Raw genomic sequence first — 57,671 nt, forward strand, 5'->3', positions numbered from 1 at the left:
CGCATCTTGCCTGAAATGTGGGCAGTCACCACGTGACCGTTTTCTAGTTCTACGCGGAACATAGTATTAGGCAACGTATCGAGTACGGTGCCTTGCATTTCAATTACGTCTTCTTTTGCCATTGAATCCTCTTAGGCCTCTTCTGGTAGCCAATTTTTTGACCGACAGATAATGCCTCTATTCTGAAAGTCTGTAAAGTTCGGGTGCGAATTTTACCCTGTTGGGGCGCTCCTTGCTAGAAAAAATAGCCACTATTGTGGAATAAGCGGCCAGGAAAACGCCCGCCACTGCTGGTTGATAAAGCGTTGATGTGGATAATAGTCCGCCTTGTAGCGCATCGCTGGACAGGTGTCGATTTGATAGCCCAAGTAGAGCCAGGGTAAATGGAGTGAATGTGCCAGTTGTAGCTGTGCCTGAATACTGACGCGTCCAAGAGAGAAGCGGTGCTCTGGTTCGAAAAAGGTATAAAGCGCACTTAACCCATCGGCGACGACATCAGTCACGGCGATGGCAACCAGGGTGAGTTGGTTATGATCGCGTTGATACAAATGGATAAAGCGCGGGGATAACCAGTCACTACCGATAAAGTCGAGAAAATCTTGGCGCTTGGCAGGGTACATATTGCCATCAGCATGGCGAGTGGCGATGTACCGTTGAAAGAGTGCAAACCAGTTCTCATCAAGCTCATCACTCACTCTAATCTCTAGGCGATTAAGCTGGCTGCGATGACGCTTTTGGCTTTTTGAGGGTTGATATTTGGCCACATCAATCCGAAGCGCTTGGCAGGCCTGGCATTGAGGACAGTGCGGCCGGTAAATAAGGTTACCACTGCGACGAAAGCCAGCGGCTAACAGTGCAGCATATCGCTCGGGCGTGTGGTAATCCGCCGACATCACCACGGCCAGTTGCTCTTGCTGGTGAGACAAGTATTGGCAAGGTGCTGTAGGCGTGACGCCTACCTGGATCCCCACACTCATTGTGGTCTCCAATCTGCTATCTGCTGCGGTTGGCAGCCCTGGATAATGGGGTCATCGCGATGAGCGTGCAGCGCGGCGATAAACGCGTCGCGTGTCCAGGGTTTGGCGCCCAAAGAGGCTAAATGTGGAGTCATCATCTGACAGTCAATATAGTGCCCCCCTCGTTGCGCGAAGAATTGGCTAAATTGCCAAAGGGCAAACTTTGACGCATTGGTCGTGTGGGAAAACATGGATTCACCACAGAACACACGGCCTACAGAGACACCGTAAAGCCCGCCGACAAGGTGTGCTCCGTCCCACACTTCCACACTGTGGGCATCGCCTTGCTGATGAAGCTGGCAGTAAGCGGCTTGCATCTCATCGGTAATCCAGGTCTGTTCAGGTCCACGAACAGTCGCGCAGGTAGCGATCACCGTCTCGAATGCGCGATTGAACGTGATGGTATACGCAGACTTTTTGGCGGCTTTACGCAAACTGCGACTGGCGTGAAAATCAGAGGGCTGAAGGATGGCGCGTTCACTCGGTGACCACCACAATAAAGGGTCATCTTCGCCAAACCAGGGGAAAATACCACTGCGATAAGCCGACATTAGCCGCGCAGGTGATAGATCTCCCCCAATGGCGAGCAAGCCATCGGGGTGAGAGAGCGCCTCATTCACGGGCGGAAAGCCGACATCATTTTGCGCTAAAGGGGGTAAAAAGAGGGTCATCGTACACTCTCTGATTACAAGCGGTTCATGAGTTGTGCATAGCGACCGTTACGTGCCAGCAAGTCTTGGTGCGTGCCTTGCTCAATAATGCGGCCTGCATCCATTAAACACACTGTGTCCATATGCGCCAAGCCAACCAATCGATGGGTAATGATCACCACGGTTTTATCCTGACAATGGTCTTGCAGTAAGGATAGGATCTCTGCTTCGGTTTGCACATCCAGTCCTTCCGTTGGCTCATCAAGCAACATAATCGGCGCGGGGTGCAAGAGGCCACGAGCAATCCCCAAGCGGCGGCGCTCGCCCCCAGAGAGTTGTCGTCCGCCGTCGCCCAACCATGCGTCTAGCCCTTGGCCTTCGAGCAGCCCGGTTAAGCCGACGCGGTGCAGGGCAGAGGCGAGATCATCGTCTGATGCATCTGGGCAAGCGAGGGTAAGGTTGTCGCGCAGTGTGCCATTGAACAAATCAACGCTTTGTGTCACCACAGACATGGCGTCACGCAGCGCGGTTTCTTGCCATTGCATTAGAGGCACCCCATCAAGGGTGATTTGACCTTGGGTGGGATCCCACGCGCGGGTGAGCAAGCTCAATAAGGTTGACTTACCACATCCCGTCCTTCCTAGCAGTGCCAGTGTGTGTCCCGGTGTCACGTGGAGCGAGATATTTGAAACCGCGTCTTGTGCCGCGCCTGGGTATTGGTAACTGACGTTATCAAAGCAAATATCGCCGACGGCAGGGCCAGTATGTCCGTGGGAAGGGAAGGGGACACTGGGTGCTCGCTCGGTGATCGCATTCAGTCGTTTGGCAGCGGTAAGCGTTTTACCCAGATATTGGAACGCGGCGGTAATAGGCATCATCAGCTCAAAGCTGGCCATGGCTGTAAAGGCGACCATCGCGATCAGTGGGCCTGGCATACGCTCACCGACACCATCTGCTGCGAGCCAAATCATCATCACCAATGTTAGCCCTGTGGCCGCGACGAGCACGGCATTGGCCAATCCGGTAATACGCGCCATATTGGCTTGTGCGTGAAGCATCGCTTGCTCGCTGTCATTGATGCGGGCGCGATAACGGTCACGTGCGCCAAATAAAGCCAGCTCGGCGTGGCCTTGTAACCAATCTAGCAGTGCTATGCGTGTGGCTGCGTTTTGCTCCAATTGAGCACGGCCTTGATCGTTACCCAAGCGATAAAAAAGGATGGGCAGCCCAATCAGTAACGCGAGCAAGGTCAGTCCAAGCGCCATGCCAAGCCTTGGGTCAAACCACCCCAGGAAGAAACTCACCGCCAGGATACCGACGATACCGACCATCATCGGGCTGACTAGGCGCAGATAAACGTGATCCATGGCATCGACATCGGCGACCATGCGATTAAGCAAATCGCCATCACGCATATTCAGCCCTTGATCAGGGACTAACGGGGCGAGTTTGCGAAAAAATGACACGCGCAAATCTGCCAATAGTTTGAAGGTGGCATTGTGGCTAACCACACGTTCGGCCCAACGACCAAAGGTACGACCAATAGAGAAGCCACGCACACCCGCGGCAGGGAGCATGTAATTAAAGGTAGCGATACTCGCTAGGCCTGCAACAGCCGCAGCGGCAATAAACCAGCCGGAGAGGGTGAGTAGGCCAATAGCAGCAAATAGTGTGGCAAACGCCAGCACCATGCCTAAACTCAAACCAAACCAGTGGCGCTTATAAAGGCGAAGATAGGGCAGTAGTTCACGCATCGAGGTTTCTCCTATCGGCGGAAGCCAGCATCTCTGCCAGCGGGCCCGAGTCAGCCAGACTGTGATATGGGCCTTGTTGCACGAGTTTCCCATCCATCATTACCCAGACTTGGTCACTGTTGGCGAGTGAGTCCAAACGGTGCGATACCTGTATACAGGTTTTATCGTGTGTTGCTGCACTCAAGGTTTCTAGCACGCGATTTTCGCTATGTGCGTCTAGGCTTGCAGTCGGTTCATCCAGTACCCAGAGGGCGCCATCTTGTAATAGCGCTCGCGCGACGGCAATGCGCTGTGCTTGACCCACCGATAACCCCCCATTTCGGTCACCGACAGCGTGGGCTAAGCCGTCGGTCAATCGCATCACAAATTCATCCACGTACGCTTGCGTCATCACCTGATTAATCATATCTGGCGTTGCCTCAGGGTTGGCCAGAGCAATATTGTCGCGGATACTGCCGTGGAAAAGTTGCGGATTCTGCCCGACCCAACTGATCGATTGGCGCCAGTGGCTGATGGAGAGATCACGGCGTTCGCAGCCATTAATGGTGAGGCTACCACGGTAGGGCAGAAAACCAAGCAGGGCGTTAAGGAGGCTGGATTTACCCGCGCCACTGACGCCAATGAGCGCAATCTGCTCGCCTGGCTGAACGGAAAAACGCATGGGCCCAGCCAATACGTGGCCGTCGGGGCTGAGTACCTCCAGGTCGTGCGCGATAATAGCGACGGTGGATAAATCAGGCGTGGCCTCACCTTGAGTGCCGGTATCTGGCTGAGCGTCCAGGAATTCGACGATCGACTCAGCCGCACCAATCGCTTGCGCCTTGGCGTGATAAAAGGTGCCGAGATCGCGCAACGGCTGATAAAACTCGGGGGCGAGCACTAAAACAAATAAACCGGTAAACAGCGAAATGGAGGCGCCATAGTGACCAAAGTCGAGCTCACCAATAAAGCTAAAGCCGAAATAGACGGCGACAACGGCGATGGAAATAGCGGTGAAAAACTCCAGCACGGCCGATGATAAAAAGGCGAGGCGCAGCACTTCCATGGTGCGTTGACGAAACGTGTGTGACGCGAGATGAAGCTGCTCGGCCTCCGCTTCGACGCGGTTAAACAGCTTGAGTGTGGGCAGTCCACGCAATCGGTCGTAGAAGTAACCGGATAAACGTTGCAGTGCCTTAAAGTTTTTTCGGTTGGCATCAGCGGCTTTAATGCCAACCAAGGCCATAAAAAGGGGGACCAACGGTGCGGTCACTAAAAAGATCAATCCTGAGGCCCAGTTGATTGGGAAAACGGCGACTAAGATCACCAACGGGATCAGAACGGCGATGGCCATTTGCGGTAAATAACGGGCAAAAAAGTCTTGTAACTCTTCCACTTGCTCTAAAATCAGACTCGCCCAACTGCCTGCTGGGCGCCCTTGGATACTCACCGGCCCCAACGCTTCGAGACGATTCAGGATTAAATGACGAATATGTTGGCGAATCGCTTCACCACAGCGGTAGCCCGTTTGCTCTTTCGCCCAACTGCATAGCGCACGCACTATCACGACAACAGCCAGGGCAAAAAAGCTTGGGAGTAGGGCAAATTTATCCGTTTGTTCAATAATCAACTGGTGCAGCAGGTGGGCAAGAAGTGCTGCCTGGGCAATCAAAAGCACACCGGAGAGGAGTGCAATACTAATCGTCGCAACTAACCAGGGTTTGGCTAACGTGCTCTGCGACTTGAGCCATTGGGTTAGCGCCCGCTGTTTAGATTTATCCATATCGTCTTATTGTTTTATGAGAGCCTACAAATAGGCTGGGCAGGCCACCGAACGGCAGCCTGCATGAGAGCGTGGGCTTACTGATTATTTGCCAGAGCGTCGAGATAGCGCTCGGCATCTAATGCGGCCATACAACCGGTGCCTGCGGAGGTGATCGCTTGACGGTAAACATGATCCATCACATCACCAGCAGCAAAGACACCTTCAACGCTGGTTTGAGTGGCGTTGCCATTAAGGCCCGACTCAACCTTGATGTAGCCATTTTCCATCTCTAATTGACCCGCAAAAATATCGGTATTGGGTTTATGGCCGATAGCAACAAACACACCCATCACATCCAGTGTTTCGGTTTCATCACTTTGGGTGTCTTTCAAGCGTGCTTGGGTCACGCCCATTTCATCGCCTAAAACTTCATCCAACACGCGATTGGTATGAAGGACAATATTGCCGTTGTTGACTTTATCCATCATGCGGTCAACGAGGATTTTCTCGGCTCGGAAGGTCTCGCGACGGTGAACAACATGCACTTCTGAGGCAATATTCGACAAGTACAAGGCCTCTTCGACCGCCGTGTTACCACCACCGATCACCGCGACTTTCTGGTTGCGATAGAAAAAGCCATCACAGGTCGCACAGGCTGAGACGCCCCGCCCTTTAAATGCCTCTTCAGATGGAAGGCCAAGATATTGCGCAGAGGCACCGGTAGAAATAACCAACGCATCACAGGTGAACTCACCGTTATCACCTTTTAAGCGGAACGGGCGTGAGGATAAGTCCACGTCATTGATGTGATCAAAGATAATCTCAGTCTCGAATTTTTCCGCATGGGCTTTCATGCGATCCATCAATGCCGGTCCTGTCAGTCCCTCAGGATCGCCAGGCCAGTTTTCAACGTCGGTGGTGGTGGTCAGCTGGCCACCTTGTTGCATTCCGGTCACCATCACAGGGTTTAAGTTAGCGCGCGCGGCGTAAACAGCGGCCGTATAGCCAGCCGGGCCTGAACCCAGGATCAATAGGTTCGCATGCTTAATGTTACTCATTCACGTCTCCGAGCAGGAAAGAGGTTCGTTTTTGAATGGACTGATTGTAGGTAAATTAGAAAGGTAAAGAAAGGGCACCGTGATGGTGCCCTCGATTTCTATGATTGGCGTGGCCGATTAATGTGCCGACTTCAGTGCGTCCATTGCGTCAACATAAGGTAAATCAAAACCTTCTGCGACTTCTTTGATGGTTACTTGACCGCCAATGACATTCAGACCGTTACGTAGATGCGCATCTTCGACCAAGGCATCACGATAGCCTTTATTCGCCAGCTTAACGATATAAGGCAGTGTGGCGTTGTTCAGAGCGACAGTAGAAGTACGTGCTACCGCGCCAGGCATATTGGCAACACAGTAGTGAACGACATCATCCACGATATAGGTGGGATCTGCATGGGTTGTCGCATGTGATGTCGCGAAACAGCCACCTTGGTCGATAGCGACGTCCACCACGGCGGCGCCTGGCTTCATACGCTTAATGTGATCTTCGTTAACCAGCTTGGGTGCAGCAGCACCTGGGATCAGCACGGCACCGACAACCAGATCGGCGTTCAATACGTGTTGTTCAAGGGTTTCTTCTGTGGAGTAGACCACTTTGGCACGCCCTTGGAACTCTTCATCTAGGCGACGTAAGGTATCGACATTTTTGTCGAGAATCGTGACGTCAGCACGCAGACCAACGGCCATACGAGCAGCGTTCGAGCCGACAACACCACCGCCTAGTACCACGATTTTCGCCGGCTCAACGCCGGGTACACCGCTGAGCAGCATGCCCGAACCGCCGTGTGATTTTTCTAGCGCTTGTGCACCTGCTTGAATAGACATGCGGCCGGCGACCTCAGACATGGGCGCAAGGAGTGGCAATCGACCTTTAGAATCTGTTACCGTTTCGTAGGCAATACAGATGGCTTTACTTTTAATTAAGTCTTCTGTTTGCGGAAAATCTGGTGCAAGATGCAAATAGGTGAACAAAATCTGTCCTTCGCGGAGCATCGCACGCTCAACGGCTTGTGGCTCTTTCACTTTGACGATCATCTCTGCTTTGGCAAAGACGTCAGCAGCAGTAGGAAGGATAGACGCGCCGGCGGCTTTATAGTCGTCGTCAGAGAAACCAATACCGTTACCTGCGTTGGTCTCAATGTAGACAGAGTGGCCGTGAGAAATAAGCTCGCGAACACTCGCTGGCACCATACCAACACGGTACTCATGGTTTTTGATTTCTTTTGGAACGCCAATGATCATGCTGTCACCTCTTGTTTATTCAGTGTTATCGGCTGGCTTGTTATTGATATTGTCAATTTTCAGGCTAGTATAAAGGCAACAAACCAGCATTTGATGCTAAAGATCATTTAGATGTTATTTAATTTGGTATATCTTTTTGCAAGGAAGTAACAAGGTGGAATAAAAAATGGTAGATACCAAAAAAAAGCCCTCCAAGGAATTGGACCGCATTGACCGCAACATCCTGAACGAGCTCCAAAAGGATGGGCGAGTCTCTAACGTTGAGTTATCAAAACGTGTTGGTCTTTCTCCTACCCCCTGTCTAGAACGTGTACGACGTCTTGAGCGTCAAGGTTATATCCTTGGCTATACGGCACTGCTTAACCCCCAGTATTTGGATGCATCACTGTTGGTGTTTGTCGAAATCACACTCAACCGCGGCGCGCCTGATGTGTTCGAGCAATTTAACAAAGCGGTGCAAACGCTTGAGGACATTCAAGAGTGCTCGTTGGTGTCAGGGGATTTTGACTACCTGCTTAAAACACGAGTAGCGGATATGTCGGCTTATCGCAAGTTATTGGGTGAAACTTTGCTGCGTTTGCCCGGCGTGAATGACACCCGTACATATGTGGTGATGGAAGAGGTTAAACAGAGCAATCATCTAGTTATCCATACCCGTTAGCCAGGTGATGAAAAGAGGTGCGATGCACCACCTATCGAGACTGAAGCCGAGCGTCATGCTCGGCTTATTTTTTGTGCGGATAGCATAAGATTGTGTGATATCTCGGTAAAGATTTGGCGTAAACATGCATCATGCCTGCCCTCACGGCATGAATGTGATAAAGTCAGGGCAACATGAGCAAGCCTCAAAGTAGGATGAGGAATGCGGTTCAAGAACGGTATTAAACAGGTGATGATGGAGTTTTCTTTACGTCGGGAGCCCAAAGCGGCTCGTGCTAAAGCGCGTTTAGATGGCGTTCAGCGATTAAAAGAGTGTGGGTTTATTCTGGTACTCGCGGCAGCCGTGTTCACCATGGTGGCCCTATTGTCTTTTAATCCGGCCGACCCATCCTGGTCGCAAACTGCCTGGCATGGTGATGTGCACAATGCGGCGGGTGCCATGGGCGCATGGCTCGCCGACAGTCTCTTCTTTTCGTTTGGCATCTTAGCGTATCCGCTGCCTCCAGCGGCGATCCTCGGAGGGTGGGTGTTCTTGCGTCGCCGCAGCGACGATGAACCGATTAATTACACCATTATCGGTGCGCGCATATTAGGACTGTTCATCCTGTTTTTAACCAGCTGCTCGTTGGCCGATTTGAATTTTGACGACTTTTGGCATTTTTCCTCTGGTGGCGTGATGGGGGATGTCACCAACAGTTTGGCGCTGCCGCTATTTAACGTATTAGGCACGACCTTGGTGATGCTGTTTGGTTGGGCGGCTGGCTTTACCCTTTTTACCGGTATTTCTTGGCTAACCATTGTTGACCATCTTGGCGCGATGACGCTCAACGGTGTGACTTGGGCGGTGAATCGGATTCGTGGTGACGCGCCGACCGAGTTAGGCGTGCCAGACACCGAGACACAGAGTACCGCAGCCAATGCATCTGAACCCATGGAGCTCAGTGATTTACGTCGCCTGACGCCGTCAGCGCCGGATAAGGCGGAGCGTACCACCAATGATGAACACACACAGAACCAGGCTGCGTCGCCTATTATTTTTGGTGGACAAGCGCGTTCGGAAACCGATGTACCAGCGACCGATTATTCATCCGCAGACGATGCGGCATCCGTGGCCCATGAGAGCGATCAACCTAGTGAACCGACGCTAGGGCAGTGGGATATCGCGATCGAGCACGAAGTGCCATCTTTCTCGTCATCGGATGTTGAGGTAGAGGAAACAGAGGCGATCAGCGCATCAGCTGAGCAAATGAGTGACCACTCGCAAGCGGATGAAGCGCCTTCAGCCTCATCGTCTCGCCACGCCGACACAACCTATGGCAATCAAGATGGACTGTCCGAGCTTGAGCGTGCAGAACAAGCGAGTAGTGGCGCGGATGAGGATGACGATCCCTTCCAAGAAACCATTCGCCAAGCGCAAAAGGCTCAACAGCAGGCGGCGGGGCTCGACCATCCTTTCCTGGTAAAAGATGAGCCGGATTTACCCACGCCGACAGAGCCTTTCCCGACCCTCGATCTACTCGATCCCGCTCGCCATACTGCAGAGCAGGCGACGCGTGAAGAGCTTGAGAAGATTGCCCGCTTGGTTGAAGCACGGTTAGAAGATTTTAAAGTCCAGGCGCGAGTGGTTGGCGTGTACCCAGGCCCAGTGATCACCCGTTTTGAGCTCGACTTGGCCCCTGGGGTGAAAGTCTCGCGCATTTCTGGCTTATCCAAAGACTTGGCGCGTGCTTTGTCGACCACGGCAGTGCGTGTGGTCGAAGTGATCCCAGGGAAGCCCTACATTGGCCTTGAGCTTCCCAATGAGCACCGGGAGACGGTGTTTATGTCCGAAGTGATTGGAAGCGAACGTTTTAAGAATAGCCACTCGCCTATTTCGGTGGTGCTGGGGAATGATATCGCGGGTGAAGCGATTATCACTGATTTGGGGAAGGCACCACATATGCTGGTGGCCGGTACCACAGGCTCGGGTAAGTCGGTGGGCGTGAACGTCATGCTGGTGAGCATGTTGTATAAAGCCTCACCCGAAGACGTGCGCTTTATCATGATTGACCCTAAAATGCTCGAGCTATCGGTATACGAGGGGATCCCACACCTGTTAACAGAGGTCGTGACCGACATGAAAGACGCTGGCAATGCCCTGCGTTGGTGTGTTGGTGAAATGGAGCGTCGTTACAAGCTGATGTCGGCGCTTGGGGTGCGAAATCTAAAAGGCTTTAACGAAAAAGTGAAGGCGGCTGAAGCCGCCAACAACCCCATCCCCGATCCGCTCTGGAAACCGGGTGATTCGATGGACGAATCGGCGCCTAAACTCGAGAAATTACCGTATATCGTGGTGGTCGTGGATGAGTTTTCCGATTTGATGATGGTCGTGGGCAAAAAAGTGGAAGAACTGATTGCGCGACTAGCACAAAAAGCGCGGGCAGCGGGGATTCACCTTGTGCTTGCCACTCAGCGTCCGTCCGTTGATGTGATTACAGGCTTAATCAAAGCCAACATTCCAACGCGGATGGCGTTTACGGTGTCTACTAAGACAGATTCACGCACTATCCTCGACCAAGGCGGCGCAGAGTCGTTACTGGGGATGGGTGATATGCTCTTTATGCCCAATGGCTCCAACCATCCCATCCGTGTACATGGCGCTTTTGTCAGTGATGAAGAGGTTCACCGTGTGGTGAATAACTGGAAAGCACGTGGTAAGCCACAGTATCTAGACGAAATAACCAAAGGGGATCAAGGCTCTGATAGCTTGTTGCCGGGTGAAGCACCCTCAGGCGGAGATGGGGAAGAGTTGGACCAGCTTTTCGACCAAGTGGTTGAATTTGTCACCGAGAGCCGCCGAGGCTCTGTCTCTGGTGTGCAGCGCCGGTTTAAAATTGGCTACAACCGTGCGGCGCGTATTGTGGAACAACTGGAAGCACATGGTGTCGTAAGCTCACCAGGCCATAATGGTAATCGCGAAGTCATCGCGCCACCGCCACCCAAAGATTGATCGAATGGAAGGTTTCATGACTCGATTCTCTGCTATCCGCCACCTAATGGTGGTGCTGTCTCTACTTTTTGCATTGTCGGTGCAGGCGAAAACGCAGGCGCAACAACACCTGATGGATCGCTTGAGTCAGGTTGACGCCTTTAGTGCGCAGTTCTCCCAAACAGTGCAAAGCCCTGAAGGAGAGGTGATTCATCAAGCAAAAGGGCGGTTGGCGATTCAGCGGCCAAACTTGTTTAACTGGACCACGACCTCACCAGACGAAACCATCATGATTTCCGATGGCGAGACGCTCTGGTACTACAGCCCATTTGTTGAGCAAGTGACGGCGATGTGGTTGGAGGATGCTACGGCACAAACGCCGTTTGTCCTACTGACACGCAATCAGCCAAGTGATTGGCAGGCCTATCAAATCACCCAAGAGGCTGACACCTTTACCTTAACGCCAAAAACTACAGGCACGATTGGCGAATTTGAAGTCACCGTGAAGCCGGATGGTACCTTGACCGGCTTTACCGTGGTTGAGCAAGATGGGCAACAAAGCCAGTTCACGCTGAGCCAATTTAGCCGACAAGCACCGGCGTCGGACGTGTTTTCGTTTACGCCACCCGACTCAGTGATGATCGACGATCAGCGCCAACCAAGATAATTGCCTCGGAGGTGACTGTGTCGACCTTACCGCTTGACTTTGCAGACGATTTTCGCCCACTGGCCGCACGTATGCGGCCACTCACGCTTGACCAGTACATCGGTCAGCGTCATCTTCTCGCCGAGGGTAAGCCGCTTCGCCGGGCGATTGAGTCTGGCTCCCTCCATTCGATGATTTTCTGGGGGCCTCCGGGGACCGGTAAAACCACGCTCGCCGATATTGCCGCGCGCCAAGCCAACGCAGAGCTGGAACAAATCTCGGCTGTGACCTCTGGCGTCAAGGAGATCCGAGAGGCGATTAGACGCGCAGAGCAAAACAAGCAAGCTGGTATTCGTACCGTTCTGTTTGTGGATGAAGTGCACCGCTTTAATAAAAGTCAGCAGGATGCGTTTTTGCCTCATGTGGAAGCGGGAACGGTCACGTTTATTGGTGCCACCACGGAAAATCCCTCGTTTGAGCTTAATAACGCGTTGCTATCGCGTGCCCGTGTGTACCGTTTAACCAGCCTTGACGAGAGCGATTTGGAAGCGGTGATTGATCAAGCACTTGCCGACTCACAACGTGGGCTTGGTGAGCAGCCCTTGACGTTTGAGGAAGGGGTTAAATCGGCATTGACGGCAGCGTGCAGTGGTGATGCACGTATGGCGTTAAACCTACTGGAAATGTTGGCAGACATGGCCGATGGCCAAATCACGATGCCGATGCTTAAAGACGTGGCCGGTGAAAAAGTGGCACAGTTCGATAAGCAGGGGGATGCGTGGTATGACTTGATCTCTGCATTTCACAAATCAGTGCGTGGTTCATGTCCCGATGCCGCGCTGTATTGGTATGCACGCATTGTGAGCGCGGGAGGTGATCCGCTTTACGTGGCAAGACGTTTGTTAGCGATAGCCTCTGAGGATGTCGGTAATGCCGATCCGCGCGCGATGCAGGTGGCACTGAACGCATGGGATTGCTTTACCCGCGTCGGGCCTTCGGAGGGTGAGCGCGCCATTGCACAAGCCGCGGTGTATTTGGCCAGCGCCCCGAAAAGCAACGCGGTGTATACCGCATGGAAACAAGCCTTGCGTGACGCGAAAGACACCGCCAACGCGCCCGTTCCCATGCACCTTCGTAATGCGCCAACAGCATTGATGGAGCAAATGGGACACGGTGATGGCTACCGTTATGCCCACGATGAACCCAATGCGTATGCGGCGGGCGAGCGCTATCTGCCCCCAGAGCTTGGCGAGGCGCGTTACTATCAGCCCGTCAATCGTGGGCTAGAAATTAAAATCGCCGAAAAGCTCGCCTTTCTCGCTGAGCAAGATGCAAAAAGCCCGCAAAAGCGCTAGGCAAATTTACCCTTTTTGGGTAAGGTTTAACTTCGTCAATTTACAGTCAATAACCCGAAAGCACAGGATTAGCATGCTGGATTCCAAATTACTTCGAACTGAGCTGGAAGAAACCGCTCAACAACTCGCTCGTCGTGGCTTTACGCTTGATGTTGACGCTATGCGTGAACTCGAGGAACAACGTAAGGCGCTGCAAATTCGCACCGAACAACTGCAAGCTGAGCGTAATTCCCGATCGAAGTCCATTGGCCAGGCTAAAGCAAAGGGTGAAGACATTGCACCATTGCTAGAAGAAGTATCAAACCTTGGTGATGAATTGGATGCGGCGAAAACGGAGCTCGCGGCACTCCAGCAAAAAGTGAATGACGTGGTCATGAGCGTGCCCAATCTACCTGCGGCCGACGTACCAAGCGGTAAAGATGAATCTGAGAACCAGGAAATCTCACGCTGGGGCGAGCCCCGTCAATTTGAGTTCGAGATTAAAGATCACGTCGACCTTGGTGAACTCACCGGTGGCCTTGATTTTGCCAGTGCAGTGAAGCTATCTGGCTCTCGTTTTATCGTGATGAAAGGGCAAATGGCGCGTATGCACCGTGCGCTCACGCAATTTATGCTCGACTTGCACACCAATGAGCACGGTTATACTGAGATGTATGTGCCTTACTTGGTCAATGCGGACAGCTTGTATGGCACCGGTCAGCTGCCGAAATTTGGTGAAGACTTGTTCCACACCCAGCCGGCGACGGAAGAAGGGGTAGGCATGTCGTTGATCCCAACCGCGGAAGTGCCGCTGACGAACATGGTACGTGATGAGATCATCGATGAAGCCGATTTGCCGCTGTGCATGACGGCACACACACCGTGTTTCCGTTCAGAAGCTGGCTCGTATGGTCGCGATACGCGCGGTCTTATCCGTATGCACCAATTCGACAAAGTTGAGTTGGTGAAGGTGGTTAAGCCAGAAGAGTCGATGGAAGCACTTGAATCTTTGACTGCCGATGCAGAAAAGGTGTTACAACTGCTCAATTTGCCATACCGCAAAGTGTTGCTCTGCACAGGCGACATGGGTTTTGGTGCGGCGAAAACCTATGACCTAGAAGTCTGGTTGCCAGCACAAAACACCTATCGTGAGATTTCATCGTGCTCAAACACCATGGATTTCCAAGCTCGCCGTATGCAGGCGCGTTTCCGCCGTAAAGGTGAGAAAAAGCCTGAGCTGTTGCATACCTTGAATGGTTCAGGCTTGGCGGTGGGCCGTACCTTGGTAGCTATTTTGGAAAACTACCAACAAGCAGATGGCCGTATTGAAATCCCTGAGGTATTGCGTCCATACATGGGTGGACAGACTCATATTGGGTAAGTGTCATCGTGTTGCTATTAAGCCGGCCTTGCGCCGGCTTTTTTATTGCTGTGTATGGTTGAATCTTTGATGGTGTGGATCATTGATGGGTGACAGCGTATTGAAGATATCATCTTCTGGTGTAGGAAAGCGGGCGAGCAGCGCAGCCAGAAAGGTATCGAGTGCATCCAGCATCACGGCGTTAACTTGCTGTGCCAGCGCCAGGCGGCGATTGAGTGACAAGGTGTGTACATCATCAAGCTGTGAGATAACCTGATCTATCTTATCGGTGAATGCATCGCCCAATTCAAGGTCGCGCAGTTGTGCTAAGCGCTTGATGAGTATTTGTTGTTGTAAGCTTAGGGACTGGTGCGCATTGGGCGTTGCGTTATCCAGTTGTATTGACGCGTAGGAAAAGCGTTGGCGAGCTTGAAGTAGCTCTAGCACGGCATACCAAATTTGTTGGTAAGACGAGAGCGTGTGGTCATCACCACAGGCAATTAACACCGGCGGGATGGCTTCATCCACCAAGTACGCTAGGTGCTGCAAGGCGCGGTTTTTCATCTTGGCCTGGGTCACATCATCATATTGTGGCAAGGCGTGAAGGTGATGGAAAAAAAGCCGATACATTGGCTTTTGCGCATGGGGTGCCAAGTGGTGTAATTGACGCGTTTGATCCAGCAATCGTTGATAGTCATACGGATCGACGCGCGGTTGGGTGGCGAGGTAACCTGCATGCTGGAGTAAAGCTCGTAACTCATGCAGTTGATGCAATCGCCAATCCGGTCGTTGACGATACACGATGACCGCCACCACGCTAGCAATCGTGAGCGCCAGTATTCCTATCATCACTAACAATCCCATATGCTCTCCTTGCTATGGCTTCCGCGTATACAGAGCGGAGCATGAAGCATGCCAAAATTGAGAGGTTAATCACGCCTTGCAGCGCAATGACTGGCGCGTGGATGTGCTCTTACTGCGCACCTTACTTGGGCGTGATTGCTCCCTCGTAGTGCAGGGGAGAATCGATGGATGGCACCCATTGGACAAAAAAAGAGCCCGACTGGGCTCTTTATTCTCTGCTTGTGCAAATTGATTAGGCAGCAAGGTTACATGACCCGCATACCTGGCTGGGCGCCCTCATGAGGCTCTAAGATCCAAATCTCTTTCCCGCCAGGGCCGGCCGCTAAAATCATGCCTTCTGACATGCCAAACTTCATCTTTCTTGGTTTTAAATTGGCGACCATCACGGTGTGCTTGCCCACCAGATCTTCCGGCTTGTAGGCCGATTTGATCCCAGAGAAAACCTGACGTGTTTCACCGCCAATATCGAGCTTGAATTTGAGCAGTTTATCCGCTTTTGGCACGGCTTCACACTCAAGGATTTTAGCGACACGAAGATCGACTTTAGCAAAATCACCAAATTCGATTTCATCCGCGAGTGGTTCATCGGCAAGTGGCCCTTGCGCGCTTGCTTTCGCCGCCTCTTCAGTCGCGACATCTTCTTTGCTGTCAGCAATCATGGCATCGACCGCTTTTGGATCAATTCGGTTAAATAGCGCCTTGAACTTGGTGATTTGATGGCCAGTCAGCGGGGTCGCAATGCTCTCCCACGTTAAGGTGTCGTTTAAAAAGCCTTCCGCACGCTCGGCCAGTTTTGGCATCACAGGTTTTAGGTAGGTCATCAGAACTCGGAACAAGTTAATACCCACCGAGCAAATCGCTTGCAGTTCGGCGTCTTTACCGTCTTCTTTGGCGATGACCCAAGGGGCTTTCTCGTCGACGTATTGGTTCGCTTTATCGGCAAGCGCAATGATCTCACGGATCGCTCGGTTAAACTCGCGTGCCTCGTAGAGTTCACCTATGTGCTCGGCTTTATCGATAAAGGTTTGATAAAGCTCAGGCTCAGAGCAAACGGGCGACAGCTGGCCGTCAAAGCGTTTGCTGATAAAACCCGCGTTGCGAGAGGCCAAGTTGACCACTTTGTTGACAATGTCGGTATTCACGCGCTGGATAAAGTCATCCAAGCTTAAATCGAGATCATCAATACGGCTGTTGAGCTTGGCGGCGTAGTAATAGCGTAAGCACTCGGGATCAAGGTGTTTTAAGTAAGTGCTCGCTTTAATGAATGTCCCTTTCGACTTGGACATTTTCGCGCCATTGACGGTGACATAACCGTGCACGAAGACGTTATTTGGCTTGCGGAAACCGGCACCGTCGAGCATGGCGGGCCAGAACAGACTATGGAAATAAACAATGTCTTTGCCGATAAAGTGATATAGCTCGGTGTCGCTGTTGGCTTTCCAATACTCGTCGAAGTCGATGTCGCCGCGTTTGTCACAGTAGTTTTTAAATGACCCCATATAGCCAATCGGCGCATCAAGCCAAACGTAGAAAAACTTGCCGGGTTGATCAGGAATTTCGAAACCAAAGTAAGGGGCATCACGTGAGATATCCCACTGCTGAAGGCCGGTTTCGAACCACTCATTCATTTTGTTGGCAATTTCACTTTGCAGTGAGCCGGACTTTGTCCACTCATTCAGCATTTGCTCAAATTGCGGCAAATCGAAGAAGAAGTGCTCAGAGTCACGCATTACGGGCGTGGCGCCACTCACCGCTGAGCGTGGGTTAATCAGCTCTGCTGGGGTATAGGTCTCACCACAGTTGTCACAGTTGTCACCGTACTGATCGTCGGCGTGACATTTTGGACACTCGCCTTTGACAAAGCGATCCGGCAAGAACATTTCTTTTTCCGGATCAAACAGCTGAGAGATCGTACGGCTGGTGATGTAACCTTTATCGCGGAGCTGAGTATAAATAAACGAGGCGAGCTCACGGTTTTCATCACTGTGGGTGCTGTGATAGTTATCGAAGCTGATATCAAAGCCATCAAAGTCGGCTTGGTGCTCTTGTTGCACGCCAGCGATCATGGCTTCTGGCTCGACACCCATTTGCTGTGCTTTCAACATAATGGGGGTGCCGTGGGCATCGTCGGCACAAATAAAGTGAGTCGTGTTGCCACGTAGGCGCTGATAGCGCACCCATACATCTGCTTGAATATGCTCGAGCATGTGGCCCAAATGAATTGAGCCGTTCGCATAAGGCAGCGCACAGGTCACCAGAATTTTCCGTGGGTTTGCAGCCATAATCTTGTTTGTTCGCTCTTATGATATGAATGGAATGATTGCGGAAATCTTACCTGATACGATATGCCTTGCCTAGTGCAGGCCGTGAGTGAGGCTGTTTATCCGTTAAACGTTAGCTATCCGGCCTAATATATTTTAATCAATGGGATGGTGATGCATGTTGTTTGGCTCTAAAAAGAAAAAAGCACAAAAACAAAAAAAAGACACGGCCGCCCCGCTGACCAATGTGGATGAAGCCGTGAGTCTATTGAATCAGTTTTCACATCCGCGTTTGGTGGAGCAGTGGGCAAGCCAACCACATTGGGTGAGCGTGACTGAACACGGCTTTAAAGTGACGTTTCCATTTGCAGCGGCGTCAGTGATGCAGGCGCTCAATGACTGGCTGAATGCCCAGTCGACGACATTGGCGCAGCAGTTTCAACTGACACAGAGAGTGGCGCCGTTAAAAAGTGGTGATAAGTCGCCCGTCAAAGGGGTGAAAAACCTGTTAGTGGTGAGCTCGGCCAAAGGCGGTGTGGGTAAATCGACGACGGCGGTCAATTTGGCACTGGCACTGCAGGCGGAAGGGGCATCGGTGGGCATTGTCGATGCGGATGTGTATGGCCCATCGCTCCCGATTATGCTCGGCGCTAAAGACAGCGAGCCGCAAACCCATGATGGCAAATTGATGGAGCCTGTGATGCGTCATGGCATTGCCTCTAATTCAATTGGTTACCTGGTGCCCGCTGATAATGCCACTGTGTGGCGTGGGCCAATGGCCTCGAAAGCCTTTGCTCAATTGATCAATGAAACCCGCTGGCCCGAACTTGATTATTTGGTAGTTGATATGCCACCAGGCACCGGTGACATTCAGCTTAGCTTGGCGCAGCAGTTTCCGGTGACGGGAGCGATGGTGGTTACCACGCCACAAGATCTCGCACTGGCTGATGCGATTAAAGGCGTGGCGATGTTTGAGAAAGTACAGGTGCCGGTTCTCGGGGTAATTGAAAACATGAGCTACCATATTTGCTCACAATGCGGTCATCATGAAGCGATTTTTGGTACTGGTGGTGCAGCGAAAATGGCTCGTGAGCAAGGCGTGCCAGTGTTAGCTCAAGTGCCGCTTCATGTCGCGATTCGTGAGGACATAGACGCAGGCACACCGAGTATGGTGGCGCGCCCTGACAGCGAGCATGCTGCTGTCTATCGCCAAATGGCCGCCACCGTCGCCAGTCAGCTTTATTGGCAAGGGGAAACGCGCCCTGAACAAATAAGCGTACAAACGGTGTCGCCCTGATTGAGCAACGTGCAGCTATCGCAGGCTTAAAGCAGCGGGTCAGTCAGGGAAGCGTGATTTTCTCTGGCGCCAGCGGCTTCAACTCCCTATAATCAGGCGGTTTATGTAGATTCCGCCAAGCTTCCTCTGGGTATTCATATTATGAGTGACAACAACCACCAATGCGTTATTATCGGCATAGCAGGTGCCTCTGCTTCCGGTAAAAGCCTGATCGCTAGCACCATTTATAAGGAATTAAAGGAAAAAGTCGGCGATCATCAAATCGGCGTGATCACGGAAGATAGATATTACCGAGATCAAAGCCATCTCAGCATGGAAGAGCGCGTACAAACCAACTATGACCATCCACAAGCGCTAGACCATGACTTGCTTTGCGAGCACCTAGAAAGCCTCGCGGCAGGTCAGTCTGTCGATGTGCCTGTGTACAGCTACTCAGAGCATACCCGCATGGATGAAACCACCACCATGACACCCAAAAAGGTGATCATTTTGGAAGGGATCCTGTTGCTAACCGATCCACGCCTGCGCAATCTGATCCATGCCAGCGTCTTTATGGATACTCCCCTTGATATTTGCTTGTTGCGCCGCATGAAACGTGATGTGGCTGAACGTGGCCGCACGATGGACTCCGTGATGGAACAATATCAGAAGACGGTCCGCCCTATGTTTATGCAGTTTATTGAGCCGTCAAAGCAATATGCCGATATTATCGTGCCACGCGGGGGTAAAAACCGCATTGCGATTGATGTGTTAAAAGCGCATATCGCGCGATTACTGAAAGCCTGATTTGGGTATGATGGTTTCACTGACCTCAATCTCGCTGCTTTTTATGCAGTGGACAACAAGCTAAATGAATGCGGTGCGTGAATGTATCGCCCCATCTATTAACCGTGAGGACTATCCGATGCGACTATGCGACAGGCATATCAAAGAACACCTTGATGATGGCCGCATCAAAATTGAGCCACGTCCGGCAGAGGCGTCGATTTCTGGTGTGACGGCGGATGTGACGTTGGGCAATCAATTCCGGGTGTTTAATGACCACGGCGCAGCATTTATCGATCTGTCTGGCCCGAAAGAAGAGGTCAATGCCCAGCTTGAACGTGTGATGAGTGATGAAATTGAGATTGCTGATGGTGAGGCTTTTTATCTTCATCCAGGCCAGCTCGCGCTTGCTGTCACGCATGAAGCGGTGACCTTGCCTGACGATATCGTCGGCTGGCTTGATGGCCGCTCGTCGTTGGCACGTTTAGGGCTGATGGTGCATGTGACTGCGCACCGGATTGACCCGGGCTGGTCGGGCCGTATTGTGCTGGAGTTCTATAACAATGGTCGTTTGCCCTTGGCGCTACGACCCGGTATGCCGATTGGTGCGTTAAGTTTTGAGCCTATGTCGGGCGCGGCTGATAAGCCGTATAACAAACGCGACAACGCAAAGTATAAAAATCAGCAAGGGGCAGTTGCCTCTCGCATTAGCCAAGACAAGGTTTAACGATTGCAATGCGCCTACGGGCGCATTTTTTTGTTAACGTGGAACCCGATCGCGAAATCATGGTCGATAATGCGGGTATCTCTCGTAAGTGGTATCGCCTGTTACGCACAAGGAGCATCTTGCAATGATAAAAAAAATCGCCCTTACTCTCGCTGTTTTGGTGGTGGTCGTCATGGGTGGCATCGCCGCTTTGCTCGCCACCATTAATCCTAACCAGTTTAAGCCATTGTTGGTCGAGCAAGTTAAAAAACAGACAGGCTATGACATGGTGATCGGTGGCGACATTGCTTGGCAGTTTTGGCCAAGTTTGGGTTTTTCAATCGAGGATGTCGCGATAAAAAATCGCCCCGGCTTTGATGAACCCGATTTGATGCGCTTATCTCAAGCCCGCCTCTCTGTCGATGTGTTGCCTTTGATGTCGCAAACCTTGCAGATCGGCGAAATTACATTGCAAGACCCACATGTGTTTATTCAAACCCTGAGTAATGGGGAGAGCAACCTCATCTCGACATCGCCGACGGCTGAGCCTCAAGCTGAGCCAGCGCCACAATCAGGCTCATCCGCTGATAGCACGAGCACCGAGGCAAAGGCGTGGAACGTATCGCTACAAGGGCTCAGTGTGGCCAACGCGAGTGTGGTCGTCAAAGATGACCAAGCGGGCACCATGACAGCGTTGCGCGATGTGGATCTTGAGGTGGGCAATCTGGCGACGGATGTGTGGACGCCACTGTCAGTGTCGTTGCGCGGCGAGCAAAATGACGCTCGCGTTGAGCTGGAAGGTCAAGGTGAGTTGAAATTGGCCAGTGACCTGATACAAAGCCAGATGCGCAAACTGGCGTTGACGCTCTCCGCCGAGCAAGGTGCACTGACCCTAGAACAAGCGAACCTCACCCTCGATCGTTTGGCGCTGGGTGAGGCGGCGCAGTTGGGCTTTAATATCAACGCGCAAACCGCAGACATCGACGTTGAAAGCTCGGGGCAAGCCCAGGTCACTATCGCAACGACGCAAGATAAGATCACGGTTCAGGGGTTAGACATGCTCACGACGGTGTCTGGCGAGCCTATCCCCAACCAGTCGCTTAGCCAAGCGCTAGCCGCTGATATTGTGTTTGACATCAACCAGCAAACGTTGACGGTCAGTGAATTGATCAGCCGATTAAACGACGATGATGTTGTGGTGGATGGCAAAGTGGCAGTTAAATTGACGGAGATCCCCCAAGTTCGCTTTGCGCTGAATACCAACCATATTGACCTCGATACGCTGATACCGACAGACAATGCAGCGCCTAATCAATCTGCAAACGATAGTGAATCTGGCTCTAATGATAAATCCAGCCCGAGTACGCAAGCGGCGCCACTGAGCAAAGAAGAGCCTGATTTGAGTGTGTTGAAGACGCTAGATATTGCCGGCTCACTGGCAATGAAAGGGCTTACTGTGAGTAACGTTACCTTAGGGCAAACACGCGCGACGGTGGCCATCGACCGTGGCAAGGTCGACGTGTCAGAGCTGACGACGCAAGCCTATGAAGGCAGCGTGGTTGTGCAAGGGATGTTAGATGCTACGCAAACGCCCGCTCGCTATCAGGTAAGTAAAAAAGCACGTGGGATCCAAGTGCTTCCGCTGCTGGAAGACGCTGCCCAGGTTGATCTTTTAGAGGGTAAGGGTAACGTCGATATCAATGTACAGGGCAAAGGTTTGTCGCCGTATGCATTACGTCAAGCGATTCAAGGCAGTGTCGCTATTTTCTTCGAAGATGGCGCGATTAATGGGATAAACTTGGCGCAGATGCTCAGAGAGGCGAAAGCGACGCTGAAAGGTGAGTCGGCAGCGGCCGCCAATGAAGTACGTAAAACAGACTTTAGCGCACTCACTGCGAGCTTTACCTTAGGCAACGGCATGGCACGCACCACCGACTTACTGTTGGAAGCGCCCGCGCTTCGGGTACGTAGTGACGGACAAACCGATCTGTTACAAGAGACACTCGATTTTAATGTCTATACCTCGGTGGTCGAGACCAGTAAAGGCCAAGGCGGTAAAGATATTGATGAACTGCGTGATGTCACCATCCCAGTGACGGTGGCCGGTACCTGGCAATCGCCGAGCTATAAACTAGACATTAAGCAGCTACTCAGCAGTAATAACGCGTTGGAAGAAAAAGCCCGCAAAGAGGCGCAACGAGGGTTGAAAAAGCTACTGGGTGATAAAGCGGATGACGATAAGGTCAAAGAGACGGCAGATAAACTCCTTAATTTATTTCAGTGATCGGCTGACAAGCTATTGGGCTATCTAATGCAAAGCCATTAAAGGACGGTTTATGGATTCTGTCACGCAAGCAGCGTTGGGCGCCACTGTCGCGGGCCTAGTTGCCGGTAAACGCTGCTCTCCGAAAGTGCTACTGGCGGGCGCAGCCCTCGGAACCTTACCGGATCTGGATGTATTGATTGATTACGGCGACCCGGTGGCGAATACCGTGAATCATCGAGGCTTCAGCCACTCGTTGTTTGTGTTGCCTTGGGTCGGCGCACTCATTGCATGGTGCTGGTGGCGCTGGCAGCGTCAGTGGCCACTTTGGCAAGTGATGACGCTGGTCATCGCGGTGCTTGTCACCCATCCATTGCTCGATGCAATGACGGTATATGGAACCAAGCTATTCTGGCCGCTTGAGGTGCCATCGGTAGCGGTGGCGAGTCTGTTTATTATCGATCCCCTGTATACGGTGCCTCTACTGGTTGCGCTCATCAGCGCATTGGTATGGCGCCATCTGGGAGCCAAGGCATGTGGTGTTGGGTTGATGGTCTCGAGCCTTTACTTGGCCAGCTCTGTGTACCAGCTCCAACAAATAAAAACCCGTGTTGCCGAACAAACACAAGGAACCTTGCTGGAAGGCCAGCCGTTAATCATTATGCCAACGCCGTTTAATACCTTACTGTGGCGTGTGGTCGTCAGTGGCGAAGAGCAATACTGGGAGGGGTTAGCCTCACGACTTGATGCCAACCCTTCAATTGATTGGGTGGCGCAGCCTCTGGGAGAGTGGCCACTGGCCAACTCTGATACCCTCAGCGCTCTGCGGACGTTTTCACGTAATTTTATTCGCTTTGAAAACCGAAACGGGCAGCAGGTAGTCACCGACTTGCGCTTTGGTGTGGCCGCCTATCAGCCGTTCCAGTTTTTGCTTGCAGAACAAAATACAGACGGGGACTGGTATCCTGTGTCGCCCAAACAACTTGAGCCTGGCCCGTTGCCCGAGACCGCGCTACCCGCGTTGTGGCAACGTTTGTTGGGCGATCAATCGATAGACGCCAAACTCTGCCGGCAGTCGTGTCAGCAAACTGACCCGCGTTGGGCCGAGCCCATCTCATCTGCCGCCTTACCGGCGACGGCCTCTGAAAAACAATGAGCGCACGCCGTGCACACGTATTGTCTCACGTTGTCAAAGGTTACCAATCAATGCCTTGGCGCGCTTTAATACCGGCATCAAACGCATGTTTGACATTGCGAACTTCAGAGACAGTATCGGCGATTTCGATTAAACGACGGTGAGCGCCTCGACCCGTGATCAGCACAGATTGCTCACTTGGGCGTTGGCTAATTGCATCGATGACATCGTCCAGGTCAATGTAGCCATAGGTGATCATATAGGTGATTTCGTCCAGGACGACCAAACCATAACTAGGATCGCTGAGCATGGTTTTGCATGCTGACCAGATTTTTTGTGCGGCTTGCGTGTCGGCTGTTTTATCTTGGGTATCCCAGGTAAACCCTGTACTCATCACATGAAAGTCCACGCCATGCTGACTGAGTAAGTCTCGCTCACCGCATGCCCACGTTCCCTTGATATACTGCGCCACCCCGCATTTGAAACCATGGCCTGCGGCGCGTGCGACAGTGCCAAAAGCGGATGTCGATTTGCCTTTGCCGTTGCCTGTAATAATAAGAAATAGCCCTTTTTCTTGTTGTGCGGCGTCAATCCGAGCATCGACTTTTTCTTTCAGTTTTTGCTGGCGCTGTTGATGACTGTGTTCTGACATGTGATTTCCAACCTTTGGTTAACTTAGGTCTATAGTAAAGGGACGATAGGGTGGATGCCACCCATGACATTCTGGCCACAAACCGACGGCCCCAGCCAAAGGACGCTATGATGATAAAAGGAACGCACGCTCTTATTGCTTTGTTGGCTCTATGTTCGCTGCCTGCTGTGGCGGGTAAACAGATAGATTATCAGTTAGACGGGGAGGCATTTTCCGGCTACCTAGCTATCCCTGCCTCTTTTGAGAAAGGCAGTGTGGTGATTATTCATGACTGGGATGGGCTAACGGACTACGAACGTCAACGTGCGGATATGCTGGCAAACTTGGGCTATCGTACGTTTGCATTAGACATGTTTGGCGCCGGGAATCGACCGACCAGCCTAGAGGCGAAGAAAGCGGCGACTCGTTCACTGTATGAAGACAGAGTGCGGATGCGCGAACTGATTGAAGCAGGGATGAGTGCCGCGCAATCGCAAGGTGTGACGCAGCCAGTAGTGGCTGGCTATTGTTTCGGTGGCACGGTGACGTTAGAGCTTGCACGCAATCCAGGCAATATGCCTGTCAGTGGCTACGCGAGTTTTCATGGCGGTTTGGGCACGCCAGATGGTCAAGGCTATTCAGAGGACATTGCGCCACTGTTTATTGCTCATGGTGGGGCGGATAAAGCGGTGCCCATGGCAGATTTTGCGACCTTTATACAAACGCTAGAGCAGGCGGGTGTCGATTACTGGTCGCAAGTGTATGGTGGGGCGCCGCATGCGTTTACCGTATTTGGCTCGGAGAGGTACCGTGAAAAAGCTGATAAAAAGTCTTGGCAGGCGTTTAAAACGTTTTTGACGGATCGGATGGAATAGTGACACGAGGAGAAAAGAAATGATTCGTCATGTATTGCTTGTTCGTTTTACCGCTAACGCGCGCGATGATCAGATCCAAGCACTGAAAGATAAATTTGAATCAATGCCTAGCGTCATTGATGGCGTTGGGCCGGTCGAATGGGGAGAAAACAACAGCCCAGAAGGTAAAGACCAAGGCTACACGCATGTGATTGTGATGACGTTTCGTGATGGTGCTGCGCGGGAGCGCTATTTACCGCATCCTGAACATGAGGCGCTAAAAGCGATATTTCGTCCTATCCTGGAAGACATTATTGTTGTGGATTATTCCGTGCCAGCATAGGTGCTGACAAACTGCCCTATCACCGAGTATTACCTGCCTCACTATAGGCAGTGCTTAGCCTTATTGGTAATCTGAGGGCTTATCAATAAGGAGGTTTGACGCTGATGACAACTGATAATCAAAGGCCCAGTGTTTTGGTGGTGTGCTTGGGTAACATCTGTCGTTCGCCCACCGCAGAAGCCGTATTACGTGCTCGCGCACAGGCGCGAGGCTTGGCAGTCGATATTGATTCGGCGGGCACGGCAGGTTATCACCAGGGTAACCCGCCTGATAGACGTAGCCAAGCGGCAGGGCAGGCGAGAGGCTACTCGTTTGAAGGTATTCGAGCGCGCCAGGTCGGCCCCGCAGACTTTGTGTGTCATGACATGATTCTGGCAGCCGATGAGAGCAACCTGGCTGACTTGCAAGCACAATGCCCACCCGAGCACCAAGGCAAGCTGTCTTTATTTCTCCACTGGGGCGAGCATACCGAGGGGCCGATCCCCGACCCTTATTATGGTGGCCCTGACGGCTTTGAGCGGGTGTTAGACTTGCTTGAACAAGCGGCAGATGGGGTGCTGAATCATATTGAAGCGCATCTTTTACCTCGTTAGTTGAGAGAGTGCGCGTCTAGGATGAACGCATGGATGGGAAGAATAAGCAAAAGGCGCGTGATGAACGCGCCTTTGTTTTAAGCCTACGTGAGCTGACTTACCATTTCTTTTTCGGTGCAAACAACTCGTCTAGATCGCTTCTTTCTTCTTCTTGCTCCGACTGGAGTTTTTCATGGCCAGTATTCAGTGTATGGGTAATATCGCTATGCATTTGCTCTAAATGCTTTTTCATCTCTTGCGAGTAATCATCGGTTTTGGGCGAGACCACATCAATGGCTTTTTTCAATAACTGCTGAGCGGTGCCCATTTGCCCTTTTTGCTTGGCGTCATTGGCACGCTTAATCACATTCTCAATATTGATTTTAAGTTGCATCTTTTCCAAGCGTGCGTTCTCAGCCACAAACGCTTGCGTCGCTAGTCGTCCCTTAGAGTGCTCCGCTTTCACCACGGAGCGCAGACGTTTTACTAGCTTGAGCATCGAAATCGCTTGTCGATCGTTATCTGGCACTTTAAAGGAAGTCGACTCGCGGTTTGAGTAGCTTTGTTTGATTTCATCGATCTGCGCTTGCGTCGCACTAATACGTTGCTTGATGGATTTATCGGAATCATCAATCTCGTACATGGCTTTCAAAGAATCTAGGATCTTCTTATTCAAGCAAACCAACAGCGTCCCGCTATATGGCAGATTATGTGCATTACCAATCAGCTCTTCAGTGGCGTCAATCACTGCAATGTGCTTAGCCATCTCTTGGCGCTTGTGAGATTCAATTTGCTTACGTTGTTGAGCCAATATGTTGTAGCCGACAATCAGGCCGAGCAATATGACACAAAGGCCAGCTATCAAGGCAATATTCATAATTCAGCGTCGATGTTCCTTGTAATAAACTCAACTGGTTAAGATACACGATCTCAACCGACAGAGATAGCATCAATCAAGGATGGAGGCAGCATGAGTGATCCGCCTCTAACTCTGCACATTACATCCGATTCGCATGCGCTGATCATAGTGTGGCCCATAATCGTGCACTTGGCGATAAACTGGTTGAAATAATCGGATTTTAGCGATTGGGCAATACCCTATTTGTTCACCAAATTGCTTAGTGAATGTGCAATCGCTAACGTTTATATAACCAAAGCCTATTAAATAGTCTAATTTGGGTATATAAATAATCTATCACAACCCAATGCTGTCACTTAACCCATGAGGCTCGCGCGTCTGCACTATGAAATTACAACAGCTTAGATATATCGTTGAGGTCGTCAACCACAACCTAAATGTGTCTGCGACCGCAGAGAGTTTGTATACCTCTCAGCCTGGGATCAGTAAACAAGTTCGATTACTAGAAGACGAACTAGGCGTGCAAATATTTGAGCGCAGTGGCAAACACCTTACCCAAGTCACTCCTGCTGGTGAGGCTATTGTGGAAATATCTCAAAGTATTTTGTCTCGGGTTGAAAGCATTAAAGCGGTGGCGAGTGAACATACTCATCCAGAAATGGGAAATCTCAATATTTCCACCACCCACACACAGGCACGATATGCACTGCCCGATGTGATCAAAGCATTTACTGCCCGCTACCCTAAAGTCTCTTTGCATATGCATCAGGGAACGCCGACGCAGATCTCCAGCTCGGTCGCCAAAGGCACATCAGATTTTGCTATCGCGACCGAAGCTTTCCACCTCTATGAAGACTTAGTGATGCTGCCGTGTTACCACTGGAATCGTTCGATTATTGTGACGCCTGATCACCCACTGGCACAGAAAAAAAACAATATCACCATTGAGGATTTAGCGGCCTATTCTCTTGTGACCTATGTCTTCGGTTTTACCGGGCGTTCAGAGTTGGATGAGGCGTTCCATCGCGCCAATCTCACTCCCAAGATTGTATTTACCGCCACAGACGCGGACGTAATTAAAACCTATGTGAAGTTAGGGCTAGGGGTTGGCGTTATCGCCAGTATGGCGATGGATAGCCAAGCTGACTCGGATCTGGTCGCCATTGACGCTAGCCATATTTTTGGTGCTAGCACGACCAAAATTGGATTTCGTAAAGGCACCTTCCTTCGCAGCTACATGTATGACTTTATTGAACGCTTCGCCCCACATTTGACGCGCAATATGATAGATAAAGCGGTGGCTCTGCGTTCAAACGAAGAAATTGATGCCATGTTTAAGGACATTCCGCTGCCAATTCGCTAAACTGCCCGTGTACGACAAGGCTGCGTCAAGCAGCCTTTTTTGATCACGCTTTTATTCAAGTCCTGATAGCAGCCATGTCTTCCGTCTCTTTTCAGCAACAGTTCACTCAATTAACCCAGCTTCTTACCCAGTTTCAATGGCTATGGCAACCGATGCCAATGGCACATAGATGTTTACCGTGGCAGGAAGAAGACGCATTGTGCGCTTGGCTGGCCAGCTTGGATTATTCCCAGATAACAGCACTCAAGGCAGCACCTGAAGCTGTGATTACCCAGTTGTCGAGCTGGTGGCCTGCGTTGGCGCCATTGACCGAACTGACTGCTGTACCGCAGGCGAGTACGACCAAGGTGGGTGTGGATCCGCGGTTGGCGGTAGGGGTTCCGGGAAGAAAGTGGGCGCAAATCGAGGCATACATCGGTGCGGTTCCCACTCACGGGGAGACGGTACGCTATCTCGAATGGTGTGCCGGAAAAGGATATCTCGGGCGTGCCATCTCATCGGTGACCGGTAAGCCGGTTGAGAGTATCGAATGGCAAAAAGCACTTTGTGATCAAGGACAAGCGTTTGCACAGCGCAACGCCCTCGCGATGCGATTTTACCCCTTAGATGCCATGGACACGGCGGCGGCCGCTGTGATGGCCGGTTGTGACCACGGATTAGCGTTACATGCCTGCGGCGACTTGCATGTAACGCTCCTGCAAAAAGCAGTGACGTGCGGTATGCCGCGTCTATCCGTCTCTCCATGTTGCTATCAGCTGATTCGTGGGGAGATTTATCAGCCACTCTCGGATGTCGCCCAGAATACGGGAATGCGGCTGACAAAAGCTGACCTTAAACTTGCCGTCCAAGAATCGGTGACTGGTGGACAGCGAGTGCGTCGCCAACGGGAACAGGAAGTTATTTATCGCTTAGGCTTTGATGAATGGCAGCGAGACTGGCAAAACCAGGATCATTACTTGCCATTACCCGCACTGAAAAAATCACAACTTAGCCAAGGGTTTGCGGAATTCTGTCGTTGGGGTGCGGCACAAAAAGGGCTCTCGTTACCCGATGATTTCGATGTGGATGGCTACTTTCGCCGCGGGGAGGTGCGTTTTTCCATTCTCGAACAAATCAACGTCGTTAAGAGCGCCTTTCGCCGAGCAATGGAAATATGGCTGGTGTTGGACAGGGTGTTATATCTTGAGCAACACGGGTACTCGGTGAGTCTGATGCAGTTTTGTGAGCGTGAATTGACGCCTCGCAATCTATTGATTCATGCTGAAATGATTAATGCGCCCAGCACACCAGCCCATCCTTGACGTGTTACGCGCGGTGAACAAGTGTCGATAAGATGATCAGCCGTAAAAGCTCGCTCAAGACTGAGTAAATCGTTACACTCTGGTTACCTATCTTTACCTGAAGTTACTTTTTATGCCTGATATCGGCGTTTCCATAGCGGTGGCCATGATCTTGGGTCTCGGCTGTTTTGTGCAAAGCTTGGTAGGCTTTGGTATGGCGATTGTGGCGGCACCACTATTGCTGATGATTGATCCCAAACTCGTCCCAACCACCATTTCTATGGTGGGACTGACATTGGCGAGCATTAATGCCTGGCAATATCGGCATCAACTCTCATTTCGTGATCTTAGTTGGGCTTACTTAGGCCGTGTGCCGGGGACTGCCGTGGCCGGAGGCGTGATGTTGGTCGTCACAACACAAATGCTGGAAATTATCATCGGGGCAGCCGTCTTAATCGCAGTATTGGCCAGTGTCATGCGCTTTGACATTACCCCTAATCGACGAAACTTTTTTGTCGCCGGTTTTACCTCTGGGGTGATGGGCACGACGACGAGTATTGGTGGCCCGCCAATGGCCCTTGTACTGCAACACGCTGATGTCAATAAGATGCGCGYATGCCTGGCGGGGTACTTTGCGATCAGCTGCATCTTGTCTTTGATCGCCTTAAGCGCCACGGACTTTCTGACATGGTGGCACTTAAAGCAAGCGGCTTTTGCGGTGCCTGCCGTACTGGTGGCGACATGGCTTGCTTATCGGGTCGCACCAAAGGTGAAACCGCAGCTCGTCCGTCGGGCAATGTTGCTACTTTGTACCTTAGCTGGAGTCAGTACGCTGGTACGCGGCTTGATGGGTGGCTAGAAAATAATAAAAAATGACGCCCCGTCAGTGGGGCGTCATCGAATCATTGGATGGTTAGCGAGCGATGATCAGCCAATAAACTGTGCCACTACAACGCTTATGCCTCCCACCATTGCCAAGCTAAGGCCAAGATTCCCACCAATCACCTGATAATGCTCATCTGTTGAGACGGTTTGACGTGCTTTACGCACCATCAGCACAGGTAGCACCACCGCAAGAATCACCAGAGCAATTGCCGCGTAACCTAACGCAGTGATAAACCCTTGAGGGTAGAAAAGTGCGAACACCAAAGGCGGTAAGTAAGTAATAGCGGCGGTTTGCAAGCGGCCACGTATGCTATCTTGGCGATTAAAGCTATCGGAAATAAAGTCAAATAATCCTAAGCTAACGCCGAGAAATGACGTGGCTAAGGCTAAATCAGCAAAAAGCGAAATGCTGGAGGCGATATAATCTTGTTGCACCACCGATTGGATGATGGCAACGAACTGAGACAGTTCACCGTTTTGCACCAAGGTAGCTTGTGCCACTGTTCCTAAACTCGCGACTTGCCAAAAAATGTACAGTGTAAGTGGAAGAGTCGAGCCGACGATCATCACTTTACGTAGTGAAGGCAGATCTATCCCGACATAACGTACAATCGAGGGGATACTGCCGTGGAAGCCAAAAGAGGTGAAAATAACGGGCAGTGCAGCGACCAAGAGCCCTTTTTCGACTGGCATCTCTACGAGGTTAATGCTGGAGACGTGTGGGGTGAGTAAGGTTAACGCTAAAATCAGGAATAAGACTTTAACAGTAAATAAACCACGGTTGATTAAATCCACTTTACTCGTACCCAGGGTCACCACTAAGCCAAATACGAGGGTGAACAACACCGCACCGGCTGCTGGCGGTAGCTCGATGGTTGACCATTGTGCCAGCTTCTCATTGAGCTGGCTCCCACCGCCCGCAATATAAGCGGCGCACAGAGAGTAAAATAAGAACAACATGGCGAATGAGGCAAGCCACTTGCCCTTATCCCCTAAAAACTGTTTGGCCAGACTGTGCAATGTGGCATCCGCGTCAGCGTACTGATGGACCTCTAGCATTAACAGCGCTGTGTAGGTCATCAGAGCCCACATCGCCCCCATTAATGCCATCGATGCCCCAAATCCAATACCAGCGGAGGCAAGTGGTAAAGCTAGCATGCCTGCGCCAATGGTTGTCCCTGCGATAATCAGCGAACTTCCTAGTACTTTATTCATATTATGTTTAACCAGTGTTAATAAAAAGTTAATTGTTGTGTTCGCACAAAAGATAACGTGAATTTATGCGCATTGTGCACTGTCTATGCAGATAAAAAAACGGATGCGTGTAATGCTAAAGGTACGAATAAGTAAAGTAAAGTGTACGGTTAGGCTGGGGTAGTGAATCGAGCGGTCTAATGTCATAATCAAAGACGAATCACGGTGACCAATAAGGAGCGGCAGGGTGGAAAACCAACAACATCAAGCACCAATGCCACAAATCGCGATGCTTTCTACCGGAGAGGAAGTGTTGCTGGGAGATATCACGGATACCAATGCAGCATGGCTATCAAGGACGTTATTTGAGAACGGGCTAACAATGTCTCGTCGCGTGACCATTGGAGATGACCTTGATGATATGGCGATCGAGCTGGTTCGATTATCACAGACAGAGCAAGTGGTCATTGTGAACGGAGGACTGGGACCGACCACAGACGATCTCACTACGGCAGCAATGGCATCGGCGATGGGGGTTGAGCTAACACTGAACGAAGCGTGGCTTGATGAGCTGAAACAGCGCTTTGAGCGACACGGCCGGCCGATGGCACAAAGCAACCTTAAGCAAGCGATGTTACCTGACGGTGCGCGCTTAATTGAGAACCCGAAAGGGACGGCGTGTGGTTTTCACTGTGAACTCAATGGGTGTCATTTTTATTTTACGCCTGGTGTGCCCTCTGAGTTTTTCGACATGGTTGAGCGCCAAATCCTTCCTGAGTTGTTACATGTTTACGCGGCAAAAGCGCGATCGTGTTACCGTTTGTTTACATTTGGCTTGTCAGAGTCCGGGATCAGTGACGTGATGGCATCATTAGTGCTTCCTGACGATGTGTCACTGGGATATCGCTCGAGTTTGCCTTTTATTGAGGTGAAGCTGTTTATTGATGCAGAGCATGATGAAAAAGACACCATACTTGAGGCGCTGCAACAGCGGCTCGCTGATTATGTGGTGTCATATAATGAGCCAATGGCTTCAGCATTAGCGTTTGATGTTAATCGTCACGGTATTGCGTTGAAAGTGGCTGAGCAGTTCACTGGTGGCTGGCTATCAAGCTTACTCAATGGGCAAGCGGCTTATTTGGTTGAACAAGGCTGGGTGATGTCGAACGCCCATGTGCCAGAGCAAGCGTTGGCCAATCCGTTAGCAGCCTCACTGGCGATGGCCAGTGCGACGATCAGCCCCGAGCAAAAGCAAATTGGCCTTGCCTGTGGTCCGGAACTTCACGGACAAATCTGTGTGGCTATCTCCACACCCGAGGGCGAGTGGGGGCAGCGTTTAAGCTTTAAACGGCAACTGTCTCACGACGATGCGCGCTGCTATATCTCCACTGTATTGTTAGATATGTTAAGGCGCTACTTAAATGGATATACGGTGATTGCCGATTATGCCTCACTGACGCGACATGACGATATTTATATTGATGCAGACAGCATAGAATAGAAGGTCGGTAAGAGCAGGGAAAGCGAGGCGATTGTATTACGCCTCGTTAACTTGTTTTTTGATGTCAGCGGGTTGGTAGTCGAACGCAATGGACACATCAGTCTGCGGCGCACTTTGACAAGCGAGGATTTCGCCTGGCATCACAAAGGCCATGCTTTCTCCCTGCGTGACAGACCCTTGATTAAGCTTACAGCGGCATGCGCCACACATGCCATTTCGGCATTGATATTCAGGCTGAATACCGGCGTCTTCTAACTGCTCTAGCAAGTTTTGGTGGGTGTTGCCACCCACCGTTATGCCGTTCACTTCGATGGTGATACGGGTCATAGTTCGAAGTCACCAAAGTCTTCGACGCTGACTTCGTTATCGATCTGACCGACCAGATACGAGCTAATTTCTGCTTCCTGTGGGGCCACCTGAACATTATCCGAGGACAGCCAAGCGTTAATCCAAGGAATGGGGTTTTGTGTCGCATTGTCATAGGCAGGTGCTAAACCCACGGCAGACATTCTTAGGTTGGTGATATATTCAACATACTGACACAAGATATCTTTGTTCAGGCCGATCATCGAGCCATCACGGAATAAATACTCTGCCCAGTCTTTTTCTTGCTCAGCCGCTTTCTTGAACAGATCAAAACACTCTTGCTCGCATTCTTTGGCAATGTCGGCCATCTCAGGGTCGTCTTGACCGCTACGTAGAATGTTGAGCATGTGCTGCGTGCCGGTCAGATGCAAGGCTTCGTCACGGGCAATAAACTTGATGATCTTAGCATTACCTTCCATCAGTTCACGCTCGGCAAAGGCAAAGGAGCATGCAAAACTGACATAGAAGCGAATCGCTTCAAGCGCATTGACCGACATCAGGCACAAATACAGCTGGCGCTTCAGCGCGCGCAGGCTGACGGTGACTGTCTGGCCATTGATCGAATGCGTCCCTTCGCCAAGTTGGTGATAGTAGTTACTCAGCTGAATAAGGTCATCATAATACTGGGCAATGTCTTCTGCGCGCTTTTGAATGTGCTCATTCATCACGATGTCATCAAACACAATCGCTGGATCGGCCACAATATTACGAATAATGTGGGTGTAAGAGCGAGAATGAATGGTTTCAGAGAAGCTCCAGGTTTCAATCCAGGTTTCGAGTTCTGGAATAGAGACCAATGGGAGTAGCGCGACGTTAGGGCTGCGACCTTGGATAGAGTCCAGCAACGTTTGATACTTCAAGTTACTGATGAAAATATGCTTTTCATGTTCAGGTAACTTGTTGTAATCAATACGATCGCTCGAGACGTCCACCTCTTCTGGGCGCCAAAAGAACGACAACTGCTTTTCGATCAGTTTTTCAAAAATTTCATATTTTTGCTGATCGTAGCGGGCAACATTAACGGACTGACCCAAGAACATGGGTTCTTTGAGCGGGTCATTGTTGATTTTAGAAAACGTACTGTAAGCCATGAATCTTATAAACCTCTAGAAAAGGGCCCAGAGGCCCTTTGCATGTCGTGTGTTAGATCTTACATGCACCGCCGGCACAATCGTCTTCAGCAGCTTGCGCCGCGGTTGATTCCGACTGACCATCGCTCGCGCCATCACGGGTGTTGTGGTAGTACAGGGTTTTAACCCCCAGTTTGTACGCGGTGAGCAAATCTTTAAGCAGCTGGTTCATAGGAACTTTACCGCTTGCATGTCGGCTCGGATCATAATTGGTGTTGGCAGAAATCGCTTGGTCGACGAATTTTTGCATGATACCGACTAGCTGTAAGTAGCCTTCATTGCTGCCAATGTTCCAGAGCAGTTCGTAATTATCTTTATACTTGTGATACTCAGGTACCACTTGTTTGAGAATGCCATCTTTTGAGGCTTTCACCGAGACAAAACCACGTGGTGGTTCAATGCCATTGGTGGCATTTGAAATTTGTGACGACGTTTCTGATGGCATCAAAGCGGTCAGTGTTGAGTTACGCAAACCATGGGTTTGGATATCCTTGCGCAAGGTTTCCCAATCCAAGTGTAACGGCTCATCACAAATCGCATCCAAGTCTTTCTTGTAGGTATCGATAGGAAGGATACCTTGCGAATAAGTGGTTTCGTTAAACGCAGGACACGCGCCTTTTTCTTTCGCCAGCTCCACGGATGCACGCAATAAGTGATATTGAATCGCTTCAAAGGTTCGGTGCGTAAGGCCATTCGCACTGCCATCCGAATAACGTACACCGTGCTTGGCGAGGTGATAGGCAAAGTTAATCACACCCACACCGAGTGTACGGCGGTTCATGGTCGCTTTGCGCGCGGCAGGTAACGGATAATCTTGATAGTCCAATAACGCATCAAGCGCACGAATGGTCAAGTCGGCCAGTTCACCCAGCTCGTCGAGTGATTCAAGCGCACCCAGGTTAAAGGCGGATAGCGTACACAGTGCAATCTCACCGTTCTCATCTTCAACATTGTTCAGTGGCTTGGTCGGCAGCGCGATTTCTAAACACAGGTTCGACTGACGAATAGGTGCCACCGATGCATCAAACGGGCTATGGGTATTACAATGGTCAACGTTTTGAACGTAGATACGGCCTGTTGAGGCGCGCTCTTGCATCATCAGTGAGAACAGATCAACCGCTTTGACTGTTTCGCGCTGGATAGAGGCATCCGCTTCATATTGGGTATATAGACGCTCGAACTCGTCTTGGTCTTCGAAAAAGGCGTCGTATAAGCCAGGCACATCTGACGGAGAGAACAAGGAAATGTTGCCACCTTTAAGCAGGCGGGTATACATCAACTTATTGATTTGCACACCATAATCCATATGGCGTACACGGTTTTCTTCTACACCGCGGTTGTTTTTCAATACCAGCAGCGATTCCACTTCACGGTGCCAAATTGGATAGAATAAGGTTGCTGCGCCACCACGAACGCCGCCTTGCGAGCAGCACTTCACCGCCGTTTGGAAATATTTATAAAACGGGATACAGCCAGTGTGGAAGGCTTCGCCACCTCGGATAGGGCTACCCAACGCGCGAATACGGCCCGCGTTAATACCTATACCTGCGCGTTGTGATACATAGCGAACAATCGCGCTGGATGTGGCATTAATAGAGTCCAAGCTATCGTCACACTCAATCAATACGCAAGAGCTAAATTGACGTGTAGGCGTACGTACGCCGGACATGATAGGCGTTGGCAGTGAGATCTTAAACTGCGAGGCAGCATCATAAAAACGACGAATGTAGTCCAAACGCGTTTCTTTAGGGTATGACGCAAACAGGCAGGCAGCGACCATCATGTACAAAAACTGTGCGCTTTCGTAAATCTCACCGGTGACACGGTTTTGCACCAGGTATTTACCTTCCAGCTGCTTCACCGCGGCATATGAGAAGTTCATATCGCGCCAGTGATCGAGGTAACTGTCTAGGGTATCGAGCTCCTCTTCGCTGTAATCTTCCAAGATATGCTTATCATACTTGCCTTTCTCGACCATGTTTTTGACATGATCAACCAGCTTAGGTGGCTCGAACTGGCCATAGGCTTTTTTACGTAAGTGGAAGACGGCCAAACGCGCCGCAAGATATTGATAATCTGGGCTTTCTTCGGAGATTAGATCGGCAGCGGCTTTGATGATTGTCTCGTGAATATCTTCCGTGCGCATGCCATCGTAAAACTGGATGTGAGAGCGCATCTCAACCAGAGAAACAGAAACGTTTGAGAGGCCTTCGGCAGCCCAAGTCACTACGCGATGGATTTTATCGAGGTTTAAGTTTTCTTTGCGTCCATCACGCTTTAATACGGTAATTTCTTGGTTCATTTGTATGCTTTCCCAATATTCCCTTGCCAAACTGCTCTTTTTCGCAAGTTTTATAAAATGCTGATGATTTTTTGGTCGGCCTCTATGCGGACATCTCGTCGCTCATACACTATATATAGGGGGCGATGTCCGAGTCGGTTACAAGATAGTGATATAACCTGCTTTTTGCAAGCCAGTCTTTGTTAGGGTGGGTGTGGATATCTTGGGGATGTTATATCTAAAGTTAGTAATCACCAACCTAGTGACGCAAGGCCGACAAGATTAGTGAGAATTTCAATCACTGAAAGGCAAAAATTGGTAATAAAAAAAATTTATTTTGGTTGATCTTAGCGATGATCAGTGATCGTTTTTAACTGATTGAAAAGACAGCAAACCCCACAAAATGTGGGGTGTGACTAGGATCCAAGAATGGCGCTAAGCTGATCAGGCTTGGCGAAAATATGATCTGCTTTCCAATTATGAACTAAGGCTTGATCGCCGGTGTAACCCCATCCTGCGACGGCTGCGCCCATATTCGCCGCGCGCGCCGCTAATATATCGTTTTCAATGTCTCCGACATACAGCCCTTGTTGTGGCACACAATTGAGGCTTTTGGCTGCTTCAAGCAAAGGCATAGGGTGCGGTTTGGCATGAGCATAGGTATCGGCGCCAACGATGACTTTGGCCTTTTGCAGGCGTGGGAAGAAGGCGAGTAACTGATGCGTGAGCCCTTCGGGCTTATTCGTCACAATGCCCCAAGGGATACGTAACTGATCCAGCTTATCGAGCAGGGTGTCTATGCCAGCGTAAAGCTGGGTGCCATGACATATCGCGTCCCCATAGTGATGAAGAAAACGCGCACGGAGGGCAACAGGGTCTTGATATTGTGCTTGTTCGCCAAACCCAGCACTTAACAGGCCGCGCGCACCGAAACTTGTATGGGTATAAATTTGCTCGCGTGTTAAAGGAGGCAAGTCAAACTCGGCGAGGACGCGGTTAGCGGCCTCACCCATGTCGGGGGCGGTGTCAAGCAAGGTGCCATCTAAATCAAAGAGAATGGTCGATGGGATCATGCTGGCGAGCTCCTTATCAGTCGGCTAGGGCGCGACGGTGTGAACGAGATAATTCACATCGACATTGGCGTTGGAAAGTTTGTAGGTATCAAACACCGGGTTGTAATGCAGCCCTGTCATGTCTTTGGCCGTTAGCGGGGTGTTATCAATCATGTTCATCAGCTCTGAGGGGCGAATAAACTTATGGTGCTCATGGGTGCCTTTGGGAACCAATTTAAGCACATGCTCCGCGCCGACGATCGCGAACAGCCAAGATTTGGCATTGCGATTCAGTGTCGAGAAAAAGACATGACCACCGGGTTTTACCATCTGTGCACAGGCTTGAATCACGGAGGCGGGTTCAGGCACGTGTTCGAGCATTTCCATACAAGTGACAACGTCGTATTGCTGCGCATAGCTGCTGGCATGTTCTTCCGCGGTTGATTGGATGTAGTGCACATCGACTCCGGCTTCGAGGGCATGCAGCCGCGCGACGGTGAGAGGCTCTTTTCCCATGTCCAGTCCTGTCACTTCCGCTCCTTCCTGAGCCATGCTTTCGGCTAAGATGCCGCCGCCGCATCCGACATCAAGTACTTTTTTGCCGAATAATCCGCCCGCTTTATCCAAGACATAATCGAGGCGTAATGGGTTGATTTGATGCAAAGGTTTAAATTCACCCTCTAAATCCCACCAACGCGAGGCCATATCCTCGAATTTTTGAATTTCTGCCGGATCGACATTGGGTACTTGGCTCATAACTGCAGCTTCCTTATCGGTTTTGCTGCATTATAACGAAATCCAACGCGATAAAAAGAAGCCGTGCTTCTCGCGGGACCGGTGGGTGTCGTGAATAGGGATCGGCGACGCTGAGTGGGAGGTAACATGTAGAGGTATAGAAATAGCACGACGGCCAGCCACCGCCGTGCAGAAGGGAGCGGCGTTACGCCGCGGTTAAAATGGCGCTGGTCGCTATTATTCCAGCCAAAAGGTATTTGCCTGCTATTAGGCAGGCACCAATCGCGTTAACGATACGAGTGAGCATCATGCCTCCTCTTTAGTATCAAGTTGACCAACGTTAGGTCGGTCAGGCACGTCACTTCTAAGTATGGTTGATATTTCGGCGCCTGCTAAAAAAGTGATCTTGTGCTCAAGTTAAGCTAATTATTCCTTTTTCGCGCTCAGACACCTTGTGGGCTTTCCTAGTAAAAAAACCATAGTTAGCTACGCAAGTGGTGGCTTTTTGTCCGTGTAGACGCGTTCAGAGCGCCTGCTAACGAGATCCGTGATACATCTTAGCCATATTCGCGTGTCTCCAAAGAGGGTTTGTGTTATTCTCCGTGGTCACGTATTTGAATACGCAAACATTATTTGAGGGATGTTGGCTCCATGAGCGATCTTGCTAAAGAGATCACGCCAGTCAATATCGAAGAGGAGCTAAAAAGCTCGTATCTCGACTATGCAATGTCCGTCATTGTTGGCCGAGCTCTTCCTGACGTGCGTGATGGCCTAAAGCCAGTACACCGCCGCGTATTATTCGCGATGAACGTACTTGGCAACGACTGGAACAAGCCATATAAGAAATCGGCCCGTGTGGTCGGCGATGTAATCGGTAAATATCACCCGCATGGTGATAGTGCGGTATACGATACGATTGTGCGCATGGCGCAACCGTTCTCACTGCGCTACATGTTGGTAGATGGCCAAGGTAACTTCGGCTCCATCGACGGTGATTCAGCAGCCGCAATGCGTTATACCGAAGTGCGCATGGCGAAAATTGCCCATGAGCTGCTTGCCGATCTCGATAAAGAAACCGTGGATTATGTGCCGAACTATGATGGTACTGAGCAAATCCCGGACGTATTGCCAACGCGTGTCCCCAACCTGCTGGTTAACGGCGGCTCCGGGATTGCGGTCGGGATGGCAACCAACATCCCACCTCACAACCTAACCGAAGTTGTTAACGGATGTCTGGCGTATATCGATAATGAAGATATCACTATTGATGAGCTGATGGAGCACATTCCAGGCCCAGACTTCCCGACAGCGGCAATGATTAATGGTCGCAAAGGGATTGAAGACGCGTATAAAACAGGGCGCGGAAAAATCTACTTGCGTGCCAAGGCGGATATCGAAACTGACAAAAACGGTAAAGAGACCATTGTTGTCAATGAAATCCCCTATCAAGTCAACAAAGCGCGTTTGATTGAAAAGATTGCCGAGCTGGTTAAAGACAAGAAAATTGATGGCATTTCCGCGCTACGCGATGAGTCTGATAAAGACGGCATGCGGATTGTTATTGAGTGTCGACGTGATGCGGTGGCTGAGGTAGTACTTAATAACCTCTATGCGCAAACCCAATTACAGACGTCATTCGGCATTAATATGGTGGCGCTGGATAATAACCAGCCGAAGCTCTTTAACCTAAAAGGGATGCTTGAGTGCTTTGTTAACCACCGCCGTGAAGTGGTCACACGTCGCACGGTCTATGAATTACGCAAAGCTCGTGACCGTGCCCATATCTTGGAAGGCTTGGCGGTCGCATTGGCGAACATCGACGAAGTCATTGAGCTTATTCGTCAAGCCCCTACGCCTGCGGTAGCCAAACAAGAGCTACAAGATCAAGGTTGGGGACTCGGTGGCGTGTCTGCCATGTTGGAAGCTGTGGGTGGCGAAAACGCGCGTCCTGAATGGTTGGCGCCAGAATTTGGTGCCCGTGATGATGGCTCTTACTACCTCACTGAACAACAAGCACAGGCGATTCTGGATTTACGTTTGCACAAGCTCACCGGGCTTGAGCACGAAAAAATCCTGGACGAGTATAAAGGCCTGCTCGAGCAAATTGCGGAGCTGCTGCATATCTTGGCCAGTACCGAGCGCTTGATGGAAGTGATCCGCGAAGAGCTCGAAGCCGTCCGTGATGGTTTTGGCGATAAACGCCTCACCGAAATTACTGCCGCGAGTGCAGACATTGATATTGAAGATCTTATCAATGAAGAAGACGTGGTAGTGACCTGGTCACACGATGGTTACGTTAAGTATCAGGTTCTGAGCGATTATGAAGCGCAGCGCCGTGGCGGTAAGGGGAAATCAGCGACGCGAATGAAGGATGAAGACTTCATTGAGCGACTGCTGGTTGCTAATACCCATGACACAATACTGTGCTTCTCGACGCGCGGGCGTATGTACTGGCTGAAAGTCTATCAGCTGCCGCATGCATCGCGTAATGCGCGCGGTAAGCCAATTGTGAATCTACTCCCGCTGGAAGAAGATGAGCGTATTACCGCGATCCTGCCAGTGCGTGAGTATGAAGAAGACAAATACGTCTTTATGGCCACAGCTCATGGTACCGTGAAGAAAACACCACTGACTGACTTTAGCCGTCCACGTAGCGCCGGGATCATTGCAGTGAACTTGCGTGAGGGCGATAGCCTGATTGGGGCCCAGCTCACTGATGATAGCAGTGAAGTCATGCTGTTCTCGCAATTCGGTAAAGTAGTGCGCTTCCTCGCATCGAATGACACCGTTCGCGCGATGGGTCGTACCGCCGCGGGGGTACGAGGCATTCAATTGGCTGAAAACGATCAGGTCGTCTCTTTGATTGTGCCGCAAGAGAATGCGGAAATCTTGACCGTGACCGAGAACGGCTTTGGTAAGCGTACAGCGTTGGCAGAATACCCAACCAAGAGTCGTGCGACCAAAGGGGTGGTTTCGATCAAAGTCTCTGAGCGTAATGGCGACGTTGTCAGTGCCATCCAAGTCTGTGAAGGCGATGAGCTGATGATGATCACTAATGCGGGGACCTTAGTCCGTACTCGCGCAGAAGAGGTGAGTCAAGTGGGGCGTAACACCCAAGGTGTACGCTTGATTCGCGTCAGTGATGACGAGAAAGTGGTGGGCCTACAGCGCATCGAAGAGCCAGACGAAGATGAGATGGAAGCCTTGGCCAATGAAGCCGGGACAACCACTCAGTCGGACGGCAGCGAGGCATCAGCGCCTACCGATGATGATCAACGCGATGATAACGATCAGTCGCCCGCGTCTGATGATGATCAAAACGCGTAAGTCGTCGCTTAGATAACGTCATAAGGGTGCAGTGAACTGCACCCTTTTTTATTACCTATTGACAGGAGAGCATGGAAAATGTGATCGAATCTGCGTTGGCGCTTTCAAATTGCGCGCGAAACGTGTTAAATCAATCACACACCATTTAAAACAGAGTCAATCCTTGTAGGCCTCCTGGCCACAAGTGATGAATAAGCAGGAGCCCCTCCCCAACATGGATAAGGTATATAATTTCTCCGCAGGCCCCGCGATGTTGCCGCGTGAAGTGATGCTAAAAGCACAAAAAGAATTGATGAACTGGCAAGACCTTGGTACCTCGGTCATGGAAGTGTCGCATCGCAGCAAAGCATTCTTAAACGTTGCTCGTCAGTCAGAGCAAGATTTGCGCGAACTCCTAGTGGTTCCTGACAACTACCATATTCTATTTTGCCAAGGGGGCGCGCGTGCACAGTTTGCCGCGGTGCCCATGAATCTCATGGGGAACCACACCATCGCAGACTATGTCGATGGCGGTTACTGGGCAGAAAGTGCGGTCAAAGAGGCCAAGCGCTATTGTACGCCCAACGTTATCAATGTTCGCCGCGAGCGAGAGGGGAAACGTGCAATCTCGCCGGCGAAAGACTGGCTACTAAGTGATGATGCAGCCTATGTCCATTTCTGCCCTAACGAAACCATTGATGGCATTGAAATTAATGATTTGCCTGAGACCAATAAACCCATTGTTGCCGATATGTCATCGACCATCTTGTCACGTCCGATTGACGTATCTAAATATGGGGTGATCTACGCCGGTGCGCAAAAGAACATTGGCCCTGCAGGGCTGACCCTGGTGATTGTACGTGACGACTTATTGGGACTGGCGCGAGATGTGCTTCCTAGTGTGCTTAATTACAAGGTCTTGGTAGAGAAAGACTCGATGTTCAACACGCCGCCGACCTTTGCCTGGTATCTGGCCGCCGAAGTCTTTAAATGGCTGAAAAAACAAGGCGGGATTGAAGCCGTTTATGCACGCAATCAACAAAAAGCAGCCCTGCTTTACCAAGCTATTGATCAATCGAGCTTATATCGTAATGACATTCACCAAGACAATCGTTCCTTGATGAATGTGCCGTTTCAGTTGGCGAACAGCGACCTGGATGAGACTTTCCTCGCTGAAGCAACGGAACAAGGCTTACATGCGCTGAAAGGCCACCGAGATGTGGGTGGCATGCGAGCCTCTATCTATAACGCCATGCCCCTTGAAGGGGTGCAAGCGTTGGTCGACTTTATGGCCAAGTTCGAGAAAAAATATGGCTAATGAAAGACGGTAGCGATGGCTGCGTTTTTTAACGGTGTTAAGTAGAAAACGGTGTGAAAAACGAGCCGCTTCCTTGTTGGAGGCGGCTTTTGCTTTCTCTTCACTGAAGGTGATAAAAATAATAATTGTGAGACTGCCGGTATTTTGGTTACTCTGGGGGCACTAAGCATCACGGATATAAACCAGAATGGAGCAACTGACACTTTCCCCGATTTCTTATGTCAACGGCCAGATTAACCTTCCCGGCTCAAAAAGCGTGTCGAATCGCGCATTACTCCTTGCCGCTCTAGCCTCAGGCACCACCCGACTAACCAACTTACTGGATAGTGACGATGTACGTCATATGCTCAATGCGTTTACCGCGTTGGGAGTAGAGTATCAATTGTCCAGCGATCGCACCGAATGTGTGGTACAAGGGCTGGGACAACCGTTTCATCTCGCCGAGCCAACCACGCTGTTTCTCGGCAATGCGGGAACGGCGATGCGCCCTTTGACGGCGGCACTATGCTTGGGAGAGGGTGACGTCACCCTGACGGGTGAGCCACGGATGAAAGAGCGTCCTATTGGCCACCTTGTTGACGCCCTGAATGCGATTGGTGCTGATATCCAGTATCTTGAAACTGAGGGCTATCCGCCACTACGTATCCAAGGCACTGGCCTGGCAGGTGGCGATGTGAGTATCGATGGTAGCATCTCGAGTCAGTTTCTCACCGCACTACTGATGGCCGCGCCGTTTGCTGAGCAAGAGACCCGGATCACCATTAAAGGGGAGCTTGTCTCTAAGCCTTATATTGATATTACCTTGGCAATCATGGCGCAGTTTGGTGTTGAGGTACAAAATGATAACTACCAAGCGTTTGTGATCCCAGCTGGACAGCGTTATCAATCACCAGGTCACTTTATGGTGGAAGGTGATGCCTCATCCGCTTCTTACTTTCTCGCGGCGGCCGCGATTAAGGGCGGTGAAGTCAAAGTGACGGGCATCGGGCGTCATAGTGTGCAAGGTGATATCCAGTTTGCCGACGCACTCGCGGCGATGGGCGCCGAGATTGAGTGGGGAGAGGATTATGTTCTCGCCCGTGGAAAGACGCTTAAAGGCGTCGACATGGACTTTAATCATATTCCTGATGCTGCGATGACCATTGGCGTCGCGGCCTTGTTTGCAGAAGGGCCGACATGGATTCGCAACGTGTACAATTGGCGTGTTAAAGAAACCGATCGCTTATATGCCATGGCTACCGAGCTGAAAAAAGTGGGCGCTGTGGTTGAAGAGGGCGAAGACTATCTATACGTCGAGCCACCAAAGCAGTTACACCACGCGGCCATCGATACCTATGACGATCATCGGATAGCGATGTGCTTCTCGTTGGTCGCATTGAGTGATACGCCCGTCACTATTAATGACCCGGGCTGTACGTCAAAAACCTTCCCTGATTATTTCGAGAAGCTCGCGGCAATCAGCACCACGAAATAACCATGCTGCAACACATTGCTGCTGATATCCACGCAGCAGCAATGATTTCCAGCCGGATTTCTTCTATACTATGCGCCGATTTATCGATGTGCTTGTTGGGCAAACGGTGTGTTTGTCGCGTCACGGTATGGCAGGCGTCAAACCCATTTAACGCCTCAAGCGAAGCGAATCGAGTAAAGTTGACGAACGTGGAGAGATTTATGCCGACACAGGCGCCTGTGATTACAGTAGATGGACCGAGTGGTGCAGGAAAAGGAACCTTATGTATGCGGTTGGCGGAGACACTAGGCTGGCATTTGCTAGACTCTGGTGCCATCTACCGTGTTTTGGCATTAGCGGCGATTCATCATGACGTGGATACCTCATCGGAAGACGCCTTGGTACCACTGGCTGCGAACCTAGACGTTCAATTTATCGCCGAAGGTGATCTGGTGAAGGTGATTCTCGAAGGGGAAGACGTATCGGGCACCTTACGCACAGAGCAGGTGGGTAATCAAGCGTCGAAAGTCGCTGCACTCCCGCGCGTTCGCGAGGCATTGTTGCGTCGTCAACGTGCGTTTGTCGGCGAGCCGGGTTTGATTGCTGATGGCCGTGATATGGGTACCGTGGTGTTCCCGCAAGCGGAGGCGAAAATCTTCCTTGATGCTAGCGCAGAAGAACGCGCACGCCGGCGCCAGCATCAGTTGCAAGGCAAGGGGGTTAATGTTACCTTTGACCGCCTTTTAAGCGAAATTCAAGAGCGTGATGATCGTGACCGCAATCGAGCGGTGGCACCATTGCGCCCCGCGTCAGATGCATTAGTGCTAGACTCAACGTCGTTATCAATCGACGAAGTGATTGCACAAGCACTGGCGTTTATTGAAAGCAAATTATCGGCTGCATAAGCAGTCTATAACCGTTAGCTGCAAGGATGATAGCTAACATATTTAACAACCCCATGCGGTAGGATACCCGTGGACGTTTATCAAATTGAAGATTTAAATATAATGACTGAATCTTTTGCTCAACTCTTTGAAGAGTCTCTAAAAGAAATCGAAACTCGCCCAGGTTCTATTGTTAAGGGTACTGTTGTTGCTATCGAGAACGGTTTCGTTCTGGTTGACGCAGGCCTGAAATCTGAATCGTCTATTCCAGCTGACCAATTCAAGAACGCTGCTGGCGAACTTGAAATTGAAATCGGCGGTGAAGTCGATGTAGCCCTGGACGCAGTGGAAGATGGTTTCGGTGAAACTCAGCTTTCTCGTGAGAAAGCGAAGCGTCACGAAGCTTGGATCCAGCTAGAGAAAGCGTACGAAGAAGCTGAAACCGTTAACGGTGTTATTAACGGTAAAGTGAAAGGTGGTTTCACCGTAGAACTGAACGGCATCCGTGCGTTCCTACCGGGTTCACTGGTTGACGTTCGTCCAGTACGTGATACTTCTCACCTGGAAGGCAAAGAGCTCGAGTTCAAAGTAATCAAGCTTGACCAGAAGCGCAACAACGTTGTGGTTTCTCGTCGTGCGGTTATCGAGTCAGAAAACAGCGTTGAGCGTGACGAGCTGCTAGCTTCTCTGCAAGAAGGCATGGAAGTTAAAGGTATCGTTAAGAACCTGACTGACTACGGTGCGTTCGTTGATCTTGGCGGCGTTGACGGCCTGCTTCACATCACTGACATGGCGTGGAAGCGCGTTAAGCACCCATCAGAAATCGTTAATGTTGGTGACGAAATCAACGTTAAGGTTCTGAAGTTTGACCGTGAGCGTACTCGCGTATCACTCGGCCTGAAACAACTGGGTGAAGATCCATGGGTAGCTATTGCTAACCGTTACCCAGAAGGTCACAAGCTGACTGGCCGTGTAACCAACCTGACTGACTACGGCTGCTTCGTTGAAATCGAAGAAGGCGTTGAAGGTCTGGTACACGTGTCTGAAATGGACTGGACCAACAAGAACATCCACCCATCTAAAGTGGTTAACGTGGGTGACGAAGTTGAAGTCATGGTTCTGGACATCGACGAAGAGCGTCGTCGTATCAGCCTTGGTCTGAAACAGTGTAAAGCCAACCCATGGCAGCAATTCGCTGAAACTCAGAACAAAGGCGACCGTGTTACTGGTAAGATCAAGTCAATCACTGACTTCGGTATCTTTATCGGTCTAGACGGCGGCATCGACGGTCTGGTTCACTTGTCTGACATTTCTTGGAACGTGGCTGGCGAAGAAGCCGTTCGCGAATACAAGAAAGGCGACGAGATCTCAGCAGTGGTTCTTCAGGTTGACGCAGAGCGTGAGCGCATCTCACTTGGCATCAAGCAGATGGAAGAAGACCCATTCAACAACTACCTGGCAGCTAACAAGAAAGGTGCTATCGTTAACGGTACGGTAACGGCTGTTGACGCGAAAGGCGCAACGGTTGAGCTAGCCGACGGTGTTGAAGGTTATCTGCGTGCTTCTGAAGCTGCGCGTGACCGTGTTGAAGACGCGACTCAAGTGCTTTCAGTTGGCGACAGTGTTGAAGCGAAGTTCACCGGTGTTGACCGTAAGAACCGTGTGCTAAACCTGTCTGTTCGTCTGAAAGACGAAGCTGATGAGCAAGAAGCGATGGCTAGCCTGAACAAATCTGATGAAGGCGCTATCGGTAATGCTATGGCTGACGCGTTTAAAGCAGCGAAGAGCGAATAATGTATAAGTTGAGGGGGAAATTTTCCCCCTCTGCATTTATACTGTTGAGAAACATACTAAAGCGGGGTGTCTATGACCAAATCTGAGTTAATTGAAAGGCTCTGTAGTCAGCAAGCCCATCTGTCTGCTAAGCAGGTAGAGGATGCTATCAAGGAAATCCTTGAGCATATGGCGACCACACTTGAAAGCGGTGATCGGATCGAAATCCGTGGTTTTGGTAGTTTCTCACTACATTATCGCGCGCCTCGCGTGGGGCGTAACCCGAAAACAGGGGAAAAAGTTGAGCTTGACGGTAAATACGTCCCTCACTTCAAACCTGGTAAGGAACTTCGTGATCGCGTTAACATCTATGGTTAAGCGATAGACGCTGAAAAAAACGGCATGCTGTAGGTATGCCGTTTTTTTATGTCTATCGATCATAGCTTGCGTGGCGAATTTCCTGCATAATCATACCTTCTGTGTAAGATCTTGTACCCACAACTAAAACCTTGTCGCTTGCCATCATGCGAGTGGATAGCACGGGCCAAGGGTGCATTAGTAACGTTTTGTTGTATCAAGCAAACGTTCACAGTGACAAGTGCCTCGCATCTTGTCGTTCTGCCATAATTGAAGAGGCACTAGGCCTTTCGCAATGAGGGAATACTTGTGAAAATACTCGGCATTCTGTTTCTGGTGTTATGTTTTCTGATCACCTTGGCGCTGGGAGCGCAAAACCAAGATGTGGTCAACTTTAACTACTTAATCGCCCAAGGTGAGTTTCGTCTCTCTGTTATCTTGGGTATTGTCTTTGTCATTGGCTTTGGCATCGGCTGGTTAGTCTGCGGTGCGTTATACCTAAAAGCGAGAGTGACCGCTCGAGGGCTGCGTAAACAGGTGGAAAAGCAACGCAAAGAACTTGATAAATTGCGTACGGACCCGCTAAAGGAACAATAATTCATGCTAGAGCTGTTGTTTCTGTTGCTCCCTATTGCCGCCGGTTATGGCTGGTACATGGGTAACAGGAATGCTCGTCATCGACGGCAAGAACAGTCACATCACTTGTCTCGCCAGTATGTGGCGGGGCTGAATCTGCTGCTGTCTGAACAGTCTGATAAAGCGGTTGATCTGTTTATTGAGCTTTTACAGGTCGACAATGAGACCATTGACACCCACCTTGCCCTAGGCAACCTGTTTCGTTCTCGGGGCGAAGTCGATCGCGCCATTCGCATTCACCAAAACCTGATTGCTCGCCCTAATCTGACGCTTGATCAACGTAACCTTGCCATGCAACAACTGGCCAAAGATTACATGGTCGCCGGGTTTTTTGATCGCGCAGAGAAGATATTTTCTGAGCTGGTGGATGAGCCAGATTATCAAGAGTTTGCCCTTCAGCAGTTGTTAGCCATCTTTCAGCAAACCCGAGAGTGGGAAAACGCGATTGATACCGCGAGCAAACTGGTCAAGATGGGCAAACAAAAATTACGTAAAGACATCGCTCATTTTCACTGCGAACTGGCGATGCAACAGCTCGCCGATGGCGACGAACATAAAGCACGACAATGGCTACGTCGCGCCTTGTCGTATGATAAAAGTTGCGTGCGCGCCAGCTTGAAGCTGGCCAAGCTTGATATTGAGCACCAAGATTATAAAGGCGCCATCAAGCAGCTAGAGAACATCCTTGAGCAGGATGCGGACTTTGTCAGTGAGGCGTTACCACTGTTGGCGGAGAGCTATCGCGCGCTAGGTCGTGAAATGCATCTGGTTCGGTTTTTAAAAGAATGCATTGAAAAGAATGCTGGGGTGAGCGCGGAGTTGATGCTATCAGAAGTGATCGGTAACAACGAAAATATCGCGATGGCGCAAAGCTTTCTCACCCGCCAGCTTACGCGCAATCCGACCATGCGCGGCTTTCACAAGTTAATGGAATACCATGTTGAGCAAGCGGAAGAGGGACGCGCAAAAACCAGTCTGAACACGCTAAAAGACTTGGTGGCGGAACAGATGAAAGTGAAGCCGCATTATCGTTGTCGAAAATGTGGTTTCTCGACCCACTCGCTCTACTGGCAATGTCCTTCTTGCAAAAGCTGGGGGGCAATCAAGCCAATTCGAGGGCTTGATGGTGAATAATGGCGATGCGCAAGCATCGCCGTTTTTTTATCTATCGTGGCGGTATACCTGCTGAGATGAATCGTAAACAAGGAACTAGGAGACAACATGCACGACCCAAAAGTCATTGTGGCACTTGATTATGCGAATATGAACCACGCCTTGGCCTTTGCCGAGAAGATAGAACCAGGTTCATGTCGCTTAAAAGTGGGCAAGGAAATGTTCACCTTATTTGGGCCGGCATTGATTAAGCAGCTGCATGCGGGTGGGCACGAGGTTTTTCTCGACCTTAAATTTCACGATATCCCGAACACGTGTGCACGAGCGGTCGCGGCAGCGGCAGAGCTGGGTGTTTGGATGGTCAACGTCCACGCCGCTGGCGGGGAACGCATGATGGTTGCTGCACGTGAAGCCTTAGTGCCTTATGGGGGCAACCGCCCTTGGCTGATTGGTGTGACCGTGTTAACCAGCATGACGGCGGTGGATTTGGCAGACAGTGGTATTCAGATATCGCCACAGGCGCAAGTGCAGCGCCTTGCGGGTCTGACGCAGCAGGCAGGCCTTGATGGTGTTGTTTGCTCCGCGCAGGAAGCGAGCCTGCTCAAGGCACAGTGTGGGGACGCCTTTAAATTAGTCACGCCAGGTATACGCCCAGCTGGGAGCGACAAAGGTGACCAACGCCGAGTGATGACGCCCGAGCAAGCGGTACAAGCCGGCTCTGATTATCTCGTCATAGGTCGCCCTGTCACGCAAGCGGCGGACCCCGCTGCTGTGCTTGCGTCAATTAACCAATCGTTGAATGACCAAAGTGCCGAGTAACTTAAGCTCCTAACACTAGCGTTTGCTAGCAATCGTGGTTGCCAATAATCGCGGTTGTCAATAATCGCCGTTGCTAATGACTGAGCTCGCCAATGTTTCAAGCTAAGCGCTTGACGAGGTAGAGAGCGGCAGGGGACGCGTTAACAGAGCGGCCATGGATCGCGCCGCTCGTGTTCGCCACTATGGGCGGGCGCTGACTGATTTGCGCGACCGCCTATCCAATACCGGTGCGGTAAAATGACTGTCAATCAGCCTTTGTGTCAAGCTGTGTTGCGGATTGGCAAAAATGTCAGCGGTATTACCCGATTCCACCACGTCGCCTTTTTGCATCACCATCAGCTTGTCGGTGACATGTTTGATCACCCCCATATGCTGCGACACATACACGTAAGACAAGCCCATCTCATCTTGAAGCTCAAGCAGTAAGTTAATGATTTGCGAGCGCATGGACATGTCGAGACCATTTAACGCCTCGTCGGCGACAATGACACTCGGTTGCAAAATTAAGGCTCTGGCGAGTGATACCCGCTGTTTTTGGCCGGTTGCCAGCATCTGCGGATAAAAATAAGCATGCTCCGGCAGCAAGCCGACCCGCAAGAGGGTGTTCTTAATGCGTTTACCTCGCTCTTGCGGGGTCATATTGGTGTTTCGCCGCAAGGGGCCTTCTAATATTTGGCCGATTTGGTTGCGTGGGTTGAGCGAGGTGTTCGGGTCCTGGAAGATCATCCGAATCAATTTGCAGCGGGTTTGGTAATCTTTGTAACGCAGCGTCTCACCATTGACCCGGATTTCGCCTGCCGTTGGCTCGATAACGCCAGCAATCATGCGTGCTAGGGTTGATTTTCCTGAGCCATTCTCGCCCACAAAGGCAATGGTTTCCCCGACATCCAAAGAAAAAGAGACCGGCTTCACCGCGTGGGTGACACGCTTTCTCAACCACCCGGTGCGGTGGTGATAATCTTTAGTGAGCCCATCAATTTCAAGAAGAGCGGCCATGCTTGTTCTCCATGTTGAGCGGGAAATGACAGGCAAATTTATGGTTTTTCACTTTTTGCGTATGGGGCGTTTCGACACATTTACGCTGTGCGTATGGGCAACGCGGCCCCAGTCGACAACCGATGGGCAGATGCTGCAGTGGCGGTATTGAGCCAGGCAAGGTTTCGAGCTTGCTCTTGTGGGGAATGTCGCGGCTAAAATCAGGCATTGTCCGTAATAAAGCATCCGTGTAAGGATGGTGCGGCGTGGTTAAAATTTGCTCGCGGTTGCCGGACTCTACCGACTGGCCACAATACATCACGGTGATCCTATCGGCCCAACGTGTCACCAAGGTGAGATCATGACTAATCAGCAAGATTGTCGTGTTAGATAACTGATTGGTGCGACTCAGTAAACGGAATATCTGCGCCTGAGTAATGGGATCCAAATCGTTGGTCGGCTCATCCGCAATCAAAAGGCGAGGGCGGTTAGCAATCGCCATTGCAATCATCACCTTTTGACACTCGCCATCGGTAAGCTCATACGGATAGCTTTCCATCACCCGCTTGTGATCCTTGATGCCCACTTTATGCAGCAAGGCGATAGAATGCTGCTTGCGCCAATTTAAGCGTTGCCACCAACTGCCGGAAAATGACGCGGGTGGAATGGCCTCTTCAAGCTGATGACCCACTACCTCGGATGGGTCAAGACACGTAGAAGGCTCTTGGAAGATCATCGCAATGTCTTTGCCGACCACATGGCGACGTTCGCGCGCGGGCAGTTCTAATAGGTCGATATTACCCAAACGTAATCGGTCGGCGGTCACATGCCATTGATCCTTAGTGACGCCGCAAATAGCTTTGGCCACCAAGCTTTTGCCTGAGCCGGACTCCCCCACCAAACCACGAATCTCACCGTCATTGATGGTCAAACTCATACGGTCGACGGCTTTCACCATACCTTGTGGGGTTTCTATCTCTATGGTCAGGTGTCGAATATCAAGTAACGGCATTATTCAGTTCCTGCATTGATGGCTTGGCTGATCCCCTCACCAACTAGGTTAACAACCAACACACTGAACGCAATCGCCATTCCAGGCAGAGTGACAGTCCAAGGCGCCGTGAAAATCAGCTCGACAGAATCCCCTAACATGGCGCCCCATTCTGGCGCCGGCGGCTGTGCTCCAAGGCCTAGAAAGCCGAGTGCGGCCACATCAAGAATCGCCACCGAAATAGCGCGGGTAATTTCGGTACTCAGTACTGTGACGATGTTGGGCAGAATCGAATGATAAAGCAGATAAAAATCATTGGCACCGTCCAAGCGCGCGGCAATGATATAGTCTTTCCCTATCTCATCGTGTACGGCCGTATACACCGCGCGGATAATCCGTGGAATGAGTGACAGCCAGATAGCGAGCAATACTTGGGTTTCGCCCACCCCTAAAAAGGCGACCACGATAATGGCCAACAGTAACGAAGGAATAGAGAGAATACTATCTAGGATATGATTCAACACACTCGATTTGAGCCCCTTGGTCATCCCGGCGAGTACACCAATCGCGACCCCGATAAGTGACGCGGCCAATGCGGTCATCAGTGCATAACCAAAGGTGAGCCGAGAGCCGGCAATTAGGCGCGAGAGCATATCGCGGCTCAGATCATCGGTCCCTAAAAAGTACTCAATTTGCCCTGACTGCACCCAAGAGGGCGCCATCAGTAAATGACCTGTTTGATGCTGCGGGCTCCACGGGGCGAGTAGAGGGGCAAATAGGGTGACAAGGATGAGCCCAACCAGGCACCAAAAGCCAATCACCGCAAGCTTGTTGCGACGAAATGCATTCCAGGTGCGCTCAAATTGGGTAGGGATATGCTGTTCAACGTAAACACTATTTGAGGGCATACCATTTTTTCCTTACCAGCGGGTTCATAAAAGCCCCTAATACATCCGAGATGATATTAATCAGTAACACAAACCCACCAATGACCAAGACGCCGCCTTGTACTGACACATAATCTTTAGCGATGAGCGTATCGAGCAGCCAGCGCCCAATCCCAGGCCAGTTGAATACTGACTCAACGATGATGACAAAGGTCACCATGGTGGAAACCAGTAGGCCAAAATTAGGGATGATCGGTGGAATGGCGTTTTTCATCCCATGGCGAAGCACGATTTCCGTTTTTGATAGTCCCTTGGTCGCTGCCGCTTTGATGTAGTTCTGGCGCATCACATAAGCCATGGAGTCGCGCACCATCTTGATGATCTCTGTGGTAGGGACCACCGCAAGGGTCAAGGTGGGAAGTGCTAGGTGACGGACAATATCAGAGGCGACCTTGCCTTGTAGCGGTAAGTCTGACAGCCATAAATCCACCAGCGCGAAACCGGAAATATGCGGGATCTCATACAAAAGGTTATAGCGCCCTGATACCGGAAACCACTGCAAGTCGAGTGAGAAAACCATGATAAAAAGGATAGCTAACCAAAATGTAGGGATGGAGAACACCACCAGGGCAAATGAAGAAATCACTTTATCTGCTGGCCCTTGGCTACGAATGCCAGCCAGCGTGCCCAAGGGCACGCCCACAATCAAGCTGATAAAGAGCGCGGCAAAGCATAGTTCTAAGGTAGCCGGCGCGACGTGTGCCAGGGTATCAACAACCGGCGACCCACTGGCGGCCAAGCCAAGGTTTCCATCGAGCAACTGTCGAATGTAGTAAATCCAGCCTATCCAGTAATCAAATTGGTGCCACTGTGAATCGGGCGCCAGCAACATAATGTTGTAGGCGACCAAGGTGAGGATCACTAGCGTGATTAAGAACAGGTTGAAGCGTCGTAACGTATAAATCAGCATGAGTTAGTGCTCCCGCGACACATCGGCGAAACTATCCGCGCCAAAGGGCGTCATCGTGAGCCCCGTCAGGCTAGCATCACGCACTTGATGTTGAATACCGTGGGCGAGCGGAATAACGGGCATGCGACGGTCGAGAATCGTCTGAGCGGCCTGATACAACGCCTTGCGCTTGGCTATCTTGTCCGTGGCGATCGCCTGATTCAGTGTTTGGTCAAAAAAGCGGTTACACCAATTAGAAATGTTCCAACCGGTAAACTTCGCGTTGCAGGTGAGCAAGGGACGTAAAAACGTATCGGGATCGCCGTTGTCGGCTACCCATCCGGTTAATACCATATCGTGGCTATCATCACCTTGGCGAATGGACGTGCGATTAACCGTTTTTTCCGGAATAATATTGACGTCGATGCCAATTTCACCCAAGTCCGCTTGGATTAGTTCTGCGGTTTTACGTGGGCTGGGATTAAACGCGGTCGGTTTTAGCGGCACGGTTAAATCGACACTAAAGCCATGGCGATAGCCTGCTTTGGCAAGGAGTGCTGCGGCCAGTTTGGGGTCGTGCTGAGTTTTTCGGTTTGGATCGTAAGCCCATGACATAGGCGGAAGCAAGCTGGTGGCGGGCGCGCCCGTGCCATAATAGACCGAACTGAGCAGGGCTCCCCGGTCAATCGCAAGATTAATCGCTTGACGCACTTCCACTTCCGAAAGCGCAGGATGACGGGTGTTGAGGGCGATAAAAGCCACATTCATGCCCGTTTGCGACGACAAACTGAAGCGTTCATCACCGACAACCACGGGAAGCTGACTCGCAACCGGAGAGGCGAGCACATCACACTCGCCCGTCAGCATTTTCGCAAGCGTCCCTGTGCCGCGCGTGGAAACATCAAACACCACCTGCTCCATCGGCGCAGGGCCTTGCCAATACTGCCAATGGCGGCGTAGTCGAATAAACTCTCGCGGTTGATACTCAGCTAGCGCGAACGGGCCGGTACCAACCGGATAGGTATCGAGCTTCTCTGGCGTACCCGCTTCCAGTAATTGGTTAGCATACTCTTTTGAAAGGATCACCGAAAAGTTGGTGGCCAACGTGGAGAGAAAAGAGACATCGGGCCGAGAGAGGGTAAATTGGACGCGGTAGGTATCGAGCGCTTTAACTTGGGTCACTAAGCCGCCAAAGTTCATGCTATCAAACCACGGGTACTGACCACCGGAAATGTGATGAAAAGGATGGCGTGGATTAATAAGGCGACGAAAGGAAAACACGACATCGTCTGCGTTGAGGTAGCGTGAGGGGGTGAATTTGACACTGCGATGAAATGCCACGCCCCGGCGCAGAGAGAAGGTGTAGGTTTTACCGTCATCACTCACCTGCCAGCTTTTCGCCAGCATCGCCTCGGGTTGGTATGTCTCGGGGTTGAGTCGCAGCAGACGGTCATAAAGCTGACTCGACAAGGTATCAGCCGTGAGGCCGCCATCGGTCAACTGAGGGTTGAAGGTGTTAGGCTGGCCTGGGCCGCAAAACACAAAGCCACGATTGTCGGCCGCACGTTGATCGCTGGCAGCGTCACAACCTGCAAGGAGCAGACCACTCACACCCAGGATCAAATACTGGAAAAAAACGCGCATAAACCAAGTAAAATCAGCTATCAAAGTAAACCCCGTAATCTACCACTGAAACGGCTTTACCACCAAGCAAAGTAGGGGCTATCTGATGTTTCTTTGCGTGCGGGGTGTACCTATGCACGTACACGTTGCGTCAGTCGGTTTGCCCCACATGATGTTTTCGCAGCAATCCCCTGAATTGATGGTAGCTCAGGCCGAGTAACTGCGCGGCCTTTCTCTGATGATAGTTGGCTTGTGACAGGGCCGCTGTGACCAAATCGTGTTCTTGCGTGGTTTGCCACTGGCGAAGGTCCAGGGGCAATGACGGCAATGCCTCTCTCTCAATGGGCACAGGTGCCTCGGCATCCGCGATGCGCCAAGGCGGTGAAAAAGGGTCTAAACATATCGTGTCGATGGGTGTACTAGGATCATTGTGACGAGAGAGGGCGCGCTCAACAGCATTTTTTAACTCGCGCACATTACCAGGCCAGGTGTGAGCTAGAAGCTGAGATTGAGCCTGTGCCGAAAAGCCAGCAAACAGCGAATAGCCAAGCTCAACGGCCATTTTCATCGCGAAGTGCTCAGCTAACAACAGAATATCTTGCTGACGCTCACGCAGTGGCGGGAGGTGAACGACATCGAACGCCAGCCGGTCAAGCAAATCGGGACGAAAAGCGTTTTGTTTGGCAAGGGCGGGTAAATCTTCATTCGTTGCACAGACAAGACGCACATCGGCACGCAGAGGAGATGTGCCGCCAACACGCTCGTATTCGCCATATTCAATCACGCGTAGCAGCTTTTCCTGCACACCTAATGGCGCGGTCGCTATCTCGTCTAAAAACAAGGTACCGCCTTCTGCTCGCTCAAAGCGCCCCGCATGCCGGCCTTTGGCGCTGGTAAAGGCGCCGGCTTCGTGCCCGAATAACTCTGAGTCGATCAACCCTTCGCTGAGCGCCGCACAGTTTAAGCTCACTAGTGGTTGTGACCAACGGGCGGAAAGATAATGAAGACGCTGTGCAATCAACTCTTTCCCCGTGCCGCGCTCACCCATAATCAGAACAGGACGGTTAAGCGGTGCCAGTTGGCTGACATGATCCAACACGGCGAGAAAACGGTCCGATTCACCCAGTAAATTGTCTTGTTCACGCATGGCGATTTTTACCAAATAGTGGTTTTCTTCATCATGGCCTTTTTCTCAATTTAACGCAATCTGTTTTAACCTATTGAAAATAAACGCCTTAAAAGTTGGCATGGGATTTGAATTCTATTGAGCGTGTCAGAGCCGAGTACCACGGGTTAACGCGCCACTGGCCTTAACTCTAGGGCTCATCAACGAGGAAGCGTATTAAGGAGTCTATGATGGGAATTTTTTCGCGTTTTGCTGATATTGTGAATGCTAACGTCAACGCATTGTTAGACAAGGCAGAAGATCCACAAAAAATGATCCGTTTGATCATTCAAGAAATGGAGGACACCCTCGTTGAGGTGCGTACCTCGTCGGCAAAAGCGCTAGCCGATAAAAAAGAAGTGGCGCGCAAAATTGAAAACATCGAGCGTCAGATCCAAGAGTGGCAGGACAAAGCCTCACTCGCATTGCAAAAAGATCGTGAAGACCTGGCTCGCGCCGCATTGATTGAGAAGCAAAAAGCGCATGATGTTAAAGTCGCGCTGGACGAAGAGCTGACGCTGATTAATGAAAGCGTAGAGAAGCTTGCCGGCGAAATTGCGGCATTAGAAAACAAGTTAAGCGAGACACGCGCGCGTCAGCAGTCATTGACGATTCGTCGTGAAACAGCAGGCAATCGCCGTGATGTGCGCCGT

General features: G+C 51.0%; 50 protein-coding genes (2 of these 50 cut by a window edge). 27 read left to right on the plus strand and 23 right to left on the minus strand.

Features of this window, described 5'->3' with window-relative positions; translation table 11 throughout:
* The 7 genes from infA to ald form a co-directional block, all read right to left on the minus strand.
* Nucleotides 1-122: the 5' portion of a translation initiation factor IF-1 gene (gene infA / locus BZG72_RS03935; RefSeq protein WP_021022425.1), read on the minus strand. 97 nt of this gene lie to the left of the window's left edge; the window shows 122 of its 219 coding nt (coding positions 1-122); it begins with the start codon at nt 120-122; the stop codon falls past the left edge of the window.
* Between the two features lie 129 nt (nt 123-251).
* A complete protein-coding gene (locus tag BZG72_RS03940; RefSeq protein ID WP_077666134.1) occupies nt 252-977 on the minus strand; it encodes an arginyltransferase in 726 nt (241 codons plus the stop codon).
* Nucleotides 974-1,687, minus strand: coding sequence for a leucyl/phenylalanyl-tRNA--protein transferase (gene aat, locus BZG72_RS03945; RefSeq protein ID WP_077666135.1), 714 nt, complete (start codon nt 1,685-1,687; stop codon nt 974-976). Before aat ends, BZG72_RS03940 begins: the two co-directional genes overlap by 4 nt.
* Nucleotides 1,688-1,701: 14 nt before the next feature.
* Complete coding sequence (gene cydC / locus BZG72_RS03950; RefSeq protein WP_077666136.1) at nt 1,702-3,420, minus strand: heme ABC transporter ATP-binding protein/permease CydC; 1,719 nt, start codon at nt 3,418-3,420, stop codon at nt 1,702-1,704.
* Entirely contained in the window at nt 3,413-5,182 is a 1,770-nt protein-coding gene (cydD, locus tag BZG72_RS03955; protein ID WP_077666137.1) for a heme ABC transporter permease/ATP-binding protein CydD, read from the minus strand. Before cydD ends, cydC begins: the two co-directional genes overlap by 8 nt.
* 77 nt (nt 5,183-5,259) lie before the next feature.
* Entirely contained in the window at nt 5,260-6,222 is a 963-nt protein-coding gene (trxB, locus tag BZG72_RS03960) for a thioredoxin-disulfide reductase (RefSeq protein WP_077579218.1), read from the minus strand.
* Between the two features lie 117 nt (nt 6,223-6,339).
* Nucleotides 6,340-7,464 carry an alanine dehydrogenase gene (gene ald, locus BZG72_RS03965; RefSeq protein WP_046073520.1) on the minus strand — a complete coding sequence of 375 codons (1,125 nt, stop codon included), beginning with the start codon at nt 7,462-7,464 and terminating at the stop codon, nt 6,340-6,342.
* Nucleotides 7,465-7,630: 166 nt separating this feature from the next.
* On the opposite strand from ald, the gene lrp reads away from it, so the two are divergent.
* The 5 genes from lrp to serS all read left to right on the plus strand — a co-directional run bounded on the left by lrp (nt 7,631) and on the right by serS (nt 14,453).
* A complete protein-coding gene (gene lrp, locus BZG72_RS03970; protein WP_046073519.1) occupies nt 7,631-8,125 on the plus strand; it encodes a leucine-responsive transcriptional regulator Lrp in 495 nt (164 codons plus the stop codon).
* 234 nt (nt 8,126-8,359) lie between these two features.
* Entirely contained in the window at nt 8,360-11,113 is a 2,754-nt protein-coding gene (locus BZG72_RS03975) for a DNA translocase FtsK (RefSeq protein WP_077666256.1), read from the plus strand.
* Between the two features lie 16 nt (nt 11,114-11,129).
* Nucleotides 11,130-11,759, plus strand: coding sequence for an outer membrane lipoprotein chaperone LolA (gene lolA / locus BZG72_RS03980; protein ID WP_369795671.1), 630 nt, complete (start codon nt 11,130-11,132; stop codon nt 11,757-11,759).
* A 17-nt stretch (nt 11,760-11,776) separates the two neighbouring features.
* On the plus strand, nt 11,777-13,093 hold the full coding sequence (locus BZG72_RS03985; RefSeq protein WP_077666138.1) for a replication-associated recombination protein A: 1,317 nt from the start codon (nt 11,777-11,779) through the stop codon (nt 13,091-13,093).
* A 73-nt stretch (nt 13,094-13,166) separates the two neighbouring features.
* Complete coding sequence (gene serS / locus BZG72_RS03990) at nt 13,167-14,453, plus strand: serine--tRNA ligase (protein ID WP_046073517.1); 1,287 nt, start codon at nt 13,167-13,169, stop codon at nt 14,451-14,453.
* 42 nt (nt 14,454-14,495) lie between these two features.
* Here serS and BZG72_RS03995 read toward each other — a convergent pair whose 3' ends face one another.
* Entirely contained in the window at nt 14,496-15,296 is an 801-nt protein-coding gene (locus BZG72_RS03995; protein WP_077666139.1) for a hypothetical protein, read from the minus strand.
* 245 nt (nt 15,297-15,541) lie between these two features.
* Entirely contained in the window at nt 15,542-17,578 is a 2,037-nt protein-coding gene (gene metG, locus BZG72_RS04000; protein WP_077579221.1) for a methionine--tRNA ligase, read from the minus strand.
* 157 nt (nt 17,579-17,735) lie between these two features.
* Between metG and apbC the strand changes: the two genes are divergently transcribed.
* The 5 genes from apbC (at nt 17,736) to BZG72_RS04025 (ending at nt 23,744) form a co-directional block, all read left to right on the plus strand.
* Complete coding sequence (gene apbC / locus BZG72_RS04005) at nt 17,736-18,854, plus strand: iron-sulfur cluster carrier protein ApbC (protein ID WP_077579222.1); 1,119 nt, start codon at nt 17,736-17,738, stop codon at nt 18,852-18,854.
* A gap of 141 nt (nt 18,855-18,995) precedes the next feature.
* Nucleotides 18,996-19,640, plus strand: coding sequence for a uridine kinase (udk, locus tag BZG72_RS04010; RefSeq protein ID WP_077605938.1), 645 nt, complete (start codon nt 18,996-18,998; stop codon nt 19,638-19,640).
* Nucleotides 19,641-19,758: 118 nt separating this feature from the next.
* On the plus strand, nt 19,759-20,346 hold the full coding sequence (gene dcd / locus BZG72_RS04015) for a dCTP deaminase (protein WP_046073840.1): 588 nt from the start codon (nt 19,759-19,761) through the stop codon (nt 20,344-20,346).
* A 124-nt stretch (nt 20,347-20,470) separates the two neighbouring features.
* The gene (locus BZG72_RS04020) at nt 20,471-22,609 is read left to right on the plus strand and encodes an AsmA family protein (RefSeq protein WP_077666140.1); all 2,139 of its coding nucleotides are present in this window, start codon (nt 20,471-20,473) and stop codon (nt 22,607-22,609) included.
* 52 nt (nt 22,610-22,661) lie between these two features.
* Nucleotides 22,662-23,744 (plus strand): metal-dependent hydrolase, encoded by a 1,083-nt coding sequence (locus tag BZG72_RS04025; protein WP_077579225.1) that lies wholly within the window; start codon nt 22,662-22,664, stop codon nt 23,742-23,744.
* A 40-nt stretch (nt 23,745-23,784) separates the two neighbouring features.
* Here the strand turns inward: BZG72_RS04025 and cobO are convergent, their stop codons facing one another.
* Nucleotides 23,785-24,375 (minus strand): cob(I)yrinic acid a,c-diamide adenosyltransferase, encoded by a 591-nt coding sequence (cobO, locus tag BZG72_RS04030; RefSeq protein ID WP_077666141.1) that lies wholly within the window; start codon nt 24,373-24,375, stop codon nt 23,785-23,787.
* A gap of 107 nt (nt 24,376-24,482) precedes the next feature.
* On the opposite strand from cobO, the gene BZG72_RS04035 reads away from it, so the two are divergent.
* The 3 genes from BZG72_RS04035 to BZG72_RS04045 all read left to right on the plus strand — a co-directional run bounded on the left by BZG72_RS04035 (nt 24,483) and on the right by BZG72_RS04045 (nt 26,144).
* Complete coding sequence (locus BZG72_RS04035; RefSeq protein WP_241832513.1) at nt 24,483-25,229, plus strand: dienelactone hydrolase family protein; 747 nt, start codon at nt 24,483-24,485, stop codon at nt 25,227-25,229.
* Nucleotides 25,230-25,248: 19 nt separating this feature from the next.
* Nucleotides 25,249-25,551 (plus strand): Dabb family protein, encoded by a 303-nt coding sequence (locus BZG72_RS04040; RefSeq protein WP_077666143.1) that lies wholly within the window; start codon nt 25,249-25,251, stop codon nt 25,549-25,551.
* 104 nt (nt 25,552-25,655) lie between these two features.
* Nucleotides 25,656-26,144: a low molecular weight protein-tyrosine-phosphatase gene (locus BZG72_RS04045; RefSeq protein ID WP_077579228.1), complete on the plus strand. Its 489-nt coding sequence runs from the start codon at nt 25,656-25,658 to the stop codon at nt 26,142-26,144.
* Between the two features lie 97 nt (nt 26,145-26,241).
* On the opposite strand, the gene BZG72_RS04050 is transcribed toward BZG72_RS04045, so the two are convergent.
* On the minus strand, nt 26,242-27,000 hold the full coding sequence (locus tag BZG72_RS04050) for a DNA repair protein (protein WP_077579229.1): 759 nt from the start codon (nt 26,998-27,000) through the stop codon (nt 26,242-26,244).
* A 367-nt stretch (nt 27,001-27,367) separates the two neighbouring features.
* Here BZG72_RS04050 and cysB point away from each other — a divergent pair, with 367 nt between their 5' ends.
* From cysB to BZG72_RS04065, 3 genes are all read left to right on the plus strand, one after another.
* The gene (cysB, locus tag BZG72_RS04055) at nt 27,368-28,345 is read left to right on the plus strand and encodes an HTH-type transcriptional regulator CysB (RefSeq protein WP_046073507.1); all 978 of its coding nucleotides are present in this window, start codon (nt 27,368-27,370) and stop codon (nt 28,343-28,345) included.
* Nucleotides 28,346-28,419: 74 nt separating this feature from the next.
* Nucleotides 28,420-29,646 carry a methyltransferase gene (locus BZG72_RS04060; RefSeq protein WP_108743017.1) on the plus strand — a complete coding sequence of 409 codons (1,227 nt, stop codon included), beginning with the start codon at nt 28,420-28,422 and terminating at the stop codon, nt 29,644-29,646.
* Between the two features lie 112 nt (nt 29,647-29,758).
* Nucleotides 29,759-30,484, plus strand: coding sequence for a sulfite exporter TauE/SafE family protein (locus BZG72_RS04065; RefSeq protein WP_077666145.1), 726 nt, complete (start codon nt 29,759-29,761; stop codon nt 30,482-30,484).
* A gap of 68 nt (nt 30,485-30,552) precedes the next feature.
* On the opposite strand, the gene tyrP is transcribed toward BZG72_RS04065, so the two are convergent.
* Entirely contained in the window at nt 30,553-31,725 is a 1,173-nt protein-coding gene (gene tyrP, locus BZG72_RS04070) for a tyrosine transporter TyrP (RefSeq protein ID WP_077666146.1), read from the minus strand.
* 226 nt (nt 31,726-31,951) lie between these two features.
* Between tyrP and BZG72_RS04075 the strand changes: the two genes are divergently transcribed.
* The gene (locus BZG72_RS04075; RefSeq protein WP_241829535.1) at nt 31,952-33,205 is read left to right on the plus strand and encodes a CinA family nicotinamide mononucleotide deamidase-related protein; all 1,254 of its coding nucleotides are present in this window, start codon (nt 31,952-31,954) and stop codon (nt 33,203-33,205) included.
* 36 nt (nt 33,206-33,241) lie between these two features.
* Here BZG72_RS04075 and yfaE read toward each other — a convergent pair whose 3' ends face one another.
* The 5 genes from yfaE to ubiG form a co-directional block, all read right to left on the minus strand.
* Nucleotides 33,242-33,532 (minus strand): class I ribonucleotide reductase maintenance protein YfaE, encoded by a 291-nt coding sequence (gene yfaE, locus BZG72_RS04080; protein WP_046073503.1) that lies wholly within the window; start codon nt 33,530-33,532, stop codon nt 33,242-33,244.
* On the minus strand, nt 33,529-34,662 hold the full coding sequence (gene nrdB / locus BZG72_RS04085; protein ID WP_077579233.1) for a class Ia ribonucleoside-diphosphate reductase subunit beta: 1,134 nt from the start codon (nt 34,660-34,662) through the stop codon (nt 33,529-33,531). Before nrdB ends, yfaE begins: the two co-directional genes overlap by 4 nt.
* 52 nt (nt 34,663-34,714) lie before the next feature.
* Complete coding sequence (gene nrdA / locus BZG72_RS04090) at nt 34,715-37,003, minus strand: class 1a ribonucleoside-diphosphate reductase subunit alpha (protein ID WP_046073501.1); 2,289 nt, start codon at nt 37,001-37,003, stop codon at nt 34,715-34,717.
* Between the two features lie 395 nt (nt 37,004-37,398).
* Nucleotides 37,399-38,055 (minus strand): phosphoglycolate phosphatase, encoded by a 657-nt coding sequence (gph, locus tag BZG72_RS04095; protein ID WP_077579235.1) that lies wholly within the window; start codon nt 38,053-38,055, stop codon nt 37,399-37,401.
* Nucleotides 38,056-38,079: 24 nt separating this feature from the next.
* Complete coding sequence (gene ubiG, locus BZG72_RS04100; RefSeq protein ID WP_077579236.1) at nt 38,080-38,790, minus strand: bifunctional 2-polyprenyl-6-hydroxyphenol methylase/3-demethylubiquinol 3-O-methyltransferase UbiG; 711 nt, start codon at nt 38,788-38,790, stop codon at nt 38,080-38,082.
* A gap of 630 nt (nt 38,791-39,420) precedes the next feature.
* Here ubiG and gyrA point away from each other — a divergent pair.
* The 9 genes from gyrA (at nt 39,421) to pyrF (ending at nt 50,428) form a co-directional block, all read left to right on the plus strand.
* Complete coding sequence (gyrA, locus tag BZG72_RS04105; protein WP_077579237.1) at nt 39,421-42,096, plus strand: DNA topoisomerase (ATP-hydrolyzing) subunit A; 2,676 nt, start codon at nt 39,421-39,423, stop codon at nt 42,094-42,096.
* A 214-nt stretch (nt 42,097-42,310) separates the two neighbouring features.
* Complete coding sequence (gene serC, locus BZG72_RS04110) at nt 42,311-43,393, plus strand: 3-phosphoserine/phosphohydroxythreonine transaminase (protein ID WP_077666147.1); 1,083 nt, start codon at nt 42,311-42,313, stop codon at nt 43,391-43,393.
* A 187-nt stretch (nt 43,394-43,580) separates the two neighbouring features.
* Nucleotides 43,581-44,867 carry a 3-phosphoshikimate 1-carboxyvinyltransferase gene (gene aroA / locus BZG72_RS04115; protein ID WP_077579239.1) on the plus strand — a complete coding sequence of 429 codons (1,287 nt, stop codon included), beginning with the start codon at nt 43,581-43,583 and terminating at the stop codon, nt 44,865-44,867.
* A 200-nt stretch (nt 44,868-45,067) separates the two neighbouring features.
* The gene (cmk, locus tag BZG72_RS04120; protein WP_046073495.1) at nt 45,068-45,751 is read left to right on the plus strand and encodes a (d)CMP kinase; all 684 of its coding nucleotides are present in this window, start codon (nt 45,068-45,070) and stop codon (nt 45,749-45,751) included.
* A gap of 102 nt (nt 45,752-45,853) precedes the next feature.
* On the plus strand, nt 45,854-47,524 hold the full coding sequence (gene rpsA / locus BZG72_RS04125) for a 30S ribosomal protein S1 (protein ID WP_046073837.1): 1,671 nt from the start codon (nt 45,854-45,856) through the stop codon (nt 47,522-47,524).
* A 72-nt stretch (nt 47,525-47,596) separates the two neighbouring features.
* The gene (ihfB, locus tag BZG72_RS04130; RefSeq protein WP_046073494.1) at nt 47,597-47,881 is read left to right on the plus strand and encodes an integration host factor subunit beta; all 285 of its coding nucleotides are present in this window, start codon (nt 47,597-47,599) and stop codon (nt 47,879-47,881) included.
* 288 nt (nt 47,882-48,169) lie between these two features.
* Complete coding sequence (locus BZG72_RS04135) at nt 48,170-48,457, plus strand: LapA family protein (RefSeq protein WP_046073493.1); 288 nt, start codon at nt 48,170-48,172, stop codon at nt 48,455-48,457.
* 3 nt (nt 48,458-48,460) lie between these two features.
* Complete coding sequence (gene lapB / locus BZG72_RS04140) at nt 48,461-49,630, plus strand: lipopolysaccharide assembly protein LapB (protein WP_046073492.1); 1,170 nt, start codon at nt 48,461-48,463, stop codon at nt 49,628-49,630.
* Nucleotides 49,631-49,717: 87 nt separating this feature from the next.
* The gene (gene pyrF / locus BZG72_RS04145; RefSeq protein WP_046073491.1) at nt 49,718-50,428 is read left to right on the plus strand and encodes an orotidine-5'-phosphate decarboxylase; all 711 of its coding nucleotides are present in this window, start codon (nt 49,718-49,720) and stop codon (nt 50,426-50,428) included.
* Between the two features lie 180 nt (nt 50,429-50,608).
* Here the strand turns inward: pyrF and BZG72_RS04150 are convergent, their stop codons facing one another.
* The 6 genes from BZG72_RS04150 to pspF form a co-directional block, all read right to left on the minus strand.
* Nucleotides 50,609-51,424 (minus strand): peptide ABC transporter ATP-binding protein, encoded by an 816-nt coding sequence (locus tag BZG72_RS04150; RefSeq protein WP_046073490.1) that lies wholly within the window; start codon nt 51,422-51,424, stop codon nt 50,609-50,611.
* Nucleotides 51,408-52,415 carry a peptide ABC transporter ATP-binding protein gene (locus BZG72_RS04155; RefSeq protein WP_046073489.1) on the minus strand — a complete coding sequence of 336 codons (1,008 nt, stop codon included), beginning with the start codon at nt 52,413-52,415 and terminating at the stop codon, nt 51,408-51,410. The genes BZG72_RS04150 and BZG72_RS04155 overlap by 17 nt, the downstream gene beginning before the upstream one ends.
* Nucleotides 52,415-53,302, minus strand: coding sequence for a putrescine export ABC transporter permease SapC (sapC, locus tag BZG72_RS04160; RefSeq protein ID WP_046073488.1), 888 nt, complete (start codon nt 53,300-53,302; stop codon nt 52,415-52,417). The genes BZG72_RS04155 and sapC overlap by 1 nt, the downstream gene beginning before the upstream one ends.
* A complete protein-coding gene (locus BZG72_RS04165; protein ID WP_046073487.1) occupies nt 53,289-54,251 on the minus strand; it encodes an ABC transporter permease in 963 nt (320 codons plus the stop codon). The genes sapC and BZG72_RS04165 overlap by 14 nt, the downstream gene beginning before the upstream one ends.
* A gap of 3 nt (nt 54,252-54,254) precedes the next feature.
* Nucleotides 54,255-55,874: an ABC transporter substrate-binding protein SapA gene (gene sapA / locus BZG72_RS04170; protein ID WP_077666148.1), complete on the minus strand. Its 1,620-nt coding sequence runs from the start codon at nt 55,872-55,874 to the stop codon at nt 54,255-54,257.
* A 130-nt stretch (nt 55,875-56,004) separates the two neighbouring features.
* Nucleotides 56,005-57,000, minus strand: coding sequence for a phage shock protein operon transcriptional activator (gene pspF, locus BZG72_RS04175; protein WP_077666149.1), 996 nt, complete (start codon nt 56,998-57,000; stop codon nt 56,005-56,007).
* Between the two features lie 209 nt (nt 57,001-57,209).
* Here pspF and pspA point away from each other — a divergent pair, with 209 nt between their 5' ends.
* A protein-coding gene (gene pspA, locus BZG72_RS04180) for a phage shock protein PspA (protein ID WP_077666150.1) crosses the window boundary here: on the plus strand, nt 57,210-57,671 show its 5' portion. Its footprint extends 207 nt past the window's final position; the window shows 462 of its 669 coding nt (coding positions 1-462); the start codon lies at nt 57,210-57,212; the stop codon falls past the right edge of the window.

Origin of the sequence: Salinivibrio sp. PR6 (genome assembly GCF_001995955.1) — a bacterium.
GTDB lineage: Bacteria > Pseudomonadota > Gammaproteobacteria > Enterobacterales > Vibrionaceae > Salinivibrio > Salinivibrio siamensis.

Bases quoted from the DNA above. Each gene is read 5' to 3' on its own strand.
- cysB (WP_046073507.1), top strand. From the start codon at position 27,368: ATGAAATTACAACAGCTTAGATATATCGTTGAGGTCGTCAACCACAAC.
- cydD (WP_077666137.1), bottom strand. From the start codon at position 5,182: ATGGATAAATCTAAACAGCGGGCGCTAACCCAATGGCTCAAGTCGCAG.
- dcd (WP_046073840.1), top strand. From the start codon at position 19,759: ATGCGACTATGCGACAGGCATATCAAAGAACACCTTGATGATGGCCGC.
- sapA (WP_077666148.1), bottom strand. From the start codon at position 55,874: ATGCGCGTTTTTTTCCAGTATTTGATCCTGGGTGTGAGTGGTCTGCTC.
- ubiG (WP_077579236.1), bottom strand. From the start codon at position 38,790: ATGAGCCAAGTACCCAATGTCGATCCGGCAGAAATTCAAAAATTCGAG.
- trxB (WP_077579218.1), bottom strand. From the start codon at position 6,222: ATGAGTAACATTAAGCATGCGAACCTATTGATCCTGGGTTCAGGCCCG.
- BZG72_RS04045 (WP_077579228.1), top strand. From the start codon at position 25,656: ATGACAACTGATAATCAAAGGCCCAGTGTTTTGGTGGTGTGCTTGGGT.
- cydC (WP_077666136.1), bottom strand. From the start codon at position 3,420: ATGCGTGAACTACTGCCCTATCTTCGCCTTTATAAGCGCCACTGGTTT.
- BZG72_RS03995 (WP_077666139.1), bottom strand. From the start codon at position 15,296: ATGGGATTGTTAGTGATGATAGGAATACTGGCGCTCACGATTGCTAGC.
- lrp (WP_046073519.1), top strand. From the start codon at position 7,631: ATGGTAGATACCAAAAAAAAGCCCTCCAAGGAATTGGACCGCATTGAC.
- ald (WP_046073520.1), bottom strand. From the start codon at position 7,464: ATGATCATTGGCGTTCCAAAAGAAATCAAAAACCATGAGTACCGTGTT.
- lolA (WP_369795671.1), top strand. From the start codon at position 11,130: ATGACTCGATTCTCTGCTATCCGCCACCTAATGGTGGTGCTGTCTCTA.
- aroA (WP_077579239.1), top strand. From the start codon at position 43,581: ATGGAGCAACTGACACTTTCCCCGATTTCTTATGTCAACGGCCAGATT.
- metG (WP_077579221.1), bottom strand. From the start codon at position 17,578: ATGGCTGCAAACCCACGGAAAATTCTGGTGACCTGTGCGCTGCCTTAT.
- BZG72_RS04060 (WP_108743017.1), top strand. From the start codon at position 28,420: ATGTCTTCCGTCTCTTTTCAGCAACAGTTCACTCAATTAACCCAGCTT.
- BZG72_RS04025 (WP_077579225.1), top strand. From the start codon at position 22,662: ATGGATTCTGTCACGCAAGCAGCGTTGGGCGCCACTGTCGCGGGCCTA.
- BZG72_RS04035 (WP_241832513.1), top strand. From the start codon at position 24,483: ATGATGATAAAAGGAACGCACGCTCTTATTGCTTTGTTGGCTCTATGT.
- BZG72_RS03940 (WP_077666134.1), bottom strand. From the start codon at position 977: ATGAGTGTGGGGATCCAGGTAGGCGTCACGCCTACAGCACCTTGCCAA.
- BZG72_RS03975 (WP_077666256.1), top strand. From the start codon at position 8,360: ATGGAGTTTTCTTTACGTCGGGAGCCCAAAGCGGCTCGTGCTAAAGCG.
- yfaE (WP_046073503.1), bottom strand. From the start codon at position 33,532: ATGACCCGTATCACCATCGAAGTGAACGGCATAACGGTGGGTGGCAAC.
- rpsA (WP_046073837.1), top strand. From the start codon at position 45,854: ATGACTGAATCTTTTGCTCAACTCTTTGAAGAGTCTCTAAAAGAAATC.
- udk (WP_077605938.1), top strand. From the start codon at position 18,996: ATGAGTGACAACAACCACCAATGCGTTATTATCGGCATAGCAGGTGCC.
- cobO (WP_077666141.1), bottom strand. From the start codon at position 24,375: ATGTCAGAACACAGTCATCAACAGCGCCAGCAAAAACTGAAAGAAAAA.
- pspF (WP_077666149.1), bottom strand. From the start codon at position 57,000: ATGCGTGAACAAGACAATTTACTGGGTGAATCGGACCGTTTTCTCGCC.
- apbC (WP_077579222.1), top strand. From the start codon at position 17,736: ATGTTGTTTGGCTCTAAAAAGAAAAAAGCACAAAAACAAAAAAAAGAC.
- serS (WP_046073517.1), top strand. From the start codon at position 13,167: ATGCTGGATTCCAAATTACTTCGAACTGAGCTGGAAGAAACCGCTCAA.
- pyrF (WP_046073491.1), top strand. From the start codon at position 49,718: ATGCACGACCCAAAAGTCATTGTGGCACTTGATTATGCGAATATGAAC.
- nrdA (WP_046073501.1), bottom strand. From the start codon at position 37,003: ATGAACCAAGAAATTACCGTATTAAAGCGTGATGGACGCAAAGAAAAC.
- BZG72_RS04050 (WP_077579229.1), bottom strand. From the start codon at position 27,000: ATGAATATTGCCTTGATAGCTGGCCTTTGTGTCATATTGCTCGGCCTG.
- BZG72_RS04020 (WP_077666140.1), top strand. From the start codon at position 20,471: ATGATAAAAAAAATCGCCCTTACTCTCGCTGTTTTGGTGGTGGTCGTC.
- BZG72_RS04155 (WP_046073489.1), bottom strand. From the start codon at position 52,415: ATGCCGTTACTTGATATTCGACACCTGACCATAGAGATAGAAACCCCA.
- gph (WP_077579235.1), bottom strand. From the start codon at position 38,055: ATGATCCCATCGACCATTCTCTTTGATTTAGATGGCACCTTGCTTGAC.
- gyrA (WP_077579237.1), top strand. From the start codon at position 39,421: ATGAGCGATCTTGCTAAAGAGATCACGCCAGTCAATATCGAAGAGGAG.
- BZG72_RS04150 (WP_046073490.1), bottom strand. From the start codon at position 51,424: ATGGCCGCTCTTCTTGAAATTGATGGGCTCACTAAAGATTATCACCAC.
- BZG72_RS04040 (WP_077666143.1), top strand. From the start codon at position 25,249: ATGATTCGTCATGTATTGCTTGTTCGTTTTACCGCTAACGCGCGCGAT.
- serC (WP_077666147.1), top strand. From the start codon at position 42,311: ATGGATAAGGTATATAATTTCTCCGCAGGCCCCGCGATGTTGCCGCGT.
- nrdB (WP_077579233.1), bottom strand. From the start codon at position 34,662: ATGGCTTACAGTACGTTTTCTAAAATCAACAATGACCCGCTCAAAGAA.
- sapC (WP_046073488.1), bottom strand. From the start codon at position 53,302: ATGCCCTCAAATAGTGTTTACGTTGAACAGCATATCCCTACCCAATTT.
- tyrP (WP_077666146.1), bottom strand. From the start codon at position 31,725: ATGAATAAAGTACTAGGAAGTTCGCTGATTATCGCAGGGACAACCATT.
- aat (WP_077666135.1), bottom strand. From the start codon at position 1,687: ATGACCCTCTTTTTACCCCCTTTAGCGCAAAATGATGTCGGCTTTCCG.
- BZG72_RS04165 (WP_046073487.1), bottom strand. From the start codon at position 54,251: ATGCTGATTTATACGTTACGACGCTTCAACCTGTTCTTAATCACGCTA.
- cmk (WP_046073495.1), top strand. From the start codon at position 45,068: ATGCCGACACAGGCGCCTGTGATTACAGTAGATGGACCGAGTGGTGCA.
- ihfB (WP_046073494.1), top strand. From the start codon at position 47,597: ATGACCAAATCTGAGTTAATTGAAAGGCTCTGTAGTCAGCAAGCCCAT.
- lapB (WP_046073492.1), top strand. From the start codon at position 48,461: ATGCTAGAGCTGTTGTTTCTGTTGCTCCCTATTGCCGCCGGTTATGGC.